Below are 56,223 nucleotides of genomic sequence, written 5' to 3' on the forward strand. Positions count from 1 at the left end.
GGGAACGCCGCGCGCGTGAGGGCCCGGGCCGTCCGGACGACGCCGGCGACGGCGCCCTCGTCGTCGAGCCCACACAGGTCGAGGAGGGTCAGCACCGCCTCGGCGCTGACGACGATGGCGAGGTCCTGCACGAGATCGTCGACAGCACCCCGCCACGGCGCCAGCGCGAACTCGATGAGCTCGAACCGGTACCCGGGCCGCAGCTGTGCCACCTCGGGGCGGGTGATCACGCCCGCGAGGACGGCTCGCACCGCGCCCCGCCGCCGCAGCACGTCCCGGGCGAGCACGCCGGCGGCGGCGGCGACGCGCTCGACGGGGTCGTCGCTGTCGGCGACCGAGGCCATCGCCTCCGCGGCACCCTCGCGGCGGATCGCCTCGCCGAGCAGCGAGACGAGGTCGGGGAAGTAGCGATAGGCGGTGGCCTCGGAGACCCGCGCGGCCGCCGCGACACCGGGCATCGTCACCTCGCCGCCCGTGTCGGCGAGCTCCCGGGCCGCGGCGACGATGGCGCCGCGCGTCCGCTCCTTCTGGTGCGTGCGGGCGGTCACCGCAGCACCGGCGCCAGCACCTCGCGCATGGCGTCGGGCCGCTCGACGAAGGGCAGGTGCCCGGCCTCGGGGACCGTCACGAACTCCGCGCCCAGCGCCGCGGCGTAGGCGCGGCCGTAGTCGACGTCGACGATCCCGTCGCTCTCGCCCCAGACGACCAGCGCCGGCACGCCGACCTCCGGCAGCCGCCCGAGCAGGGCCGGATCGTGCATGTACGGGTCGCCGGCGTAGGTCGCGAACACCGCCGCGTCGTCCGCCATGGCCGCGCGGCGCTCCTCCGAGAACAGCGCCGGATCGACCCGGAAGCGGTCGGGGTCGTGATAGCTGAGGTCGGCGAGCCGGTCGAGCGGCACCGCCGAGACGTCGGTGATCGGGTGGCCGGGAACGTCGATGCCGACGGCGTTGATCAGTACGACGTCGCGCACCCGCCGCGTCCCGTGCGCCCGCTCCTCCAGCGCCATCTGCGCCGCGACCCACCCGCCGACCGAGCTGCCGACGACGGTGACGTCGCTCAGACCGAGGTCGTCGAGCAGGCGGCGGTAGGTCCGCGCGAGGTCCGGGACGGAGTCGAGGCCGGCGGGCCGGTCGGTGCCCTCGAACCCCGGGATCGTCGGCGTGAGCACCCGCAGCCCCAGGTCGGCGAGCATCGCCGACATGCCCGCCACCGACGCCGGGCCGCCGCCGCCATGCAGGACGAGCACGGGCCGGCCCGTGCCGCGGTCGTCGACGCCCAGCGCCAGCCCGTCGGACAGCACGACCTCGGACGACGGGCCGGCGGCGTACGAGGTCGCCGGCTCCGTCGCGTACCGGGCCATCACGCCCGCGACGGCGTCGCCGGAGAGCTCCTGGCCGCCCTCGATCATCGAGCGGAGGTCGCGGAAGTACTGGACGTAGAGGTCCGGGGTGAAGGTGTTGAGGATGACCGCGGGCTCGTCGCCCGGGTTCGCGAACGTGTGCGGCGCCCCGGTCGGCACCATCACCAGCGTCCGCGGGCCGGCGTCGACGCTCGTCTCGCCGACCGTGAACCGGGCGGTGCCCGAGACGACGTAGAAGCCCTCGTCGTGCTGGGCGTGCCGGTGCTGGGCGGGGCCGTCGGTGTGCGGCGCGACCGTGATCTCCCCCAGACCCAGCCGGTGGTCGGTCGTCCGCCCGTCCTCGAGGATCCGCATGCGGACCGGGCTCGTCAGCGTGATCTCCCCGTCGTCGGGCCCGACGACCGACACCTCGACCATGACCGGCCACCTCTCGTGAGAGCGAACTCGCACGACCGACGCTAGACCCGGCGAACCCGCTCGTGCAAGTCCGCTCTCACGACGAGAGTCAGGTGTCGAGCAGCTCGGGCGTGAACAGGTCCTTGACCGCCCACCGCCGGTCGGACAGGCCCTGCTCGTGGAAGTAGCGCAGGAAGGTGTCGAGCGCGGTGTGGTTGCCGGCGACGCCGTAGGGCCACCAGTCGGTGGGCAGCAGGCGGCGGTTCTCCTCGTAGAGCTCGGAGAACCACGGCACCATGACGTCGATCTGCTGCGTCTCGCGGCGGAACTCATAGTGCGCGAGCGCGGCGTCGCGCGAGGCGCAGAAGCCGTCGAAGAGCGTCCGCGCGAGCCCGGGGTCCTCGGCGAGCAGCTCCTTGCGGGCGACGACGGTGTGCATGATCGGGAAGATGCCGGTGCGGGCGTACCAGTCCCGCTCGACGTCGACGACGTCCGGGAAGAGCCGCGCGACGTTCGGCGAGCCGTCGAGGACGCACCGCGGTGGGTGCGCCGAGATCAGCGCGTCGATCTCGCCGGCCTCGAGCATCGGCCCGAGCGCGGTGCCGGCCGGTGCCGGGGCGACGTCGACCGAGGACGGGTGGCGCAGCGGCACGAAGTCGAACGGCGCCATCGGCTCGTCGGCGCCACCGATGACCCAGCGACACCGGTCCGGCGTGACGCCGTACTCCTCGGCGAGGATGCCCTTGAGCCACACACCGGGGTCGGTGCCCCAGGTGGCGAACTCGCCGACCGTCCGCCCCGCGAGGTCCTGCGGCTTCTCGATGCCGCTCGCGGTGTTGACGTAGATCGCCGAGTGCCGGAAGTGCCGGGCCGGGAAGACGGGCAGCGCCACGAACGGCGGATCGGGCAGATCGAGGGTGCGCAGGTAGAACGTCAGCCCGAGCTCGGCGACGTCGAAGGCCCGCTCCCGGACCATGCGGTCGAAGATGTCGGAGACGAGGTCGGCGCTCGAGAACGACGCGTCGACGCCGTCGAAGGTCACGGCGCCGTCGAAGAGGGCCCGCACGTGGTCGTAGCGGGCGGTCGCGACGGTGATCTGCGGTGTCATGGCTCCAGCCTCACCCTGGGACGATCGAGAAGTCCAAGACCGCCTTGAGCGGCCATTGATAACGCAGCACGATCAATAGCGTGGAGCTGCGCCAGCTCGTCTACTTCGACGCCGTCGTGCGGCACGGCGGGTTCAGCCGGGCCGCCGAGCACCTGCGGATCGCCCAGCCCGCGATCTCCGCGCAGGTCCGCAGCCTCGAGCACGAGCTGGGCGTGCGGCTGCTGTCCCGCACCACGCGACGCGTCGGGCTCACCGAGGCGGGCGCGCTCTTCCTGACGCGCGCACGGCGGGTCCTCGACGAGCTCGACGCCGCCCGCGACGAGGCCGCCGACCTGGCGGCGGTGCTGCGCGGCCGGGTCGTGCTCGGCGCGACGCCGGTACTCGCCGGCCTCGACCTCGCCGCGACCCTCGCCGCCTTCGCCGCCGACCACCCCGGCGTCCGGCTGACGCTGCGCTCCGGCCTCGTGGCCGGCCTGCTCACCGATCTCGACGCCGGCGTGCTGGACCTGGTCGTCGGGCCGGTCCACGACGACCTCTCTCCCGACCACACCGCCACGGCCCTGCGCGACGACGAGCTGGTGCTGCTCACCCCGCCCGACCACCGGCGCGCCCGGGCCCGGCGGATCGACCTCGCCGGCCTGCGTGACGAGCCGTTCGTCTGCCTGCCGCCCGACAGCGGCCTGCGCCGGGTCCTCGACACCGCCGCCGGCGAGGCGGGATTCCGGCCGCACGTGCCCTTCGAGGTGCCGACGCCCGCCGACGTCCAGGCCCTCGTCGCCGCCGGCCTCGGCGTCGCGCTGCTCGCGGCGTCGACCGTCCGCGACGACGGGCAGCCCGTCGGCGTCCACGCGGTGCGTCCCGCCCTGCGGCACCCGCCGATCGGCCTGATCCACCGTGGCGAGCAGCACCTCTCCCCTGCCGCCCGCGCCCTCGCCACCCACCTGACGCGGACGGCCGGCATGTGACACCGATCACCTCGCGACGGATTCCCGGCACCGACCCGGTCTCGACGGACGACCGCTCGAACGCCGAACGCCGGAGGCCCGCCATGCCCGTCCCCACCACCGCCCTCGTCACCGGCGCGAGCCGCGGCTTCGGTCGCGCGATCGCCGCGGCGCTCGTCGCCGCCGGCAGCGAGGTCGTCGGTATCGCTCGCAGCCCCCAGGATCTCGACGCCGTCCGCGACGACCTCGGCGAGCGCTTCGTCCCCGTCGCGGCCGACGTGACCGACGAGGACGTCGCCGCGTCGCTGATCGCCGACCGCAAGCCCGGCCTCCTCGTCCTCAACGCCGGCGTCTCCCCGCACCTGGCGCCGCTGGCCGACCAGACCTGGGAGACCTTCCGCGGCCCGTGGGACGTCGACGTCCGGCAGGCGTTCGCCTGGATGCGGGCGGCGCTGCGCGTGCCGATGGCGCCGGGCGGCGTCGTCGTGGGGATGTCGAGCGGCGCGGCGCTGGCCGGATCGCCGCTGTCCGGGGGCTACGCCGGCGCCAAGGCGACGATCCGCTTCCTGCGCACCTACGCCCACGACGAGGCGCAGCGCGCGGGGCTCGACCTGCGCTTCCACGCCCTGCTGCCCCAGCTCACGCCGCGCACGGGCCTCGGGGCGCTCGCCGTCGCCGGGTACGCGGCGCGCCACGGCGTCGACCCGGACACCCTCGCCGCGAACCTCGCCCCGGTGCTGACCCCCGAGCAGGTCGCCGACACGGTGCTCGCCGTCGCCGCGGACGACGGGGCGGCCGCGGAGTACCGGATCAGCGGCGCGGGTGCGAGCGTGCTCGGGTGAACCGTGCTCGTGTGACGGGCGACTTCGAGGCGCTCACCGCGCCGTGGCGCCGCGAGGTCTTCGCGCACTGCTACCGGCTGGTCGGCGCGACGGCGGACGCCGAGGACCTCGTGCAGGAGACCTACCTGCGTGCCTGGCGGGGCTTCGAGCGCTTCGAAGGTCGCGCCTCGGTGCGGCGCTGGCTGCACGCGATCGCGACGACCGTGTGCCTCTCGGCGCTGGAGACCCGACCCCGGCGCCCCCTGCCGTCCGGGCTCGCGGCCCCGTTCGACGACCACCGGGTCGCCGTCGCCGAGCCCCGGGAGTCGGTGCCGTGGCTCCAGCCCGCCCCCGACAGGGCGCTGGGGGTCGACGACCCCGCCACCGTCGCCGCCACCCGCGCGACGGTCCGGCTCGCGATCGTCGCCGCCCTGCAGCTGCTCCCCGCCCGCCAGCGGGCCGTTCTGACGCTGCGCGACGTCCTCGCGTTCACCACCGCCGAGGTGGCGGCGATGCTGGAGACCACGCCGGACGCGGTCGACGCGCTGCTGCGCCGCGCCCGGCGTCACCTCGCGGACGCCGCCCCGGTGCCCGACGACCTCGTCGAGCCCCCGGACCGGCGCACGCTGCTCGACGACTACGTCGAGGCCTTCACCCGCGCCGACCCGGACGCGCTGGTCGCCCTGCTGCGGGCCGACGTCGAGCTCGAGATGCCCCCGATCCCCTCGTGGTTCAGCGGGCGCGACGCCGTCGTCGGCTTCCTCGCCGCGCGGGTCCTCGGCCGGGGCCGCTGGACGATGCGGCCGACGGGCGCGAACGGGCAGCCGGCGCTCGTCGTGCACCGGCGGACGGCGGACGCCGAGCTCCCCTACGGCGTCCAGGTCCTCACCCTCGCCGGCGGCCGGATCGCCCGCATCACATCGTTCAACGACCCGTCGCTCGTCGGGCTGTTCGCCCCGGACGATCAGGCCGACGCGATCCGTGCGCGGGCCTGAGCGATCAGGCTGCGCGCCGAGGCGTGCATGCGCTCCCCCACGTCGACCGGAGCCTGGCCGGCGCAGGCGCGGACGTAGGTGCCCTCCAGCAGGACGCCGAGCTTGAAGCAGGCCATCACCGCGTACCAGGGCACGGCGGCCGGATCGGTGCCCGTGCGCTCGGCGTAGCGCGCGACCAGCTCGTCCTCGCCGCACAGGCCCTCGACCCGCGCCCAGCCCAGGTCCGTGCCGCTCACGGGCCAGGTGGCGAGCAGCCAGCCGAGGTCGAGCAGCGGGTCGGCAACCGTGGCCATCTCCCAGTCGACGATCGCGGTCACCGTCGAGCCGTCGGGGTCGATCAGCACGTTGGCGAGGTGGTAGTCGCCGTGCGCGATCGCGGGCGGACCGGACGACGGCAGCCCGCGCTCGAGCCAGTCGGCCACGTCGTCCGTCTCGTCGCCGAAGCCGGGGTAGCCCTCGACCTCGCGGTAGCGCGCGAGCTCGTCGCGCCAGCGCGGCACCTGGCGCGCGAGGAACCCCTGCGGGTTGCCGACGTCGCCCAGACCGACGGCGTCGACGTCCACCGCGTGCAGCGCGGCGAGCGCGTCGACCATCGCCGGACCCAGCCTGTGCCGCAGGCCCGCGTCGGCCGCCTGCGCCGGCGACACCCCGGTCGCGACGTTCACGCCGGGCACCTCGGCCATCGCGTAGACGACGCGTCCCGGCAGGACGCCGTCGGCTGGGGCCGTCGCGAGCAGGCGCGGGTGCGGGACGTCGGTCGTCGCGAGGGCGCCGAGCACCCGGATCTCGCGCTCGATGGCCGCGTTGCTGCCCCGGCGCAGGTGCCGGGGCCCGCTGCGGACCACGACGCGCCGGTCGGGCCCCGCCGCCCGCACCATCAGGTTCTGCGTGCCGCCGGCGAGCGGCTCGAACGTCCACGGCCCGTCGCCGAGCCCGGCGGACGCGAGCCACGCGGCGACGGCGTCGGTCTCGTCGCGTGCCAGCATGCGTCCATCTTCACCGGAGGGGGGAACGCCGCGCATGGGCGGGTTCGAGCGGCAGGTCGTGGTCGTCACCGGCGGCAGCCGCGGCATGGGCCGGGCCATGGTGACGGCGTTCGCCGCCGCCGGCGCGTCCGTGGTGATCGCGAGCCGCAAGCTCGAGGCGTGCCGCGAGCTGGCCGGGGAGGTCACCGCCGAGCACGGCGTCGACGCGCTGCCCCTGGCCTGCAACGTCTCGCGCTGGAACGACTGCGACGCCCTCGTCGACACCGTGTACGACCGGTTCGGCCGGGTGGACGTGCTGGTCAACAACGCCGGCCTCTCGCCGCTCTACCCCGCGCTCGACGAGGTGTCCGAGGCGCTCTTCGACAAGGTCGTCGGGGTGAACCTCAAGGGCCCGTTCCGGCTCGCGGCCGCGATCGGCACGCGGATGGTCGCCGCCGGCGGCGGCGCGATCGTCAACATCAGCTCGATCGCCGCCATCCGGCCCGGGCCCGCCGAGCTGCCCTACGCGATGGCGAAGGCGGGGCTCAACACCATGACCGAGGGGCTGGCGCAGGCGTTCGGCCCGACCGTCCGCGTCAACGCCGTGCAGGCCGGACCGTTCCGCACCGACATCTCGACGGCGTGGTCCCCCGACGTCGTCGCGCGCTTCGAGCAGAGCGCGGCGCTCGGCCGGATCGGGGAGCCCGAGGAGGTCGTGCCCGCCGTGCTGTACCTCGCGTCCGCGGACGCGTCGTTCACGTCGGGCGCGGTGCTGCGGGTCGACGGGGGCACCGCCTGAGCCCCCGCCGACCGCCGCCTACTTCACGAAGCGCCCGACGAAGTCCAGGCAGGTCCGCGCGACGTCCGGCCAGCCCGCGTCGATCGTCAGCGAGTGCCCCCGGCCCTCGATCTCCACGAACTCGGTCGGGAAGTGCTCGTTGCGCTTCTGCGCCTCGTAGGTCGCGGACGCGATCGCGTGCGGGGCCTGGTGGTCGAGCTCGCCGGACATGACGAGCATCGGTCCGCGGTCGTCGCCGGTCTTCTCGGCCGCCACCTCGGTGTTCGGGTTGATGTTGGCGAAGGCCGCCTGGAAGACGGGCACGCCCGACCCGGCCACGTGGTACTGCTCGTAGAGCTCGCGGGCCTCGTCCTCGCCCACCGCGTTCGCGAACCCGAAGCGGAACTGGTCGAAGGTCAGCGTCACGGCGCGGTGCCGGTTCGCCGGGTTGCCCAGCACCGGGAAGGACGCCTTGAGCGCGGCGAGCGGCAGCGGCAGCACGCCCCGCGACGGCGCGGGGTCGATCGCACAGGTGGCCGCGGACAGGCCGCGGCCCGCGAGGATCTGCACGAGCACGCCGCCGAACGAGTGGCCGATCAGCGCGGGCTTGCGGTCGAGCCGCTCGATGATCATCTGCTGGTAGGCCGCGACGTCGCCGACGCCCTTGCCCGCGAACACCTCGGGGTGGGCGTGGGCCTCCTCGACCGAGAGCGGGTCGTCGGGCCAGCCCGGGGTGACCGCCACGTAGCCGGCGTCCTCGAAGAACCTCGCCCACTGGTCCCAGCTCGAGTCGAGGAGCCACAGCCCGTGCACGAACACCACCGGCTGCTTGCCGGACGCGTTCGCGCGGTCGATCTCCTCCTGCTCCCCGGGGGTCGGCCCGGTGGGCGCCGATGCGGTCATGTCTGCTCCCGTCGCTCGATGACGGGATCGACCCTGGACGACTACAGGCCGCTCGGATGGACTGGCACTGCACGGCGCTGTGCAGAACGTGCAGACCACCGTGGAGGAGACCTCACGTGCCGTCCTCGCTGCGCTTCGCCGACGTTCCCGTGCGCGACCGGGTCGAGGTCCTCCACGAGACCGTCTGGACCCACGTCGTGCCGGTCGAGATGACGCTGCCGGCTCCCGCCGACGTCGACGTCGAGCTGCGGGTCGCCCAGGCGGGCGCCCTGAACGTCTCGTCGGCGCGGACGAGCCCGATCGCCATGGAGCGCACCAGCGCGCTCGTGCGCCGCGACCACGTCCCCCAGGTCTTCCTGGCCGTCCAGGTCGCCGGGACGACGGTGGTCGAGCAGGACGGGCGCCAGGCGCTGCTGCGGCCCGGCGACATGTCCTTCTACGACAGCACCCGGCCCTACCGCATCGAGAACCGCGGGCGCAGCGAGGTGCACTACGTCCGCATCCCGCGCGAGACCCTCGGCCTGCCCGGGCGCCGGCTGGACCCGATGGTGGCCCGACGGATCGACGCGACCGGCAACCCGCTCGCCGGGGCCGTCGGCTCGTTCTTCACCGCGCTCGCGACCTCCGACGCCCTCGACCACCCCGACGCCGCCCGGCTGGTGGCGGAGCCCGGCATCGAGCTGGTCCGGGCCCTGCTCGCCGTCCACGTGGACGCCGTCGAGCGCGCTCCTCTCGAGCGCTCGCTGGTCGTCCGTGTCGAGCAGTACGTCCGCGACCACCTGCGCGAGCGCGACCTGACTCCGCAGCGGATCGCCGCGGCGCACCACGTCTCGCTGCGCCACCTCTACGCCGTGCTCGCCGCGGCCGACGTGAGCCTGCACGACACCATCCGCGACCAGCGCCTCGCCGCGGCGCGGCGCGAGCTGCGCGACCCCCGCCACGACCACCAGGCCGTCGCCACCGTCGGGCGCCACTGGGGCTTCGTCGACCCCTCGCACTTCGGTCGCGCGTTCAAGCAGGCCTTCGGCGTCACGCCCGCGGAGTGGCGTCGGTCGGCGGGCCGCTAGTCGGGCACGAGCTCGATCCACCCGCGCACGACCTCCGGCGTCACCTGCCCGACGAGATCCGGGTGGTCCTGGCGCACGTGGGCCAGGACCTGGTCGACGACCTGCCCCTCCGCCGCACCCCGCGCCGCGTACCCGCACTCGCACGTCACCTGGTTCATCGCCCGATCCTCTCGTCCTTGCCGACTCGTCCTTCCCGACGGTGACCACCCTGGCGGGGCGCATTGCCGAATTCCTGCCGCGCGACGGTCGCCCGGCGAGTGGTCCGTCGTGTCCGGTTCCGCGCACTAGACTGCCGCGGAGTCACGCGGGCAGTCACGGCCCCGGGGGGACGCTCATGGCCGACGAGGACGCGCCGCCGGTACGGATCCAGCTCCACGGCCGCTTCGCCGTGGCCGTCGACGGGCGGACCGTCGAGCACTCCCTGCCCGGGCGCCGGGCCCGTCTGCTGGTCGCGGTGCTGGCCCACGCGCACCGGGGTGCGGTCGAGCGCTCGGCGCTGCTGGACATCCTGTGGCGCCCCACCGAGCCGGGCGACGGCGCCGCCGCGACGTTCTCCGCGCTCCTCTCGAAGGTCCGGACGCTACTGGCACCCGCCGAGATCCGGGGCCGCGGCTGCCTGCAGCTCGTGCTCCCGGCCGGGTCGGTCGTCGACGCGGCGGTGGCCGAGGGCGCGCTGCACGCCGCCGAGTCGGCGAGCGCGCGGGAGGACTGGCCGCGGGCGTGGACCGAGGCCCTCAGCGCGCTGTTCGTGACCCAGCGGGGCTTCCTCGGCGACTTCGACGACCCCTGGAGCGAGGACCGCCGTCGCGACGCCGCGCACCGGCACCGCCGGGTGCTCGCCTGCTACGGCGAGGCGTGCCTGCACCTGGGCCCGGGCGAGCTCGGCGGCGCCGAGCGCAGCGCCCGGGCACTGATCGATCTCGACCCGCTCGCCGAGACCGGCCACCGGCTGCTCATGCGCGCCCTCGTCGCCCAGGACGACCGGGCCGCCGCCCTGGGCGTCTACGAGCAGATGCGGCGGGCGCTGCGCGAGCAGCTCGGGACCGCCCCGAGCGCGAGCACCCGCGAGCTCCACGCCGCCCTGCTGCGCTGACCCCGGTCCTGGGCAGCAGTCAGCCCGCGAGGAACGTCGTCACGACGTCCAGCACGAGCGCCGTGCGGGCCAGGCCGGAGAAGTGCGTGGTGCCCGGCAGCACCGCGAGCTGGGAGGTCGGCACACCGGCGAAGTCGCCGTTGACGTCGCCGCCGCGCAGGCGCAGGAAGCGCACGGCGTGCTCGAGCCGCACGGCGTCGCAGTCGCCCACGGTGATCAGCGTCGGGGCGGCGATGCCCTCGATCTCGGCGTCGCTCCACCCCGGCCCGCCGTCGAAGGCGCCGAGCTTGTCCAGCAGGCCCTGCAGGCCCTCGGGGTGCGGCGACTTCGCCCGGTAGGACTCCGCCATCGGCGTGCCCTCGATCATGTCGACGGTCATCGCGCCCACGGCCTCGGCGTTCTCCGGGCGCATGCCGTCCGGCGAGAACGACACCGACGACACGACGATCCGGCGCACCAGCTCCGGGTGCCGCACCGCGAGGTCCAGGGTCACGGCACCACCGACGCTGAACCCGAACACGTCGACACGCTCCACGCCGAGGTGCGCGAGCAGGCCGACGACGTCCTCGGCGAGCGCGGCGCTCGACAGCGGGCGGTCGAGGTCGTTCGTGCGGCCGTGGCCCTGGAAGTCGGTGGCGATGACCGGTGATCATGGAACTTCTCCGTTCGGGGCGGGCGGTGATCTCACCCCCGCGTCGAACGACCCGGCGGTTCTTCGACAGCACCCCGCAGGAGTTCCTCAGTCGTCCAGCAGCCGCATCCCCGCGTCGAGGGCGGGCAGCAGCAGCGACCGCGGCGCGAACCGCCCGCCGAGGGTGCTGAGCTGGTTGATCAGCCCCGGGGTGACGGAGCGGTCGCCGCGGGCCATCGCGGCGACGCCGGCCTCGGCGACGTCCTCCGCCGCGCCGACGACGAGGTCGGGCACCCGGTCGAACCCGTCGGTGTCGGCTGCGTCCGCGAAGCCGGTGCGGGTCAGGCCGGGGCTGACGGTGGTGAGGGTGACGTCGGTGCCGGACAGCTCGGCGTGCACGGCCTCGGAGAACGACTGGACGAAGGCCTTGCTCGCCGCGTAGCTCGCCGCGCCCGGCAGCGGCTGGAACGCGGTGATCGACGAGACGTTGAGGACGGCGCCGCGCCCACCCCGCCGGACCAGCGCCCCCACGGCGGCGACGGTCAGGTCGTGCAGGGCGAGCACGTTGAGCCGGACGAGGCCGTCGAGCGCGGCCCGCTGCCCGTCGTCCCCGGCGAGGTCGGCCACGCGGCCCGTGACGCCGAAGCCGGCGGCGTTGACGAGCCCGACCACGCGCTCGTCGTCGACGAGCCCGCGGACCTCGGCGAGGCCGGCGTCGGTGCCGAGGTCCGCGGGGTGCACCTCCGCCTCGAGGCCGGAGACGCGCGTGAGCTCCTCGGCGAGGTCGGCGAGCGCGTCGCCGCGGCGCGCGACGAGCGTGGTCGGGTGGCCGCGGGCGGCGAGCGCCCGGGCGACGGCGGCGCCGATCCCGGAGGACGCACCCGTGACGAGGACACGGGCGAGGGGCCCGGGCGGCGGCAGTGGCATGGCCCCCGAGTACCCCCGGAGCTTGCGTTCGAGCGCACTCGAAGGCATACCGTCGACGGCGTGCCAGGTTCGATCATGGGAACGGCCGTCCGCCGCGTCGAGGACCCCGAGCTCCTCCGCGGCCACGCCACGTACGTCGACAACATCGTCCCCGCGGGGACCCTCCACTGCGTCTTCGTGCGCTCCCCGCTCGCGCACGCGCGCGTCGGAGCCGTGGACGCCGCGAAGGCGCGGGAGGCGCCCGGGGTGGTGGCCGTGCTGACGAGTGAGGACGTCGCGGACATCCCCGACCACCGCCCGTTCATGGTCCTCAACGACGCGTGCGCGCGGCCGCTGCTGGCCCGGGGCAAGGTGCGCTTCGTCGGCGACATGGTGGCCGCGGTCGTCGCCACCACCCGGGCGGAGGCGGTCGACGCCGCGGAGCTCGTGGAGATCGACTACGACCCGCTCGAGCCCGTCGTCGACGCCGAGGCCGCCCTCGGCGACGGCGCGCCGCTGCAGTTCGAGGAGCTCGGGTCGAACCTCGCGGCCGGCGTCCGCGACCCCGACGACGTGCACCCGCTCGACGGCGCCGACGTCGTGGTGCGCGCCCGGATCGTCAACCAGCGCCTGGCCGTGGCGTCGATGGAGGGCAACGCGGTCACCGCCACGCCCGGTGGGACGGACCAGCCGTACGACATGACCGTGCACGTCTCCACGCAGATGCCGCACGGGCTGCGCGGGCAGGTCGCGGCGCAGTGGGGCTGGGACAGCGAGCGGGTGCGCGTGATCGCCCCGGACGTCGGCGGCGGCTTCGGGGGCAAGGCCGGGATGGCGCCCGAGCACGCCGTCGTCATCGAGGCCGCGCGGCAGCTGGGCCGGGCCGTGACCTGGACCGAGACGCGCTCCGAGAACCTCACCGCGATGCCGCACGGCCGCGGCCAGGTGCAGTACGGCGAGCTCGGGCTGCGCCGCGACGGGACCATCGTCGGTCTGCGGGCGCGGGTGGTCGGCGACGCCGGGGCCTACGCCGGGTTCGGCGGCGCGCTCGCCCTCGGCCCGACCCGCAACATGGCCCAGGGCGTGTACCGCATCCCGACCATCGCCTACGACGCCGCGGCCGCGCTGACCACGACGACGCCCATGGGCGCGTTCCGCGGGGCCGGGCGCCCGGAGGCCGCGGCGATGCTCGAGCGCCTGGTCGACATGGCCGCCCGCGAGCTCGACGTCGACCCCGTGGAACTGCGGCGGAAGAACTTCCTCCAGCCCGACGAGTTCCCGCTGACCACGCAGACCGGATCGCTCTACGACTCGGGCGACTACGCGACCGCGCTGGACAAGGCGCTGGAGATCGCCGGGTACTCCGAGCTGCGCCGCGACCAGGCCGAGCGCCGTGCCCGCGGGGACCGGGTCGCGCTCGGGATCGGCCTCGCGGTCTACGTCGAGGTCACCGCCGGGGGCGGCGGCGCGGAGTACGGCTCCGTCACCGTCGACGCCGACGGCGGCGCGACGGTGTCGGTGGGCACCTCGGCGCACGGCCAGGGCCACGCGACCTCGTTCGCGATGATCGTCGCCGACCGGCTCGGCATCCCGATGGACCAGGTGCGTTTCGTGCAGTCCGACACCGCGGCGGTGCCGCGCGGCGGCGGGACGGGCGGATCGCGGTCGCTGCAGCTCGCCGGCTCGAGCGTCCTCGTCGCCGCGGAGACGGTGCTGGAGCGGGCCCGGGACGTCGTCGCCACCGCGCTGGAGGCCGACGCGGACGACATCACTGCGGTGGACGAAGGTCTCGGCGTCGCGGGCGTGCCCGACCGATCGCTGTCCTGGCGGGAGATCGCGGCCGCGGCGGGCGAGCAGGGTGTGTCGCTCACCGAGGTCCGCGACGAGGCGCAGGCCGGGGCCACCTACCCCTTCGGCGCCCACGTGTCGGTGGTCGAGGTCGACCTCGACACCGGGCGGGTCACACCCGTGCGCCACGTCGCGGTCGACGACTGCGGCACGGTGCTCAACCCGACCCTCGTCGCCGGCCAGCAGCACGGCGGGCTCGCGCAGGGGATCTCGCAGGCGCTCTGGGAGGGCTTCTCCTACGACGCCGACGGCAACCCGTCGACCGGCAGCTTCGCGGCCTACCTGCTGCCCACCGCGGCCGAGCTCCCGAGCTACGAGGCCGCGAGCACCGAGACGCCGACGCCCTACAACCCGCTCGGGGCCAAGGGCATCGGCGAGGCCGCGACGATCGGGTCGACGCCCGCGGTGCAGAACGCCGTCGTCGACGCGCTCGCCCCGCTGGGCGTGCGCCACGTCGACATGCCGCTGACGCCCGACCGCGTCTGGCGGGCGATCCGCGACGCCGAGGCCGGGACCGCGGCCGACCCGTGGACGGAGCCGCCGGCCTTCTTCGCGGCGCTGCCCGTGCGCGGGGACTCGGCGGACCCGGAGGCCGCGGCCGTCGACGTGTGAGCACGTCCCCCCGCCCACTTCAAGCTATAGCGGGCGGGGGGACTTGCCGCAAGACCCGGGTCGTTCCCCAGAATCGCCGCCTCACGGCGGTGAACAGGGGGAACGCGTGATTGACGTGATCGTCGCCGGCGGTGGCCCGACCGGCATGATGCTGGCGGCCGAGCTGCGGCTCCACGGAGTGCAGGTCGTCGTCCTCGAGAAGGCCGCGGAACGCGCGCCGTACGTCCGCTCGCTCGGCCTGCACGTGCGCAGCATCGAGCTGATGGACGCGCGCGGGCTGCTCGACCGGTTCCTCGAGCACGGCACGACCCACCCGCTGGGCGGGTTCTTCGCCGGCATCCCGAAGCCGCCCCCGACCGGGCTGGACACGGCGCACGGCTACGTGCTCGGCATCCCGCAGACGATCACTGACCGGCTGCTCGAGGAGCACGCGGTCGAGGTCGGCGCCGACATCCGGCGCGGGTGCGAGCTGGTGGGGCTGGAGCAGGACGAGCACGGCGTCACCGCGGAGCTCGCGGACGGCACCCGCCTGCGCGCCGGCCGGCTCGTCGGGTGCGACGGCGGACGCAGCCCGGTCCGCAAGCTGCTCGGCGTCGGGTTCCCCGGCGAGCCCGCGACGCGCGAGACGCTGATCGGCGAGATGGAGGTCGGTGTCCCCGCGGAGACCGTGACCTCCGTCGTCGAGGAGGTGCGCCGCACCGAGCGGTGGTTCGGCGTCGGCCCCGCCGGCGAGGACGGCGTGTACCGCGTCGTCGTGGCGGCCGCCGGGATCACCAGCGAAGGCGGGGCCCCACCGACGCTCGACGAGGTCCGGACGCGGCTGCGGGCGGTCGCGGGGACCGACTTCGGCGTGCACTCCCCGCGCTGGCTCTCCCGCTTCGGCGACGCCACGCGACAGGCCGAGCGCTACCGCGCCGGGCGGGTCCTGCTCGCCGGGGACGCGGCGCACATCCACCCGCCCACCGGCGGGCAGGGGCTCAACCTCGGGATCCAGGACGCGGTCAACCTCGGCTGGAAGCTAGCCGCCACGGTGCGGGGCGAGGCACCGGCCGGGCTGCTCGACACGTACGAGTACGAGCGGCACCCGGTGGCCGCCGACGTCCTGGAGAACACCCGCGCCCAGGTGGAGCTGATGCGCCCGGAGGCCGGGCCGCGCTCGGTGCAGCGTCTGGTCTCCCGCCTCATGGACTTCGCGGAGGTCAGCCGCTACCTCACCGAGATGATCACGGCCATCAGCATCCGGTACGACCTGGGCGACGACCACCCGCTCGTCGGCCGCCGGCTGCGGGACGTCCCGCTGACCGGCGGCCGCCTCTACGAGCGGATGCGCGCGGGACGCGGCCTGCTCCTCGACCGCACGGGCGGGCTCACGGTCGCCGGCTGGGCGGACCGGGTCGACCACGTCGTCGACGCGGGGGCGGACCTCTCCGTGGCACGGGGCGCGGACCCCGCGTTGTCCGCGGTGCTGCTGCGCCCGGACGGCCACGTCGCGTGGGCCGGCGGTGAGCAGGACCGGGAGCAGCTGGCCGAGCGGCTGGCGGCGTGGTTCGGGCCCGGCCGTCCCGGTCACGGCCCGGACCACGCCCCGGGCCGCGACACCGCGACGGTCAGGAGCGGGCTCGCGGGCGGGGCGTGAGCGGGAAGACCGGGGCCGGCGAGCAGACGCCGCACCGCCGCCGCTGGGCCTCGAGGTCCCCGCCGTCGGCCCAGACGCGGACGACGTCGACCGCGTACGACCGGCGCGGGACCGGGATCTCGTCGTACCGGTGGTGGTGCAGCGTGCCGTCGCGCAGCGCGGCGCGCAGGCGGGCGATGCCGGCACGGAGCCGGGTGCCGTCAAGGGCGGTGACGGGGGTGACGGTCGTGGGGACGGGGGAGAGCTCCGGGGACGCGGTCATGTCTCCGGCAACGGCCGGCGCGACACCGAACTGGATCACCCACAAGGTGCGGCGCGCCGACTGGACACCTCACACGGGACACACCCGGGACCCGCAGGGCCGCACCCGGAACCTCACCCGGGCACGCCGCCGCAGGCCGCCCAGACCATCGCGGCGGTGCGACGCGCCCAGTCGTCGCCGAGGTCCTCCCCGCAGGCGGCGTGCGCCAGCCACGATCCGGCGAGGAGGTCCTCCGCCGTGGCGTGGTCCGCCTGCGCCCGCAGGGCCCCGGCGGCGACCCCGGCCGCCAGGCAGTCCCGCAGGCGCCGCCGGCGGGGCTCCACGAGCTGGTGGCGGACCTGCTCGCGGACGCGCGAGTGGGTCCCCTGCAGCAGCGCCACGGCGACGAGCGCGGTCGCGTCCGTCTCGGTGACGAAGCGGCGGAAGCGCTCGAGCTCGGCCACGAGGTCGGCGTACGGGTCGCCCGTCGCCGGGGCGAGGCCGCCGTCGGCGATCGTCCCGAGCGCGGCCACGGCCAGCTCGGTGCGGCCGGTCCAGCGGCGGTACACGGCCGCCCGCGTCGTCCCGGCCTCCTCGGCGACCGCCGCGACCGACAGGCCCGGGAGCCCGGCACTACGCAGGTGGCGCAGCGCGACCTCGAGGACGTGCCGGTCGATCTCGACGTTGCGCGGCCGGCCCCCGACACCGGCCGGGCTGGCGCGCTCGATCTCCTGCTCCGCGGGCGGCACCCCTATCAGGTGACCCAGCACCCGGGATACACAAACGTTCTGTAACCCCGCCACCGGGGGTGACGCGGACGTCGAACGTCGGACTCTCACGTGGAGCGAGAGAGATTACGCCGTCCGAGTGAGGACGCGAGGTGGACAACCCTGAGGACACCTGAGAGATGCCACGGTGCGTGTTGTCACCGCACTGTGACGATGTTAACGTTTCGATCGATTCGATACATGTCTGCCGTGTATCGCCGGGGGTGTGGCGGGGCGATCGCACGGCGGCGGGGAGGGCTGCGCAATGATCACGAACCGGGATCTGGACGTCATCGGCCTGCGCGGCCTCACCCCTCCGGCCGCCGCGGCCCCCAGGCCCCGCTCCGCGTCCCCCGACGAGGCGGACACCTTCGAGCTCGTCCGCGACGTGCCGACCCTGCACGGCGGCTGGTCGCTGCGGTGCCGGCACGCGGGGCGCGTGGCGTGGTCGATGCCCCTGGCCTCGCGGGGTGCCGCGCCCGGCGTGCGACCGGCCGTCGCCCAGGCCGTCGCGGTGCGCGTGCTCTCCGAGCTCGGCGTCTTCGTCAGCGGGTGGAACCAGCTCGACGACGGTGACGACGGGTCCGTCGACGACGCCTGGCGCTTCGTCGCCCGGCGCCCGCACGGCGCCGACGCCGTGCCGGTGTAGGCGGCCACCGACTCCTTACGATCATCGGGGTGGGCACACCCTGGGCACTGGTGGCGGGCGGGTCCGGCGGCATCGGGCGCGCGATCGGGCGGCGCCTCGCCGCCGATGAGTGGGACGTCGCGCTGACCTACCGGAGCCGGCCGGAGGCGGCGGCCGCCGCGGCCGCGGAGGTGGAGGCGGCCGGCCGCCGGGCGATCACGGTGCCGCTCGACCTCGAGGACGCGGCGGCGACCGCCGAGGTCGTGCGCACCGCGACCCCCGAGCCGGTGCACGCCGTGGTCTACGCGGCGGGCCCGCACATCCCGATGCGCTACCTCTCCTCGATCACGCCCGACGAGTACCGCCGGCAGATCCTCGGCGACACGGTCGCCGCCTACAACCTGTTCCACCCCGCCCTCGAGGTGCTGCGCGCGACGCGGGGCTGCCTCGTCGCCCTCGTGACCCCGGCGATCGAGCGCTACTCGAAGAAGGACGCGCTGTCGTCCGCGCCGAAGGCCGGCGTCGCCGCGACGGTCCGCGGCATCGCCGCCGAGGAGGGCCGCTACGGCGTGCGTGCCAACTGCGTGGGCGTCGGGCTCATCGAGGGCGAGGGCATGTGGCGTGAGCTCGTCGCGCGCGGCGACTACACCGACGAGCTGCTCGACACCGCCCGCCGCAACCTCGCGCTGCGGCGCTTCGGCTCGGTCGACGACGTCGCCGAGGTCGTCGCCTTCCTGACCTCGTCGCGGGCCGGGTGGATCACGGGCCAGACCGTCGACGTCGACGGCGGCTACGCCCTCTGAGCCGCCGCGACCCCGATGTCGCGCTGCGGGTCGATCCCCGCGAGCTTCGGCAGGACCTGCTCGCTGTAGACGTCGAACGACCGCTCCGCGACGTCCTGGGGCATGCCGCCGAAGGCGAAGAGGTTGACCACGCCGCCGGCGTCGAGCGCCCGGATCCGCTCGACGGTCTGCTCGACGAGCTCGTCGGGCGTACCGCCCATCTGCAGGTCGGCGAGGAACCGGTTGAACGCCGGCAGCCCGTGCTTGGTGATGTTGCGCCGCAGCCCCGCGTAGTACTCGTAGCCCGGGACGTGCTCCAGCCGCTCGTTCGTGAACTCGTAGTGGTCGATCGTCGAGCGCGCGTAGGCGGTGGCGTACTCGTCGTGCAGCTCGCGCGCCCGCACCGGGTCCGGGTCGACCGTCGTGAAGTTGACCAGCACCGGCGCGGGCGGGTTGGCGCCGTGGATCCCGCGGAACAGCTCGGCGTACTCGCGGGTCTCGCGGACGGTGACCTCCCACGGCTTCTGCGCGATGAGCATGAGCCCGTAGCCCAGCGTCGCCATGATCCGCGCGGACTCGGGCGACACCGCCGAGGCGTAGGTCCGCCCGCGGAAGCTGGTGAAGGCCGGCGGGTGCAGCTCGGCACGCGGCTGGCGGTAGAGCTCGCCGTCGGCCTCGATGGCCCCGGTCTCGAACGCCGACGAGATCGCCGTCGCGTACTCGACGAACCGCTGCCGCGACTCCCCCATGTCGAGACGGAACCCGTCGAACTCGATCGATCCCAGGCCGCGCCCGAGCCCGAGCACCACGCGCCCGCCCGACACCGAGTCGAGCCACGCGATCTCCTCGGCCACCCGCACCGGGTCGTGCCAGGGCAGCACCACGACCATCGTGCCCAGCCGTGCGTGGGTCGTCCGGCCCGCGAGGTAGGTCAACAGCTGGGCCGGGTTCGGCATCATGTGGTAGCGCGTGAAGTGGTGCTCCGCGGTCCACAGCGAGGAGAACCCGCGCGGCTCGGCCCGCTCCGCCAGCGCCAGCCCGCCGCGGAGCACGTCGTGGTCGTCGCGCCCGTCCTCCAGGCCCTGGAAGAACAGCCCCATCCCGACGTGCACATCCCACCTCACTGTGTTCCGCCTCCGGCGCGGCAGCTCCGCAAGCTCCGTGCCGCCTGTTCTTGAATTCAGACTAGAAAAAGTGGGCCGCGTGCGCAACGATCCGCGTCATGCAGCACCACGACGTCGACGTCCTCGTGATCGGTGCCGGCGCGGGCGGGCTGTTCACCGCCGCGCGGCTGGCCCACCGCGGCTACCGGACGCTGGTGGTCGAGCGCCGCGACCGGGTCGGCGGGCGCGCCTCCAGCGAGGTGATCGACGGCTTCACGGTCAACAACGGCGCGATCGTCATCGAGACCGGCGGGATCACCGAGCAGACGTTCGCCGAGGTGGGCGCGCGGTTCGACGTCCGCCCCGCGAAGCCCCCGATCCTCTACCGGATCGGCGGCAAGGACGTCGACGTCACCGGCGGAGGGTGGGGCTTCCTGCTGGGCAGGCTCACCCGCCAGGGCGCGAAGCTGCTCGAAGGCCTCGGTGCGGCGCGGACCGACGACGGGCTGCCCGAGGGGCAGCTCTCGACCGCGGACTGGGTGCGGCGGTACACGGCGAACGAGAAGGTCCACGGGATCTTCCGCAACATGTGCGCGTCGATCTTCGCGGTGAGCTCCGAGGACCTGCCGGCCGCGGTCTTCCTCACGTACTTCACCCGCCGCAGCGCGTTCAAGAAGTTCGGCTTCTGCCCCGAGGGCACGATCGGTCTGTGGCGCGCGCTCGCCGACGCGATCGAGGGCGGTGGCACGGGTGGGGTGCACGGCGAGGTGTGGCTCGACAGCGAGGTCACGGCGCTCGACGTGGGCGACGACGGCACCGTCACGGGCGCCACGGTCGTGCGGGACGGGCGCGAGGTCGCCGTACGCAGCCGTGTCGTCGTCAGCGACGCCGGGCCCGCCGCGACCGTGGACCTCGTCGGCCGCGAGCACCTGCCCGCCGACTACACCGCGACGATCGACACCACGCCGTGCGCGATGATCGTGGTGAACTTCGCGAGCCGGGAGCCGCTGGTCGAGGCACCGGGACTGCTGAGCTTCGCCACCACCCGGCGGATGTGCTACGTCGCCAACTTCACCGCGACCTGCCCGGAGATGGCGCCCGAGGGCTGGCACCTCTACAACGGCACGTCGGTGCCCGAGCCCGCGACCGGGGACTTCGACGAGGAGTCCGAGCGCGCGCTCCTGTACGCCGACCTCCGCGAGCAGATCCCCGGGTTCGACACCGCGCGCGTGCTCTCCGAGACCGTGTGGCGCGACGGGTGGCCCCCGCAGCGCGCCGTCGCCGGCCACGACCTGCCGCACACGACGCCGATCGCGAACCTGTGGAACGTCGGCGACGCGGTCAAGCAGTACGCCAACGGGGGCACCACGGCGTGCGCCGAGACCGCGGCGCTCGTGACCGACGAGATCGTCGCGCGCTACCCGGAGACCACACCGGCCTGAGCCGGCGCGATCATCCGCGCCAGCCGGAACTTCTGGACCTTGCCGGTCGGGGTGGTCGGGAGCTGCGCGGCCTCGAGGAACACCACGCGCCGCGGGACCTTGAAGCGGGCCAGCTCGGCCTTGCAGAGAGCGATCAGGTCGTCGGCGGTGACCTCGAACCCGGGCTTGGCCACGACGCACGCGACCCCGATCTCGCCCCACCGCTCGTCGGCGACACCGACCGCGAAGGCCTGGCTGACCCCGGGATGGCGGGAGAGGACCTCCTCGACCTCCTTGGGCATGACCAGCTCGCCGCCGGATTTGTAGAGCTCCTTGCTGCGCCCGGTGAGCACGACGTAGCGGTCCTCGGTGACATAGCCGAGATCGCCGGAGCGCACCCAGTTGTCCTCGCTCAGCGCGAGGGCGGTCTCCTCGGGCTTGCCGTAGAAGCCGAGCATGTTCGTCGGGCCGCGCGCGGCCAGCTCGCCCTCCTCGCCCGGGGGCATCGGCTCGCCGGTCATCACGTCGATCGTGCGGTACTCGGTGAGGTCCCCGGTCCCGGGGAGGCCGGCCGCCCCGGCCAGCTTCACCCGCCCGACCGTGCCCGAGAGCCGCTCGAACGGGTCCTCCGGCAGGGACAGCGTCATCGCGCCGCCCTGCTCGGTCATGCCGTAGCCGGTGACGATCTCGTCGACGCCGAGGGTGTCGCGCACCTTCTCCCACAGCCACACCGGGGCGGGCGCCGCGCCGGAGAGGATCGCGCGCAGGCTCGACAGGTCGCGCGTGCCGAGGTCGGGGTGCTCGAGCAGGGCGACGGTCATCGTCGGGACGCAGAGGATGTCGGTGGCCCGGTGGCGCTCGATGCCCTCGAGGTAGCGGCCGGGGTCGAACGCGGTCTGCGGGATGATCGCGCCGCCGACCATCATCGCCGCCGTGAGGCCCTCGACGTAGCCGAACATGTGGTAGCAGGGCAGCGAGAACAGGATGCGCCGGCCGTCCTCGAACGCCCGCGTCAGCGCCGACGCGTAGCCGGTGCGCTGGCTCGCGTCGTGGGTGATGAGCACGCCCTTGGGCGACCCCGTGGTGCCCGACGTGTAGAGGATGTCGGCGACGTCGTCCGGGGCCGGAGTCCGATCAGCGCCGAGGCCGCCGCTGCCGCCCGGGTGCTCGCGGCCGAGCTGCTCCAGGTCCTCCACCGACGCGACGCCGTCGCGCGCCCGGCTGTCGGTGGACAGCGTGATCACGCCGCGCAAGTGCGGGAGAGCCTTCTGCTCCCCGCGGTCCCACCCCGGCGCGATCTCGTCGAGCATCCCGAGGTGGTCGAGCCCGGCGAACCCGGTCATAGTGATCAGCAGGTTCGCCTCGGACTGCTCGAGGACGTAGCGCAGCTCGTCGGTGCGGTAGAGGTAGTTGAACGGGATCGCGACCGCGCCGGCCCGGGAGATCGCGAACTTCAGCGGCACGAACTCGACGTAGTTGGCCATGACGAGACCGACCCGGTCGCCGGGCCGGACGCCGAGCGCCACGAGCCCGTCGGCGAGCCGCTCGGTCCACGCGGCGACGTCGGCGTAGCTCACGGTGCGCTCGTCGGTGATCACCATCGGCCGGTCGGCGAACTCCTCGGCGCAGCGCTCGAGCCGCTCGTGCAGCGTCATCGGCGTCCACGTCGCGAACCGCCGCCGCAGCACGTCGCGCCGCTCGTCCAGGCTCGCACCCATCACCGCACCACTCCTCGTTTTTTAGTCGGGAGAAGAATATGAGTCGGTCATGACCCGGACCACCCGCAGATCCGTGACCAGCCGGTCACGGCGCGTACTCGACATTCCGGACAACGCTCGCCCGACGGCCTCGCACGAGATCAGGAGCGCGTGGTGCACCGCCGGCGCCGGGACGAGGTGGACAGCGCGCTCGTGATCTCCCGGAAGGGCCGCCACGACCCCTAGCGCGTGCGGAACCGGGCCAGCCGCTCGGCGACCGCGGGGTCGGCGAGGTGCTCCAGCACGACCTCCGTCTCGCGCGCCAGCCCGTCCTCGAGCGACCCCCGCAGGCCCTCGTGCACCAGCGCCTTCGTCCGCGCCGTCGCCGCGGGGTCGGCGCGGAGCAGCCGCGCGACGACGTCGTCGACCAGGGCCTCGAATCCCGCGGCGGGCGCGCTGCGCCAGGCCAGTCCGAGCGCCACCGCCTCGGTGCCGGAGAGCCGCTCGCCCAGCAGGATGTGGGTGAGCGCGCGCTGCGCCCCGAGCAGGCGCGGCAGGCGCTGCGAGCCGCCGCCGGCCGGGACCTGACCGAGGCGCGCGTGGTTGTCGGCGAGCAGGGCGTCGTCGCGCACCACGACGACGTCGGCGGCCTGCGCGAACTCGAAGCCGCCGGCGGTCGCCGAGCCCTCGACCGCCGCCACCACGGGCACCGGCAGCGTCGCCACCACCGAGCACGCGCGGTGGAAGGCGTCGAACAGCCCGCGGAGCTCACCGGAGGCGCCGAGGCGCGTGACCTCCTCGACGTCGCCGCCCGCACAGAAGTGCCCGCCCGCGCCGCGCACGACGATCACCCGGGCCCGTCCGGCGAGGTCGACGAGCGCGTCGTGCAGGCCGTCGGCGAGCGCGATCGTGATCGCGTTGCGGACGTGCGGGCGGTTCAGGACGACGTGGCCGACCTCGCCGTCGAGCCGGGTGCGCACCACGTCGGACAACACCATCACCTCGTCGGCAGGATATTCTCATCCACATTAGAAGAACGAGGAGGCCGGCATGGAGTCGCCCGAGAAGACCGCGCGCCTGCTGTACGACGCCCTGGCCACGGGCGACCGGGCGATCCTCGACACGCTGCTCGACCCGGCGTTCGCCGGGCAGGCCACCGAAGGGCTCCCGTTCGACCTCGGCGGCGCGCACGACGGCGCGGAGGCGATGATCCGCGACTTCTGGTGGGCGATCGGGCGGCACTACCGCGCCCGCGCCGAGCCCGCCGAGTTCCTCGCGCTCGCCGACGGCGGGCTCGTCGTGCTCGGGCGCTACACCGGCACGGCGCGCGACGGCGGCCGGGCGCTCGACGCGGCGTTCGCGCACGTCATCACCTTCACCGACGACGGCCGCATCGCCTCGCTGCGCCAGTACACCGACAGTGCCCGCTGGGCCGGAGCGGCCCGGTCGACACCGGCCGGGCAGCGCGAGCTGCGCGTCGTGCGGTACGACGTCGCCGACGGCGTCGCCGCCATCACGCTGGACCGCCCCGAGGCGGGCAACGCGATCGACCCGACGATGGTCGAGGACCTCGACGAGGCCACGTTCCGTGCCGCGCACGACCCGGCGGTGCGCGCGGTCCTGGTCCGCGGGACCGGGCGGAGCCTCTCGGTGGGCGGCGACCTCGCGTTCTTCGCCGGTGCCGCCGACGCCATCCCCGAGCGGCTGCGCGGGATGATCGACCGCTACCACGTGACGCTCGACCGCCTGGCGACGCTTGACGCGCCCGTGGTGTGCGCGGTGCACGGCGCGCTCGCCGGCGGTGGGCTCGGGCTCGCGCACGTCGCGGACATCGTCGTCGCCGCCGACGACAGCCGCTTCGCGGTCGGTTACGGCGCCATCGGGCTGGCCTCCGACGGCGCCAACACCTGGTACCTGCCCCGGCTGGTGGGGATGCGGCGCGCCCAGGAGATGTTCCTGCTGAACCGCACGCTGACCGGACCCGAGGCCCTCGACGCCGGGCTGGTCACCGAGGTCGTGCCCGCCGACGCGGTCGCCGCCCGGGCACAGGAGCTGGCGTCCCGCCTCGCCGCGGGCCCGACGCAGGCGTTCGGCCACATGAAGCGCCTCCTGCTGCGCAGCCAGGACACCGATCTGTCCGACCAGCTCGCCGAGGAGACCCGGCGGATCACCGCCTCGGGGGCGACCGACGACGCCCGCGAGGGGATCACGGCGTTCGTGGAGCGCCGGCGTCCGGACTTCCGGGGTCGCTAGCTGCCCCGACCGGCGGTCCGGGCGTACTCGGCCGCCCGCTCGCAGCTCTCCAGTCGATCTCTCCGGAGTGTCAGGAGCGTCGTGGACGCCGACCGCACCGGTGACACTCTCGAGAGATCATCCTCGAGAGGTCCGCTCGGTCGGCACCGGTCCCGTCGCGGGGTCGGCACGGTCTGCTCGTCTCGATGCGAGAAGTACCCTCGGCACCTGTGGCGTCGGTGACCCGTCGCGTGCAGGGCTCACGCGCACAGCGACGGCAGGAGAACCTCGCCAAGCTCCTCGACGCGCTCGAGGCCCTGCTGGCCGAGGGCGAGTCCTTCACGGAGGTCAGCGTCGAGCGCCTCGCCACGCGCGCCGGGGTCTCGCGCTCGACGTTCTACGTGCACTTCGCCGACAAGGGCCAGCTCCTCAGCGAGCTGACCGCCGATGTCGTCGACCAGCTGCTCGAGGCCGGTCGCGGCTGGTGGGGCCACGAGCCGCCGGCGACGCGCGCGGAGCTGCGCGCCCGCGCGGCGACCATCGTCGCGACCTACCGCCCGCGCGCGGAGCTCATGCGGGCGGTCATCGACTCGTCGAGCCACGACCCCGCGGTCCGCGAGGTCTTCCGGGAGCTCACGAGCCGCTACGTCACCGAGATCGCCGCCCACATCACCGCCGGCCAGGCGACGGGACGCGTGCGCCGCGACGTCCCGGCCGGGCCGACCGCGCAGATGCTTACGTCGATGGCCGAGCGCGGGCTCGACCGGATGCTGCGCGGTGCCGACGACGCGGCCGCCGAGGACGCCGTCGAGGCCTTCACCGCGATCGTCTGGAACACCCTCTACCGCGACGCGCCCTGAACCTGGACACTGTGTCCAGACATGATGTCCTGAGGGGAGGGGTCCCATGACGACCGATGTCACCACCGACGCCGGCACCGACCCCGAGGCCGACCGCATCCGCTCGCTCGTCCGCCCCGACGCGGTGCACGGCTCGCTCTACACCGACCCGGCCGTGTACGCCCGCGAGCTCGAGCGCATCTGGTACACGACGTGGGTCTACGTCGGGCACACGAGCGAGGTGCCCGAGGCCGACGACTACGTGCGCAAGACCATCGGGCCGCAGCAGGTCGTCATGACCCGCGACAAGACCGGCGCGATCCACGTCCTGCACAACCGGTGCTCGCACCGCGGGAACCTCGTCTGCGACGCCGACCGCGGCAACGCCGGCTCGTTCCGCTGCCCGTACCACGGCTGGACGTTCGCGAACACCGGCGACCTCCTCGGCTTCCCGTTCAACCAGGGCTACGGCGGCTCGAGCGCCCGCGACCGGCTGCCGGGCCTGGCCGCGGCGCCGCGGGTCGAGGTCTACCGCGGGTTCGTCTTCGCGAGCCTCGCGGCCGAGGGACCGACGCTGCGCGAGCACCTCGGTCCCGCGGCCGAGCGCCTCGACCGGCTCTGCGCGCTCTCCCCCGCCGGCGAGGTGGAGCTGACGGCGGGCTGGGTCCGCCACGAGGTCACCGCCAACTGGAAGATGCTCGTCGAGAACGAGACCGACGGGTACCACCCGCAGTTCGTCCACTCCTCGATCTTCTCGATCTCCGGCAGCGGCATCGGCGCGCTCTACAGCGACAAGTCCACGGCGGTCACGCGCGCGCTCGGCGGCGGGCACACGGAGAACGACCTCTCCCCCGAGTTCCGTCGCCTGGGCGTGCCGATGGGCTGGGCGGGCACGCCCGAGACGAAGATCCCGGACTACGTCGCGGCGATGCGCGCGGCCCACGGGACGGGGAAGGCCGACGAGATCATGATCGACGGCTCGCCGCACGTCATGATCTTCCCGAACCTGTTCGTCGCGGAGATCCAGCTCTTCCAAATCCAGCCCATCGCTGTCGACCGGACCGTCCAGCACGTCACGGCGATCCAGTTCAAGGACGCCCCGGACCTCAACCGCCGGCTGGTCACCCAGTGCGTCGGCTCGGTCGGGCCCGCCGGGATGCTGCTCGCCGACGACGCGGAGATGTACGAGCGCAACCAGCGCGGCGTCGCGGCGCGCCATCCGGAGTGGCTGGACCTGAGCCGCGGCCTGCAGCGCGAGCGCGTCGACGACGACGGGTTCACGATCGGCACCGCGACCGACGAGACGTCGATGCGGGCGATGTGGGCGCACTACCTGGAGCTGATGGCATGACCGCGGTCCCCGATGTCGACACCGGTGTCGACCTCCGCGAGGCCGAGCGGTTCCTCTACCGCGAGGCGCGGCTGGCCGATGCGTTCGCGCTCGAGGAGTGGGAGGCGCTCTGGACCGACGACGCCGTCTACCACGTGCCGGTGGACCCCGACGCCGATCCGCGGACCCACATGTCGATCATCTTCGACAACCGCGGCCGGATCGCGACGCGGATCCAGCAGCTGCAGACCGGGCGCCGGCACTCGCAGCGCCCGCCGTCGCGGCTGTGCCGGTCGGTGACCAACGTGGAGATCCTCGGGCAGGAGGGGAACGACACGATCGTCGGGTCCGTCGTCCAGATCCTCGAGTCGCGCGACCGCGGCACGACGTGGTGGGTCGGGCGGGTCACCCACCGGCTGCGGCGCGTCGGTGGCGTGGACGGCGAGCTGCGGATGGCCGCGAAGACGGTCGTGCTCGTCGACAGCGACCGCTCGCTGCCGACGATGTCGTTCCTCATCTGATGGGCTGCCCCTGATGGGACCCGACGTCGTCGCCAACGAGTTCGCCACGGTCGCCGTCTCGGTCGACGACCGGGGCAACGGCACGCGCCTGCGCCTCGAGGACCGGCGCACCGGCACCGTGCGCTACCTCGACGCGCTCGAGCTGGAGTCGATCGTGTGGGCCCCGGAGGAGTGGATGCGCGCGCTGCTGGACCCGTCGCGGCACCGGTGGCGCGACGCGGACCGCGGCCCGGCGCAGGAGTCGCTCCCCGAGTCACGGCCGGAGCCGCCGACCTAGGATCACGCGCGTGCCCCCGGAGCGGACCGCGCGGCCGTCGCCCGACGGCCCCTCAGCCGGCGGGCGGAAGTCGGCCCGCACCCGCGAGCGGATCCTCGCCGCCGCGGCGCAGATCCTCAGTGGCCAGGGATGGGCGGGCACCCGGCTGGCCGACATCGCCGAGGTCGCGGCCGTGCAGGCGCCGGCCGTCTACTACTACTGGCCCTCGCGCGAGGAGCTGCTCGCGGAGGTCGTCACCGTCGGCCAGCAGGCGACGCACGCCCACGTCGTCGCGTCGCTCGAGGCCCTGCCCGGCGACGCGGGCGCGTTCGACCGGATCGACCGGGCCATCGCCGCGCACCTCGAGGTCGTGCTGGACCGTTCCGACTTCGCCCTCGCCGCGATCCGCAACGCCGCGCAGCTGCCCCTCGACATCCGCGAGCGCCAGCTGGTCGGTCAGCGCGACTACGCCGACGTCTGGCGCGGGCTCGTCGAGGACGCCGTCGCCGCCGGCGAGCTCGCCGCCGACGTCGACGCCCGGGCGGCGCGCATGCTCGTGCTCGGGGCGCTCAACTGGGCGCCGGAGTGGTGGCACCCGGACCGCGGGTCGCTCGACGAGGTCGTCGCGACGACCCAGCACGTGGTGCGCAGCGGCCTGGGTCGATCGAGGGCTACTCCCCGCTGAAGCGTGGCGCCCGGCGCTCGATCACGGCGTCGAGGCCCTCGCGGGCGTCGGCGGTGCCCGAGAGCTCGGAGACGGTGCGCGCCTCCTCCGGGAGCTGCGCCTCGACCCGCGAGCCGATGCCGGACCACAGCAGCCGCTTGGTCGCCGCGAGCGCCCGCGGCGCGCCGGCGACGAGCGTCTCGACCAGCTCCTCGGTGCGCGCGGCGAGCTCGTCGTCGGGCACGACGGTGGTGAGCAGGCCGGCGTCGAGCGCCTCGGCGGCGGTGAGCACGGGGTTGGTCAGCGCGATCTCGAGCGCCTTGCGCATCCCGACGAGCGCCGGGAGCGTCACGGTCGCGCCCGCGTCCGGCGCCATGCCCACGCGGGTCGCGCCGCCGAGGAACTTCGCGGACTCCGCGGCGACGACGAGGTCGCACGCGCACACCAGCCCGAAGCCGCCGCCGCCCGCGGCGAAGCCCTGCACCGAGGCCACGACGGGCGCCGGCAGCGCGAGCAGCGCGGAGACCACCATCTGCAGCCGCGCCGTCGCCTCGCGCAGGTAGTCGGGCAGCCCGGTCCCCTTGCTCGCGAACGTCTTGACGTCGCCGCCCGCGCAGAAGTGCCGGCCCTCGCCGGTGATCACCAGGGCCCGCAGGCCCGGGCGCGCGTGGCAGGTCATCACCGCGTCGTGGAACGCGGTCAGCAGCTCGACGTCGAGGCCGTTGGACGCCTCCGGGCGGTTGAGCCGCAGCCGGGCCACCCCGCGGTCGTCGACGTCCAGCAGCACGGGACCGGACGCGACCAGCTCCTCCGTCACGGGTAGCCTCGCTTTCTAACGCAGATTAATCGAGGCGGACCCTACACGGGAGGACCCATGGACCTCGGCCTCGCCGACGCCCGCGTGATCGTCACGGGTGGCGCGTCGAACATCGGCCGCGGGATCGTGCACGGCTTCGCCCGCGAGGGCGCCCGGATCGTCCTCGCCGACCGCGACGCGGACCAGGCCGCGACGGTGCGCGCCGAGGCGCTCGACCTCGGCGCCGCGGCGGTCGAGGTCCTGGTGGTCGACCTGACCACCGACGGCGCGGGCGGTCGGGTCGTCGGCACCGCGGTGGACGCGTGGGGCGGGGTCGACGTGCTGGTCAACAACGCCGGGTGGAGCGTGCCGGGCTTCCTCACCGAGCAGACCGACCGCGCCCTGTGGCAGCGCACGATCGAGACCAACCTCTACACCGCGATCGACTGCACGCAGGCCGCGCTCGGGCCGATGGGCGAGGCCGGCGACGGCGCGATCGTGTTCATCTCCAGCGACGCCGCGTTCGGCGCGATCCGCCAGGGCGTGTACGGCACGACGAAGGCCGGTCTCATCGCGCTCGCGCGCACCACCGCGCGCGAGCAGGGCCGCCGGGGCGTGCGGTCCAACGTCGTGTGCCCCGGCCTGGTGCTGCCCGACGACGGCGGCGTCGGCGCCGAGAGCCTGTGGGCGGGCGGCCGCGACGCGGTGTTCGACGAGGACCAGATCGCGTCCGTCCTCAAGCAGCAGGCGCTGCGCCGGCTCACGACGCCGGCCGACGTCGCCGACGCGGTCGTCTGGCTGTCGTCACGGCGCGCGGCCCGCCAGGTGACGGGCCAGGTGGTCGCGGTCGGTGGCGGCTCGTCGATGCCCTGAGGATCGTTGACGTCGCTCGTCACGTTTTTTACTCTGCATGAAATTCGAGCACCCGGGAGTACCTGTGAACAGGTCGTCCATCGTCCCCGAGTCCGACGAGCGCGCCGCGCTGCGCGACGCCGTCACGGCGCTGGTCTCCCGGTACGGGCACTCCTACTTCGTCGCGCGCGCTCGCGCGCACGAGGAGCCGGCCGCGCTGTGGAAGGAGCTCGGGGCCGCCGGGTTCCTCGGGGTGCACCTGCCCGAGGAGTACGGGGGCGGCGGCGGGACGCTGGGCGACCTGTCGGTGGTCGTCGAGGCCGCGAGCGCGGCGGGCTGCCCGCTGCTCATGACCGTCATCTCCCCCGCGATCTGCGGCACGATCCTCGCCCGCCACGGCTCGCACGCGATGAAGCAGCGCTGGCTCACCGGCATCGCCGACGGCTCGCTGAAGATGGCGTTCGCGATCACCGAGCCCGATGCCGGGTCGAACTCCCACGAGATCACGACGACGGCCCACCGTGATGGCGACGGCTGGCGGCTGACCGGGACCAAGTACTGGACCTCAGGAGTCGACGAAGCCGACGCGATCCTGGTCGTGGCGCGCAGCAGGTCGGCCGGGACGGACGGTCCTCGTCGGCCGCTGAGCCTGTTCGTCGTCCCCACCGACTCCCCCGGCCTGAGCTGGCAGCCGATCGAGGCCGCGCTCGTCCAGCCCGAGCACCAGTTCACGGTGTGGTTCGACGACGTCGCGCTCCAGCCCGACGCGCTCATCGGCGACGACGGCAATGGGCTGCGCCAGGTGTTCTCCGGGCTCAACCCCGAGCGGATCACCGCCGCCTCGATCAGCAACGGCATCTCCCTCTACGCCCTGGCGAAGGCGACCGAGTACGCGAACCAGCGCGCGGTGTGGCGCAACGTGCCGATCGGGGCGCACCAGGGCGTCGCGCACCCGCTGGCCGAGGCCTACATCGGGGTGACGCAGGCGCGGCTGATGGCCGCCCGCGCCGCCGACCTGTTCGACGAGGGCGCCGATGCGGCCGAGGCGTCGAACATCGCGAAGTTCGCCGCCGCCGAGGCCTCGCTGCGCGCGCTCGACCAGGCCATCCAGACCCACGGCGGCAACGGGCTGTCCCACGAGTACGGGCTCGCCGACCTGTGGTTCCTCGCGCGCATGCTCAAGACCGCGCCGGTGAGCCGCGAGATGGTGCTGAACTTCGTCGCGCAGCGCAGCCTCGGCCTGCCCGCCTCCTACTGACGCGCCACCTACGCTGGACCGGTGACCGAGGCGGCCGTGCGCGACACCAAGTCCGCGCGCACCCGACGGCGCGTCGTCGACGCCGCGGCGCACGTCCTGCTGCGCCGCGGCTACGCGGGCACCCGGCTCTCCGACGTCGCCGAGGTCGCGCAGGTGCAGGCCCCGGCGATCTACTACTACTTCTCCTCGCGCGACGAGCTGATCGACGAGGCCGTCGCCGTCGGGCTCGACCGGGCGCGCTCGCTGGTGTCCGAGGCGCTCGCGGCGGCGCCTCCGGACCTCCCGGCGATCGACCGGCTCGCGATCGCGGTGTCCGCGCACCTGCGCACCCTGCTGACGCACTCCGACCACGCCGCCGCCGCGATCCGCACGGTGCCGCAGCTGCCCGAGGCGATGCGGGAGCGTCACCGCCAGGCGCAGCGCGACTACGTCGGCGTGTGGCGGGAGCTCGTCGCGCAGGTGCAGGACGAGGGCGACCTCGACGCCGGCCTGGCAGCGGGCACCGCGCTGATGGTCGTGCTCGGCGCGCTGAACTGGACCGCGGAGTGGTGGGACCCCGCCCGCGGCTCGCTCGACGCCGTCATCGACGCCGCGCAGCGGCTGGTGCGCCAGGGCCTCGCCGCGTGACGATCGCCGTGTGACAGCGCCCGGCGGTCCGTCCACGGGTCGCTGGGCGCTGCGCCGAGCACTGGTCGACGACAAGGACGGCCCGCTGCCCGCGATGCTCGTGGCGCTCACGATGCTCGCCGGCGTCGTCGACGCGACGAGCATCCTCGCGCTCGACCACGCTTCGTCGCGGCGATCACCGGCAACATCGTCTTCCTGGGCCTCGGCATCGCCGGCGCGAGCGGTTTCTCGATCGTCTCGCCGGCCGTCGCGGTCGCCGGTTTCGTCGTCGGCGCGGTCGTCGGCGGCCGCCTGTGCCATCGCCCCGGCGGCGGTCACCGGGCGCGCGCCGTCCGCGACGTCACCGCCTTCAAGGCCGTCCTCGCACTGCCGGTGACGGCCGTCGTCGTGGTCGCCGCCGAGCCGCTGCACCCCGCGGTGCGGCTCGTGGTCACAGCGCTGCTCGCCGCGTCGATGGGCGGCCAGCTGTCGCTCATCCGCTACCTCAAGGTCCCGGATCTCCTCACCGCGGTGCTGACGCTGACGACGATCGGCGTGCTCACCGAGCACGGCGGCGGCCGCCACGACCCCCTGGTGCTGCGCCGCGGGCTCGCGCTCGCGGCGTTCGTCGCCGGCGTCGTCGCGGCGGCCTGCTGGCCCGGCTCGTCGCGCCGGGCGCGGCGCTGACGCTCGGCCTCCTGATCATCGTCGCGGTCGGCCTGGGCGCCCACGCCGTGTCCCGCGCCGAGGCACCGTGGGCGGCGCCCCGGTGACCGCGGTCTTGCCCCGCGGCGTCCGTTCTGGGACAAGGACCCATGGGTGTCGACGAGAGCACGCGCTGGGTCGGGTCCATGCCGGAGGTCTACGAGCGCTGCCTCGTCCCCGCGGTGTTCCGACCGTTCGCCCGCGAGCTGGCGTCCCGGGCCACCGGGGACCGCGTCCTGGAGATCGCCGCCGGCACCGGCGTCGTGACCGCGGAGCTGCTCGCCGCGCTCCCGTCGGTCGACCTCACCGCGACCGACCTCAACCCGGCGATGGTGGAGCTGGGCGCGTCGCGCGTGCCCGGGGCGTCGTGGCAGGCGGCCGACGCCGCGGAGCTGCCGTTCGCGGACGCGTCCTTCGACCTCGTCGTCTGCGGGTTCGGCGTCATGTTCCTGCCGGACCGCCCGGCCGCCTACGCCGAGATCGCCCGCGTCCTCGCGCGGTCGGGATGCTTCCTGTTCACGACGTGGGACACGCTGTCGACGCACGGCTTCGCCGACGCCCTCGCCCGCGCGCTGGGCCAGGTGTTCCCGGGCGACGTCCCGGCGTTCCTCACCGCCGTGCCCCACGGCTACACGGACCCGGAACGGATCACCGCCGACCTGCGCGCGGGCGGGTTCGGCGGTGTCGACATCGACACCGTGACGCTGTCCGGGCGTGCCGAGGAGCCGGCGCAGATCGCGGTCGGTTTCGGCACCGGCTCACCGCTGCGCGCCGAGCTCGCGCGTCGCGGCGACCTCGACGACGTCGTCGCACGCGTCGCGGCGGCGATGACCGCGGACCTCGGCGACGGTCCCGTCACGGCGTCGATGACGGCGCACGTCGTGGAGGCCGCGCGGCGCCGGTGACGTGCGCTCGACCCGAGATCAGGGGCGCGCCACGCACGCCGATCGGCGCCAGAAGGTGCATTCCGCGCTCCTGATCTCCCGAGCGGGCGCCGACGAGCCCCAGCAACCCCAGAAACCCCAACCGCATCAGAAGAAGGTCTCGCCCCGCGGGCCGCGGCAGGGAATCATGGGCCCCGGCGCCGGGAGCGGGGAGGGCGGATCGTGCACGCAGACCTGCTGGCCCAGCGCGTGGTCGAACTGATCGAGGGCGCGGCCTTCCCCCACCTCGATCCCGCGTCCGTGATCGGCGTGATCGCCCTCCTGCTCGCCGGCGCCGGACTGGTCACCGTGCGGGACTACGCGCTCGGCAGTGGCGACCGCCTGCCCCTGCTGGTCGCCGAGCCGTTCCCCCGGGTCGAGGCCTCGATCGGGATCGTGCCCGCGCTCGCCGGTCTCGACGACGCGACCATCGCGCGCCTCACCCGCTACGCCCAGCACCCCGCGGTGGACGGCCTGGTCGTGGTCGGTGCGACACCGAACCCGGTGCCGATGCCGCGCGCGGTCGGCGGGGTGCCGCTGCGGACCGTCCTCGCGACGCCCTCGCGGGCGACGGGCCCCGCGCACTGACCCGAACGCCGAGTACTCGCCCGTCCGAGTGACACCCTCTCGCACGATTGTCACGGAACGCCGGTCAGATCTCCGACCGGGACCTTGAATCCTCCGCGCTCCTCCTCTCATGATGACGGAGAGTCATCAGGATCGGCAGGAGGCCGTCGTGCAGAAAGCGTCCATCTTCCTGGGCTTCGTGCCCTGGATCGTCTTCTCGGTCGTCGCGGGGCCCAGCACCTGGGAGTGGGCGGCGCTGGCCGCGCTGGCCTGCTCGCTCATCCTCGCGGTGCCGGACTGGCGCCGGAGCCGCTCGATCAGCATCCTCGACGCCGCGGCGCTCGTGTTCTTCGCGGTGCTGTTCGTCCTGTCGCTCGTGCTCGACCGCGCGGCCCTGCAGCCGATCGAGGACCGCGCGCAGCTGCTGTCGAGCGTCGTGATCGCCCTCGTCGCGCTGGGCTCGCTGGCCGTCGGCCGCCCCTTCACCGAGTTCTACGCGAAGAAGCAGGCACCGCCCGAGGTGTGGAACACCCCGACGTTCAAGCAGGTCAACCGCGTGCTCACGGCCCTGTGGGGCGTCGTGTTCGTCATCAACGCGCTCTGTGACGCCGCGGTCGGCTACTGGGGCGCGAACCCCGACGTCTTCAACTGGGTCGTGCCGATCGTCGCGATCGTCGTCGCCGTGAAGATCACCGCGTGGTACCCGGACCACGTCCGCAACCGCCTGCACGCGGGCGGGAGCCACGGCGCGCACGGTGCTCACGAGGCCCCGGCCCAGCCGGCCTGAGGGGAGGAACCGTGACCACGACCGTTCCACCCGTCCCATCCGGCCCCCCGCCGGTCGACGCCGCGCACGACCCGCACCTGTCGGGCGTCTTCGAGCCGGTGATCGACGAGATCGACGCCGGCGATCTCGAGGTCACCGGCGAGCTCCCGCCCGAGATGGACGGGATGTACGTCCGCAACGGCCCCAACCCGCGCTTCACCCCGCTCGGCTCGTACATCTATCCCCTCGAGGGGGACGGGATGGTGCACGGGCTGTCGGTGTCGGGCGGGAGGGCGCGCTACGCGAACCGTTTCGTGCACACGCCGATGCTCGACGCCGAGATCGCCGCCGGCCGCGCGCTGTGGGGCGGGCTGATGACGGGCTACACGCCGGGTGCGGACGAGGTCGGTCCCTCGCTCGCCGGGACGATGAAGGATCTGCCCGACATCAACGTCGTCCGCCACGGCGGCAAGCTGCTCGCGCTCGCCGAGTCGGCCCCGCCCTACGCGCTCACGCCGGAGCTGGCGACGGTGGGGCGGGAGACGTTCGGGGGCTCGCTGCCCGCGGGCATCTGCGCACACCCCAAGGTCGATCCGCGCACCGGCGAGATGGTGGTGTTCTGCTACGGGCTCGAGGCGCCGTACCTCACCTGGTCGGTGCTCGGCCCCGACGGCGGCACGCGGCGGGCGCCGACGGCGGTGCCGGACGTCGACACCCCGGTGATGATCCACGACATGGCGATCACCGAGCGCTTCGTCGTGCTCGTGCTCGGCCCGATGTACTTCGACGTGGCCGCGGCGATGCGCGGCGGGTCGCTGCTGGCGTGGCGCCCCGAGGACGGCACCCGGATCGCGCTGATCCCGCGTGACGGCAGCCCGGTGCGGTGGGCGCACACCGACGCGTTCTGGAGCTGGCACAGCGCGAACGCCTACGACACGGGCGACGGCCCCGACGCCACGGTCGTCCTGGACTACGTCGAGTGGTCCCGGCCGGGCGGGCTGAGCCCGAACACGAGCCCGATCGTCGGCGGCATCACGCGCGCCGAGATCGACCCGGTGAGCGGGTCGATCACCCGGCGGTTCCTCACCGACCCGCACGGGATGGAGTTCCCGCGCGTCGACGACCGCCGGCTCGGACAGCGGCACGGCGTCATCGCGCTCGGGACGAAGACCGGCCGCGTCGAGCTCGCGAACGGCAACTTCGACGCGGTCCTCTGGCTCGACACCGCGACCGAACGGGCCGTCACGTGGGACGCCGGCGACCTCTCGGTCGGCGAGCCGTGCTTCGTGCCGAAGCCGGGCGACGAGGACGCGACGCACGGCTGGTGGGTCACGTTCGCGACCGACCGCACCGACCGGTCGAGCTGGTTCGTCGTGTTCGCCGCCGCCGACCCCGGCGCCGGCCCGGTCGCGAAGGTCCGGATCCCCGTGCGCGTCCCGCTGGGGCTGCACGGCGCGTGGCTGCCGACCGAGGAGTAGCGCCCGGGAAGCGACGCCGACACACGAAGGCCCCGGCTGCCGAGAGCAGCCGGGGCCTTCGTCGGCCTCAGGGAGAGGATCAGTTCAGGTCGTAGCGGTCCAGCATCATGACCTTGTCCCACGCGGCGACGAAGTCGCGGACGAACTTCTGCGCACCGTCGGCCGAGGCGTAGACCTCCGCGACCGCGCGCAGCTCCGAGTTCGAGCCGAACACGAGGTCGTTGCGGGTGCCGGTCCAGTGGACCTCACCGTCGGCGCCGCGGGCCTCGTAGATCCCGTCCTCCTCGGCCATCTTCGCCCACTGGGTGTTCATGTCGAGCAGGTTGACGAAGAAGTCGTTCGTCAGCTGCCCGGGACGGTTCGTGAGCACACCGTGCGTCGAGCCGGCGGTGTTGGCGCCCAGCACGCGCAGGCCGCCGACGAGGACCGTCATCTCCGGGGCGGAGAGGTTGAGCAGGTTCGCGCGGTCGACGAGCAGGTACTCGGCGGGGAGCTGGTGGCCCTTGCCGAGGTAGTTGCGGAACCCGTCGGCCGTCGGCTCGAGGTGGGTGAACGAGTCGACGTCGGTCCACTCGAGCGAGGCGTCCGTGCGGCCCGGCGTGAACGGGACGCTGACGTCGGCCCCGGCGTCCTTCGCGGCCTTCTCGACCGCCGCGACACCGCCGAGCACGATGACGTCGGCGAGCGAGACCTGGGTCCCGGATCCGGAGAAGGCGCTCCGGACCTCCTCGAGGGCCGCGAGGGTGCGGCGCAGCTCCTGCGGGTCGTTGACCTCCCAGTCGATCTGCGGCTCGAGGCGCACGCGGGCACCGTTGGCGCCGCCGCGCTTGTCGCCGATGCGGAACGTCGAGGCCGACGCCCACGCCGCCTTGACCAGCGACGACACCGAGAGCCCGGCGTCGAGGATCCGCTTCTTGAGGTCGGCGATCTCGGAGGAGCTGACGACCGGGCCCTCGTGCGCGGGCACCGGGTCCTGCCAGATCATCGTCTCCTGCGGCACCCAGGAGCCGAGGTAGCGCTGGATCGGGCCCATGTCGCGGTGGGTCAGCTTGTACCAGGCGCGGGCGAACGCGTCGGCGAGCTGGTCCGGGTTCTGGTGGAACCGCTGCGAGATCTCCTTGTAGACCGGGTCGACCTTCAGGGAGACGTCGGTGACGAGCATCGTCGGCTGGCGGGTGAGCTCGCCGGACTCCGGGTCGGGCACGGTGTTGGCCCCGCCGTTGTCGACCGGGCGGTACTGCCACGCCCCGGCCGGCGACTTGTGGAGCTCCCACTCGTAGCCGAACAGGTTGTCGAAGTAGGCGTTGCTCCACTGCGCCGGCGTGGAGGTCCAGGTGACCTCGAGCCCGGAGGTGATGGCGTCGCGGCCCTTGCCCGAGCCGAAGCTCTGGTGCCAGCCCAGGCCCTGCTCCTCGATGCCCGCGCCCTCGGGCTCGGCGCCGACATACTGGTCGGGGTCGGCCGCACCGTGGGTCTTGCCGAACGTGTGCCCGCCGGCGATGAGGGCGACGGTCTCCTCGTCGTTCATCGCCATCCGGCCGAAGGTCTCGCGGATGTCGCGCGCGGCGGCCAGCGGGTCGGGGTTGCCGTCCGGGCCCTCCGGGTTGACGTAGATGAGACCCATCTGGGAGGCGCCGAGCGGCTGCTCGAGCCGGCGGTCGCCGCTGTAGCGCTGGTCGCCGCCGAGCCAGTAGTTCTCCGGGCCCCAGTAGGTCTCGTTGTCGGGCTCCCACACGTCGGGGCGGCCGCCGGCGAAGCCGAAGGTCGTGAAGCCCATGGTGTCGAGGGCCCGGTTGCCCGTGAAGATCATCAGGTCGGCCCAGGAGACCTTCTGGCCCCACTTCTGCTTGACCGGCCACAGCAGGCGGCGCGCCTTGTCGAGGTTGCCGTTGTCCGGCCAGCTGTTGAGCGGGGCGAAGCGCTGCATGCCCATGCCGGCGCCGCCGCGGCCGTCGGCGAGGCGGTAGGTGCCGGCCGAGTGCCAGGCCATGCGGATCATGAAGCCGCCGTAGTGGCCGAAGTCGGCGGGCCACCAGTCCTGCGACGTCGTGAGGACGTGGTCGACGTCCTTCGCGAGCTCGTCGAGGTCGACGGTCTTGAAGGCCTCCGCGTAGTCGAAGCCGTCGTCCATCGGGTTCGACGCGGGGGCGTGCGAGCGCAGGATGCGCAGGTTCAGCTGGTTGGGCCACCAGTCGACGTTGCCGCCGCCCTCGGTCGGGTGCGCGAGACGGCCGGCGTGGACGGGGCAGCCGCCCGCGTCCTCGGTGTTCATCTCGGCTTCGCGGGTCACGTGGCTCTCGGACACGGGGAGGTCCCTCCGGATCACAGAACGGTCGGACTGTCGGGTGTGGCGGTCATGTGGCGGTGGTTCGGCCTGCGGAGCCCGTCCGGGCGGGGGAGGCCGGTGGTGACACGGGTCGCAGTGTCGCGCCTAGTCTGGAATGAATCAAGTTTCCGTCATGATCAGCATCATCTGCGCGTCGGGGTCTGGTCGCCGTGACGCGCCTCGGCCACGCTGACACGGTCGGCGCCCGAGGGTGGGCCCGGCGGGGGACCAGGCGTCGCGGTGTCACAGACGTGTCACAGAGGTACGGAGGCAGCATGCCCAAGCTCGTGTACTCGTTCGGCGAGGGCGACAAGGACCAGAAGGACCTGCTCGGTGGCAAGGGCGCCAACCTGGCCGAGATGACGAACCTGGGGCTGCCGGTGCCCCCCGGGTTCACCATCACCACCGAGGCCTGCCGGGCCTACCTCGCGGACGGTCACGAGCCCGCCGGCCTCGCCGAGGAGGTCACCGAGCACCTCGCCGCCCTCGAGAAGTCGATGGGCAAGCAGCTCGGCCAGGCCGACGACCCGCTGCTGGTGTCCGTGCGCTCCGGGGCGAAGTTCTCGATGCCCGGGATGATGGAGACCGTCCTCAACGTCGGCCTCAACGACTCCTCGGTCCGCGGCCTCGCGACCCAGGCCGGCGACGACCGCTTCGCCTGGGACTCGTACCGCCGCCTCGTGCAGATGTTCGGCGCGACCGTCCTGGACATCGAGGCCGAGCACTTCGCCGACGCGCTGGAGGCGGCGAAGAAGGCGAAGGGCACGGCGAACGACCTCGACCTCGACGCCGGCGACCTCGCCGCGCTCGTGGAGACGTTCAAGGCCATCGTGCGCGAGCACGCGGGCCGCGACTTCCCCCAGGACCCGCGCGAGCAGATGGACCTCGCGATCCGCGCGGTCTTCGCGTCGTGGAACTCTCCCCGCGCGAACGTCTACCGCCGCCAGGAGCGCATCCCCGCCGACCTCGGCACCGCCGTGAGCGTCTGTTCGATGGTCTTCGGCAACCTCGGCATGGACTCCGGCACCGGCGTCGCGTTCACCCGCGACCCCGCGTCGGGCGCCCAGGGCATCTACGGCGACTACCTGCAGAACGCGCAGGGCGAGGACGTCGTCGCCGGCATCCGCAACACCCTGCCCCTCACCGAGCTCGAGCGGATCGACAAGGCGTCGTACGACCAGCTGCTCGGGATCATGGCGACGCTCGAGAACCACTACCGCGACCTGTGCGACATCGAGTTCACGATCGAGCGCGGCAAGCTCTGGATGCTGCAGACGCGGGTCGGCAAGCGCACGGCCGCGGCGGCGTTCACGGTCGCCTGCCAGCTGGTCGACGAGGGCCTCATCGACTCCGACGAGGCGCTGCAGCGCGTCACGGGCGCGCAGCTCGCGCAGCTGATGTTCCCGCGGTTCGACCGCGATGCGCCCAAGGAGCTGCTCACCACGGGGATGAACGCCTCCCCCGGCGCGGCCAGCGGGATCGCGGTGTTCGACTCGCCGACCGCGGTGCGGCGGGCGAGGACCGGTGAGAAGGTCGTGCTCGTCCGCCGGGAGACCAACCCCGACGACCTCGACGGCATGATCGCCGCGGAGGGCGTGCTGACCAGCCGGGGCGGGCGCACCTCGCACGCCGCCGTCGTCGCGCGCGGCATGGGCAAGACCGCCGTGTGCGGCGCCGAGGAGCTCGAGGTCGACGTCCGCGCGAAGACGATGACCACGCCCGACGGCCGAGTGGTGGCCGAGGGCGACACGATCTCGATCGACGGCACGAACGGCGAGGTCTACCTCGGGCAGGTCCCCGTGGTGTCCAGCCCCGTCATGTCCTACTTCGAGGGCTCGACGGGGCTCGCGGAGAACGACGACCTCGTCGCGGCGGTCGACCGGATCCTGCGCCACGCCGACGACCGGCGGCGGCTGCGGGTGCGCGTCAACGCCGACACCGGCGAGGACTGCGCGACCGCGCGGACGTTCGGCGCCGAGGGCGTGGGGCTCTGCCGCACCGAGCACATGTTCCTGGGCGAGCGCCGCGCGCTGGTCGAGGCGCTGGTGCTGGCCGAGACGCGGGAGGAGCGCGAGAAGCAGCTCGCCGCGCTCCTGCCGCTGCAGATCGAGGACTTCACGGCGATCTACCGGGCGATGGCGGGCCTGCCGGTGACGATCCGGCTGCTCGACCCGCCGCTGCACGAGTTCCTGCCGGACTACACCGAGCTCTCCATCGAGGTGGCCGTGGCCCGCGAGCGCGGCGAGCTGACCGAGGAGAAGGAGGAGCTGCTCGCCAACGTCCGGCGCCTGCACGAGCAGAACCCGATGCTCGGCCTGCGCGGCGTGCGCCTCGGCATCGCGGTGCCCGGGCTGTACGCGATGCAGGTCCGGGCGATCACGCGCGCCGCGGCGACGCTCGCGGCCGAGGGCGTGACGGTGCTGCCGGAGATCATGGTGCCGCTGGTCGGCACGGTGCAGGAGCTGCAGGCGGTCGCGGCGGAGATCGCCGAGGTGGTGGCCGAGCCGGAGTCGCTGGTCGACGGTGCGCCCGTCTCCCACCAGATCGGCACGATGATCGAGCTGCCGCGCGCGGCGCTGGTCGCGGCCCAGATCGCCGAGGTCGCGCAGTTCTTCTCCTTCGGCACCAACGACCTCACCCAGACGACGTGGGGCTTCTCCCGCGACGACGTCGAGAGCTCGTTCTTCTCCGAGTACCTCGAGACCGGCATCTTCGGGGTGTCGCCGTTCGAGTCGCTCGACACCGAGGGCGTCGGGGAGCTCGTCGAGATCGCGTCGTGGCGGGGCCGCGAGGTGCGCCACGACCTCAAGCTCGGCATCTGCGGCGAGCACGGCGGCGACCCGGACTCGGTGCACTTCTTCCACCGGTCGGGGCTCGACTACGTCTCCTGCTCGCCGTTCCGCGTGCCGGTCGCGCGGCTCGAGGCGGGCCGGGCCGCCACCGCCGGGTACGACGAGAGCTGAGTCCCTCTACGCGGTACCACCGGTACCGCATGGCTAGCATCGAGGGATGACCGATCCCCCGGAGCGCGGTCCGGTGCACCGCGACTTCCGGCCGTCCACCAAGGCCGTGCTCGGCGCGCAGGTGGTCGTGGCCAACGTGGTCGGGGCGGCGATCGTGCTCGGGCTGGCCGGCTGGCTGCTGCCGACGCAGTCGCTGGTAGGGGACGTCGAGGGCGTCCTGAGCCGCAACCTCTGGGCGTTCGGGATCTACCTGCTCGCCGCGGGCGTCGTCGGCCTGACCTGGGGTTTCCTCTGGGTCCGCGTCCCGCGGGCGCCCGCCGACGACGCGGGTGAGGACGCGTGGCGACGGCACCGCAGGCTCGCGCGCCGCGCCGTCCTGAGCGCCCCGCTGCGGATCACCGTCGTCCAGGCCGTGCCGTGGGTGGTCGCGACGGTGCTGTTCACCGTCCTCAACGCCCTGTCGTCCGCGACGGTCGCTGTGACGGTCGGCTGCGTGGTCGGTCTCGGCGGCGCCGCCACCGTCGCCGTGGTCTACCGGCTCTCCGAGCTGACGCTGCGCGGCGAGGTGGCGCGCGTGCTCGCCGAGGACCCGCCCACCCGAATCGGCGTGCTCCCCGCCGTCGCCGCCCGGTCGCTCTCGGCCTGGGTGCTGGGCACCGGCGTGCCGCTGCTCGGGATCGCGCTCGCCGCCGCGGCGTCGCTGCTGTTCCGCGACTACTACACGGTGACCCGGCTCGGCGTCGTCGTGCTCGTGCTGGCCGTCGTCGCGCTCGCCGTCGGCTTCCTGCTCACGGCGCTGACGTCGACCTCGCTCGCCACTCCGGTGATGAACGTGCGGCGGGCCATGCGCCGGGTCCGCGACGGCGAGCTGAACGCCCGCGTCGACGTCACCGACACCACCGAGCTCGGGATGCTGCAGGCGGGCTTCAACGAGATGGCGGGCGGCCTGCGGGAGCGCGACCAGCTCCGCGAGCTGTTCGGCCGCCACGTCGGCGAGGAGGTCGCGCGCGCGGCGCTCGCCGGCCGGCTCGATCTCGGTGGCGAGGTGCGCGAGGTCGCCGTGCTGTTCGTCGACCTCGTGGGGTCCACCGAGATGGCGTTCGACCGCCCGCCCCACGAGGTCGTCACGGTGCTCAACGCGTTCTTCGCCGAGGTCGTCGACGTCGTCGAGGGGCACGGGGGCTGGATCAACAAGTTCGAGGGCGACGCGGCGCTCGCGGTCTTCGGCGCGCCGGACGACACCGACGACCCGGCCGCCGCCGCGCTCGCCGCCGCGCGGGCCCTCGCCGACCGGCTCGAGGGCCGCGACCCCGCCGGGATCGCGGTCTCCGCCGGTCCCGCCGTCGCGGGCAACATCGGCGACGCCCGCCGCTACGAGTACACGGTCATCGGCGACCCCGTGAACGAGGCGGCCCGCCTCTGCGACGTCGCCAAGGGCCTGCCCGGTCGCGTCGCCGCCTCCGACGCCGCGATCCGGCGCGCCGGCGACCGCGAGGCGGGGCAGTGGGTCCAGGTCGACGTCCTGCGCCTGCGCGGGCGCCACCGCGCGACCCACGTCCACTCCCCGCGGGCCCGCACGGTCGCCGTCGAGGAGGACCGGGCCGAGCTGCGGGCGTGAGCTGCGGCGGCCTCGGTGGCGGGGTCTACCGCAGCGGGTGGCGCGGGATCGAGCGCAGGTTCGCGCGGGCGAGGTCGACCATCTTCCCGACGCCGCCGGCGAGCACCGTGCGCATCCCGGCGAGGGCGAAGCCGCGGACCTGCTCGGCGGTGATGTGCGGCGGGATCGACAGCGCGTCCGGGTCGGTGCGCACGTCGACGAGCGAGGGCCCGCGGTGGTCGAGGGCCCCGCGCAGCGCGCCCCGCAGGTCGTGGGGGTCCTCGACCGTCACGGCGTGCAGCCCGGCGGCGCGGGCGACGGCGCCGAGGTCGGCCGGGCCGTGGTCGGTCTGGAACGACGGGAAGCCCGACACCATCATCTCGAGGCGGATCATGCCCAGCGAGCCGTTGTTGAACGCGACGACCGTGAGGTCGAGGTCGTGCTCCACGGCGGTGAGCAGCTCGCCCAGGAGCATCGTCAGCCCGCCGTCGCCGGACATCGACACGACCTGGCGGCCGGGCTGCGAGATCGCCGCCCCGATCGCGTGCGGCAGCGCGTTGGCCATCGTCCCGTGGCGGAACGAGCCGATGATGCGCCGCCGCCCGGTGGGGCTGATGTAGCGGGCGGCCCAGACGTTGCACATCCCGGTGTCGACGGTGACGACGGCGTCGTCGGCGAGCTCGGCGTCGAGCACCGACGCGACGTACTCCGGGTGCACCGGGCGGCGGTCCTCGACGCGCTGCGTGTAGGCGTCGACGACGTGCTCGAGGGCGTCGGCGTGGTGGCGCAGCATCCGGTCGAGGAAGGCGCGGTCGGTCTTCTCCTCGACGAGCGGCAGCAACGCGCGCAGCGTGGCGCCGACGTCGCCCTCGACGCCGAGGTCGAGCACGGTGCGCCGTCCGAGGTGGCGGGCGTCGCGGTCGACCTGCACGGTGTGCGCCTGGGGCAGGAACCCGTCGTAGGGGAAGTCGGTGCCCAGCAGCACGAGCAGGTCGGCCTCGTGGCTCGCCTCGAAGCAGGCGCCGTACCCGAGCAGCCCGCTCATCCCGACGTCGTAGGGGTTGTCGTACTGGATCCACTCCTTGCCGCCGAGGGAGTGGCCCACCGGCGCCTGGACGCGCTCGGCGAGCGCGAGCACCTCGTCGCGCGCCTCGCGGACCCCGGCGCCGACGAAGAGCGTCACGGACCCCGCCGCGTTGATCCGCTCGGCGAGGGCCTCGACGCGGTCGGGCGGCGGCATCAGCACCGACGACGGCGCCACGAGGTCGCCCTGCCCGGTGGGGTGCGCGGCGGGCAGGGCCGTGATGTCACCGGGCAGGACGAGCACGGAGACCCCGCGGTCGGCGAGCGCGGTCTGCATGGCGATGCGCTGCAGCCTCGGCATCTGCTCCGGCCGAGAGATCAGCTCGACCCACGAGGAGCACTCGACGAAGAGCCGCTCGGGGTGGGTCTCCTGGAAGTACTGGGTGCCGATCTGGAGCGAGGGGATGTGCGACGCGATCGCGAGCACCGGCGCCCCCGAGCGGTGCGCGTCGTACAGCCCCTGGATCAGGTGGGTGTTGCCGGGCCCGCAGCTGCCGGCGCACACGGCCAGCGTGCCGGTGAGCTGGGCCTCGGCGGCCGCCGCGAGCGCGCCGGCCTCCTCGTTGTGGACGTGGATCCAGTCGATCCCGCCCTGCGCCGCACCTCCGGAGCGCCGGACCGCGTCGACGATCGGGTTGAGGCTGTCCCCCACGAGCCCGTAGATCCGGCGGACCCCGGCCTGCAGGAGGACCTCGATGAGCTGATCGGCGACGGTGCGGGCGGCCATGGGCGCGATCTTCCACCCCGGTGCGCCTTCGGCGCACGCGAGCAGTTCGGCGTGCTCGGGCACTCGAAAGTGCTCACGGGCGCCGGTGGCGCACCCGGGCGTGCTTCGCTGGGAGCGTGGTGCGTGTGAGCGGGGAGGACACGAGGGCCAGGACGATGCCGCCGGCGGTGGTCCTGGCCGTCCTCGTCCTGCTCACCGTGGCCACCCTGCTGCTGCTCGCCGCCGCGGTGACCGCAGTCGCGCCGGGCTCGTCGATGCTCGGCTCGACGGCCTCGCCGAACCTCGTCGGTGTGTACGGGCCCCTGCTCGTGGTCCTCGGGGTGGTCGTGTCGGTCGGGGCGTGGCTCGTCCGCCGGCGCCGTCGCCGCACCCGCGCGGTCACCACGGTCGTCGCCGCCGTCGCCACGGTCTCGACGCTCGTGCTCGCCGGGGCGGTCGGCGCGGTGGTGACGGCGACGCTCGGTGCCGGCGGGAGCATCGACCCGCTGCGGGCGGTGGCGCTCTCCGGTCCGCCCGAGGTCTCGGCGCCGGACGCGCACCCGGTCTACGCGACCGGCCCCGAGGGGCAGCAGCTGCACCTGGCGATCACGCGCCCGCGGGCGGCCGCCGGTCCGGCTCCGGTGTTCGTCTGGGTGCACGGCGGCGGCTGGACGACCGGGTCGGAGCTCGACCGCGCCGCCGACATGCGCCGCCTCGCCGACGCGGGCTGGCTGGCCGTGTCGGTCGAGTACACGCTGACCCGCCCCGGCCGCCCGACGTGGGACGTCGCCGGGCCCCAGGTCGCATGCGCGCTCGCCCGCGTCGCCGAGCACGCGGGCGAATACGGCGCCGACCCGTCGCGGATCGTCCTGGGCGGGGACTCGGCGGGCGGGCAGCTCGCCGTCACCGTCGGCCAGCGCGCGGCGGCGGGCACGCAGCCCTCGGCGTGCGCGTCGCCGGTCCCGGTCCCCCGCCCGCGGGCGATCGCCACGATCTATCCGGCGGTCGACCTCGCCGACACCTACGTCCACGGCCGCGGCGCCCAGCGCTTCGCCGTCGCCTACACCGGCGCGACGCCCGAGCAGCGCCCGGAGCGCTACCGCGCGGTGACCGGCACCGACTCCCTGCGCGCCGGCGGGCCGCCCGTCCTCGCCGTCGCCCCGTCCCGTGACCGCCTCGTCCCCCCGGGCGGCACGAGCCGGTACGTCGAGACCGCGCGCGGGTCGGGGGTCGCCGCCGAGCGGGTCGCGATCCCGTTCGCGGACCACGCCTTCGACACCGGCCCGGACGGCTCGCTCGGGCACCAGGCCGCGTTCTCGGTGCTGGCGCACTGGGCGGGCGGGCAGGTCGGGCTGGGGTGAGCCTGCTCAGTCGGTGAGCGCATCCCCGACGACGCCGTGGGTGGCCGCGCGGACGGCCTCCGAGAGCCGCGACATCCCGTCCGGCGGCGGGCTCGTCCCGTCCGCGACCCGCGCCGCGTGGTCCTCGGTGGTGATCCGCAGTGCCGCGGCGAGCGTGGCCGCCTGCGACATGGTGCTGACGCTGCTGTCCGACCGCTCGCGCTCGGAGTCGCTGGTCGCCGATCCCGAGCGCGTGCCCGCCGCGGTCGAGGAGATGCTGCGCATCACCCCGCTCGGCCGCAACGCCGGCATGCCGCGCATCGCCACCGAGGACGTCGAGCTCACCGGCGGCACCGTGCGCGCCGGCGACGCCGTGCTCGTGTCCACGGTCGCCGCCAACCGCGACCCGGAGGTCTTCGAGCACCCCGAGGACCTCGACCTCGACCGCGAGCCCGGCTCCCACGTCGCGTTCGGCTTCGGGCCGCGCCATTGCCTCGGTGCGTCGCTCGCCCGCATGGAGCTGCAGACGGCGATCACGACGCTGGTCACCCGCGTGCCGACGCTCGACCTCGCCGGTGAGGTCACCTGGCGGGCGACGGCGCTGGTCCGCGGTCCGGCGGAGCTGCCGGTGCGGTGGTGATCAATATTCGGTGACGCCCGCGTCCGGGGCGATCTCGTGGGCCGTGATCCACCGGGACTCGTCGGAGGCGAGGAACAGCACCGTCTCCGCGACGTCCTCGGGCGCCGTGACGTCGACCGGCAGCATGTTGGTGAACATGTGGCGGGGCCGGGGGTTCTCCGCCATCGCCTCGCCGAGCGCGGCCTGCATGGCCTCGCTGCCCATGCCGGTGGCCATGCCGGTGGGGTGCACGGTGTTGACGCGGACGTGGTGCGCGGCGAGCTCGGCGGCGAATGCCTTGGCCATGCCGCGGACGGCCCACTTGCTCGTGGTGTAGGGCACCATGTACGGCTGCACCTTCAGCCCCGCCGCCGAGCTGATGACCACCACCGAGCCGCCGCCCGCGGCGACGAGGTGCGGCGCGCCGGCCATGATCGTGTTCCACACGCCGGTCACGTTGACGTCGAGGGTGTCGCGGAGGATCTCCGGGCTGACGCGGTGCCAGGCGCGCGGGATGCAGATGCCGGCATTGGCCACCACGACGTCGAGGCGGCCGAGCCGGACGACGGCGTCGTCGACCGCGGCGCGCAGCGCGTCGAGGTCGCGCACGTCGACCTGCGCCGCGACCACGCGCCGACCGGCCGCCTCGACGCCCGCCACCGTCGCCGCCAGGTCGTCCGGGGTCGCCGACGCGTAGTCCACGCCGGGCAGGGGTCCGCAGACGTCGACCGCAACGACGTCTGCGCCCTCCTGCGCCAGACGCAGCGCGTCTGCCCGTCCCTGCCCCCGCGCCGCCCCGGTGATCAGCGCGACCTTGCCCTCCACCCGTCCCGTCATGCGGTCATCTTCGGGTACGCCTGACCCATGGGCACCGATCGCTTCGACGGGTGGATCGCGGGTGTCGGCACGGCCGCGGGGCTCCGGGTGGTCGTCGGGCACTGGCCGTCCTCGCCGTTCGGGGCGTTCACCGACGTCATGGTCGAACGGCCGGACGGGCGGCGGATCCTGCTCGTCCCGGACGCGCCGACCCGCGACTTCGTCACGGCGACCTACACGTTCGACGAGGTCCGCCTCGGGCCGGTGACCCACCGGCAGGACGGCGCCGACCACCACGTGACCACCGCCGAGCTCGACCTGACCCTGCGGGTGGGCCGGCGCGCGGCGCTGGGGTGGCTGCTGCGCGCCGTGCCGGCGCCACTGGCGACGGCGCCCGCGTGGATCACCGCGATCGACGCGGTGGCGCGGCGGGTGCTGCCGGGGGTCCGCACGGTGGGCACCGCGGGCGGCGGGCGCCGCGAGTACTACGGCGCCCGGGACCTGCACCGCGTCACGAGTGCGCGCGTGCGCTGGGACGGGGTCGACCAGGGCCCGCTGACGGCGGTGTCGCCGCCGGTGCGGTTCGGCTTCGGGTCGACGCCGCGCACCCCGTCGCTCGTGCGCATCACGACCTTGATCAGGCATGACGGGGCCGCTGCGCGGTTAGCCTCGGAGACATGACCGTCGCCGCGTCGCCCGTGACCCTCGACGACTGGTTCGCCCGGGACCTCGGGGGGCTCCACCAGCCCTGGCAGCCCGAGCCCGCGCCGTCGCCCGAGGCCGTGGTGGTCAACGACGGGCTGGCCGCCGAGCTCGGGCTCGACGCCGACGCCCTGCGCTCGCCCGAGGGCGTCGCCGTCCTCGCGGGCGCCGCCGTGCCCGCCGGGGCGACGCCGGTGGCGCAGGCCTACGCCGGGCACCAGTTCGGCAACTACTCCCCCCGCCTCGGCGACGGGCGCGCCCTGCTGCTCGGCGAGCTCACCGACCCCGAGGGCCGGCGCCGCGACCTGCACCTCAAGGGCTCCGGGCGCACGCCGTTCGCCCGCGGCGGCGACGGCAAGGCCCCGCTCGGACCGATGCTGCGCGAGTACGTCGTCAGCGAGGCGATGCACGCGCTCGGCATCCCGACCACGCGGTCGCTCGCCGTGGCCACCACCGGCGAGCCGGTGGTCCGCGACGGGCGGCGCCAGCCCGGCGCCGTGCTCGCCCGGGTCGCGTCGAGCCACCTGCGCGTCGGCACGTTCCAGTACGCGGCCGCCTCCGGCGACGTCGACCTCCTGCGCCGGCTCACCGAGCACGCGATCGCCCGCCACCACCCGGAGGCCGCCGACGCCGAGAACCCGCCGCTGGCCCTCCTGCAGGCCGTCGTCGAGGCGCAGGCCCGGCTCGTCGCGCAGTGGATGGACGTCGGCTTCGTGCACGGGGTCATGAACACCGACAACATGACGATCTCCGGCGAGACCATCGACTACGGGCCCTGCGCGTTCCTCGACGCCTTCGACCCGGCGACGGTCTACAGCTCGATCGACCACGGTGGCCGGTACGCGTACGGCAACCAGCCGCGCATCGCGCAGTGGAACCTCGCCCGCTTCGCCGAGTCGCTGCTGGCGGTGATCGACGACGATCCCGAGAACGCCATCACCCCCGCCACCGACGCGGTCTCCGCCTTCGCCGAGAGCTTCACCCGCCACCGCGCGGCGGGGCTGCACGCGAAGATCGGGCTCACCGGGGAGCAGCACGGTGAGCTGGTCGAGGACCTCGTGACGCTGATGGCCACCGAGCACCCCGACCACACGCGCTTCCTCCGGGGCCTCGCGACCGCCGCGCGCGGGGACGCCGGCCCGGTGCGCGACCTCGTCGTCGACCGCGGCGCCGTCGACGCGTGGCTGGAGCGCTGGCGGGCGGCGCTGGAGGGCCAGGACCGCGCGGTCGACGAGAGCGCGGCCGCGATGGACCGCGTCAACCCCGTCTACATCCCCCGCAACCACCAGGTCGAGGCGGCGCTCACGGCGGCGGTCGACGGCGACCTCGACCCGTTCCGCCGGCTGGTCGACGTGGTCACGCGCCCGTACGACGAGCGCCCCGGGCTCGAGGAGTACGCCACCGGCGACCCCTCGGGCACGGGCTACGTCACCTACTGCGGGACCTGACCCGGCGACTCGCTCAGGTCCAGCACCCCCGTGAGCACGGCGAGGTGGGCCCCCAGCGCCGCGGCCGTGACCGGGCGCGCCGTCCAGCCGACGTAGCCGTCGGGGCGGATGAGCACGGCGTCCCCGCCGCGCATCCCGTACGCCGCGGCGAGGTCGCCGGCGCTGTCGACGAGGCACGGCTCCCCGGCGTCGGCGAACGCCGCGCCGAGCTCGGGCGCGACGACCACGTGCACCCGCAGCGGCAGCGCCGACGACGCGGCGAGCCCGTCGACGACGAGCGCGAGCTTCCAGGCGAGGTTGAGCGCGTCCTGGATGCCGGTGTTCATGCCCTGCCCGCCGGTGGGCGGGTGGATGTGCGCGGCGTCGCCGGCGACGAACACGCGCCCGATGCCGTAGCGGTCCACGAGCCGGTGGCTGATCCGGAACACCGACGACCAGCGCAGGTCGGACACGGTGGCCGGCTCCGGCGAGAGACGGTCGACGACGGCCTGGAGGTGGTGCACCGCCGGCGGCTCACCCGCCTCGAGGCCGTGGACGATCCCGTCGGCGGACCCGCCGGCCGCGGGGCGGCGCAGCTCCGGTGGCGCCAGCATCGAGAGGCGGTAGCGCCCCCGTCCGGGCAGGGGGATGGCGACGAGGCCGTCCTCGGCGCCGTCCGGACCGCGGCGCGTGCAGCGCACGGCGTACCCCGGGGGCATCGTCCAGTCGACCACGACGTCACCGAGCATGTACTCCTCGGGGAACGCGTCGCCGGCGAAGGACAGCCCGAGGCCCTTGCGCACCACGCTGTGCGCCCCGTCGGCCCCGACGAGGTACGCGGTGCGCACGACCTCGTCGCCCGTCGGGGTGCGCAGGCGCAGCGAGACCCCGTCGGCGTCCTGGGAGAAGTCCACCAGCTCGGTCGAGCGCTCGATCCTGCCGCCGTGACGGTGCAGCTCCTCGGCGAGGAGGCGCTCGGTCGTGTACTGCGGGAGCGCCGTGAAGCCGTACGGCACGTCCGGGGGCAGGGCCATCTCGGTGCGCGCGACCTGGACGCCGTCGCGGTACACGAGGTGGCCGCGCCCCGATCCACTGGGCCGTTCGTGATCGTCTGCCGTCTTCTTCAGTCACCCTGAGTAGAACGTACAGGTCGGATGACCGTCAACGGTGGAGATCCGGAACGGGTGGCGGGTCGGCCGCTGTTCGGCTCGTGACGTTTCCGGGGACGCCGTCGGCGGGCACAGGCATGGGAGCGAACCGATTGTTCGATCAGCGACCCCGCGCCGGGCCCGTTCCGGGAGAGGGGGCGACAACCGTGACGCCCAACGAGGACGTGGTGGCGGCGCTGCGCCGGGCCGCCCACGAGCTGGCGGCCAAGCGCTCGATCCGCGACCTGGAGCAGACGCTCACCGACATCGTCGCCGCCGCCGTCGAGACGGTTCCCGGAGCCGACGCCGGGGGCATCTCCATCACGCAGGACGGCGCGATCACGTCGCGGAACCCGACGCACCCGGCCGTGACGAAGCTCGACCGCCTCCAGAGCGATCTGGAGGAGGGTCCGTGCATCACGGCGATCCTGGAGCCGCCGGACGACGGGATCGTGCTGGCCGGCGACCTCGAGGGTGCCGACGGCGAGCGCTGGCCCCGCTTCACGCCGCACGCGGTGGAGGCCGGCTACCACTCGATGGTCTCGGCCCAGCTCACCCAGGACACCGGCGGCCTGCGCGCGGCGCTCAACCTCTACGCGACCGCCCGCGACGCGTTCGACGAGGAGGCACGGCTGGTCGCCGGACTCTTCGGTGTCCAGGCCGCCATGCTGCTCTACGGCAGCGAGCACGCGATGAACCTCCAGCGCGCCGTGGAGAGCCGCGACCTCATCGGCCGCGCGAAGGGCATCCTCATGGAGCGCTTCTCGGTCGACGACGACGGCGCGTTCCGGATGCTCGTCCAGTCGTCCCAGGAGACGAACCTCAAGCTCGTCGAGATCGCGCAGTGGTTGCACGACGAGGTGGCGCAGCGCGGTCGGCGCTGACCGCGCTCAGCCGGGGACGGTCGACGGGGACGGTGTCGCGGGAGCGGCGCGTGCGGCGGGCAGCTCGACGTCGCGCACGAGCCCCGGGGCGGTCCCGGACAGCGACTCCGCCCGCGAGATGCCGCGCCACTGGACCACGAGCAGGTGAGCGCGGCCCGCACTCGCGCGGGGCAGCACGAACGCACCGTCGTCGCCGGTCCGAGCCCGTCCCAGCTGCTGCCCGTCGGTGCCGACGACCGTGAGCACCGCCCCCGGCGCCGGCGTGTCGCGGTGCCGCACGGTTCCGCGCAGGAGCGGTTCACCCGCGGGGAGGTCCCGGGCCGCCGGTTTGGCCGGGGTGGCGGTCGGAGAGGCAGTCGGAGAGGCGGTCGCCGGGGCGCTCCCCGCCCGTCGTCGCGGCGGGATCCCGGCGACGATCGCGACGGCCACCACGGCCGCACCCGCACCGAGCAGCATGACGACGACGAACGCCGTCTCGGTGGGCACGCCCGCGGACGTCACGAGCGAGGCGAGCAGCACGCCGGCGACCGCGCTGGCGAACGACGTGCCCAGCGCGCGCATGAGGTTGTTGAGGCTGTTGGCCGCGGCGGTCTGCTCGACGGGGACCGCCGCCATGATCAGGGAGGGCATCGCCCCGTACCCGAGGCCGATGCCGCAGGCGATGACGATCGAGCTGACCACCAGCTGCCACACCGCGCCGTGGAACGCGGCGCCGACGCCGTAGCCGACCGCCACGACGGTCGCCCCGAGCATGAGCGTCGTCCGCGGGCCCGACGCGGCGCTGATCCGCGCGGACACGGGCGACATCGCCATCATGCAGAGGCCGCCGGGCGCGAGGACGAGGCCGGCCACCAGGATCGACTGCCCCAGCCCGTAGCCGGTGGACGTCGGGAGCTGCAGCAGCTGCGGGTAGACGAGCGACATCGCGAACATCGAGAAGCCCATGACCACCGACGCCGTGTTGGTCAGCAGCACCTGACGGCGCCGGCTCACCCGCAGGTCGACCAGCGGCTGGCGTGTGCGCAGCTCCCACCACGTCCACAGGAGCAGCACCACCACGGCGACGACGAACAGCGTCACGGTCGTCGCGCTGCCCCAGCCCCAGGTGCCGCCCTTGGACACCGCGAGCAGCAGCGACACGAGGGCGGCGGCGAGCCCGACCGCGCCGACGAGGTCGAACCGACCGCCGGCCCGCTGCGCCGACTCGGGCACCAGGGCGATCACCCCGATGAGCACCACGGCGCCGAGGCCGCCGGCCGCCCAGAAGAGCACGTGCCAGTCGGCCGTCTGGGCGATGAGCGCCGCGAGCGGGAGCCCGAGCGCGCCGCCGACGCCGAGCGAGGCGCTCATGAGCGCCGTCGCCGACCCGAGGCGCTCCGGGGGCAGCTCGTCGCGCATGAGGCTGATGCCCAGCGGGATGACGCCGGTCGCGAGGCCCTGCAGGGCGCGCCCGACCACGAGGGGGATCAGCGACGTCGACAGCGCCGCCACGACCGAGCCGGCGATCAGCGTGGCGAGGCAGAGGAGCAGCATGCGGCGCTTGCCGACCATGTCCGCGAGCCGCCCGACGATCGGCACCGCCACGGCGGCGGTGAGCAGCGTCGCGGTGACGACCCAGGCGGTGTCGGCGGCGGGCGCACCCAGCAACCGCGGGAACTGCGGCACCAGCGGCACCACGAGGGTCTGCTGCAGCGAGACCGTGATGCCGGCCAGCGCGAGCACCGGGACGAAGGCCGGGGCGCGCTGGGCCGCCTGAGGTGAGGTCACGGCGACAATCTAAATCAACCGATTGACAGATGCGAGGTGGGCCCGTTCACTCGTCGCCGTGCCCGCCCGAGCCAGGACCGACCGCAACGAAGCGACGCGCACGAGCATTCTCGACGCCGCCGAGCGCCTCTTCGCCGAGCACGGCGTCCACGAGGTGTCCAACCGCCAGGTCGCGGAGGCCGCGGGCCAGGGCAACACCGCGGTCGTCGGGTACCACTTCGGATCGAAGCACGACCTCGTGCGGGCGATCGTGCGGCGGCACTCCGAGGACATCGAGCGCTCGCGGGAGCAGATGCTCGCCCGGATCGAGGGGTCCGACGACCTGCGCGACTGGCTCGCCTGCCTCGTGCGCCCGACCTTCGACCACCTCGGCGCACCGGGGACACCCACCTGGTACGCCCGCTTCGGCGCGCAGGTCATGAGCGACCCGGCGCTGCGCGCGATCATCGTCGACGAGCACCTCGGCTCGCCAGGCCTGATGCGCATCCTCGACGGGCTGCACGCCTGCCTGCCGAGCCTGCCGCCCGCGGTGTTCCGCGAGCGCGGGGACATCGCACGGTCCCTGCTCGTCGACGTCCCCGCCGAGCGCGAGCGCGCCGTGGCCGAGGGCACCCCGACCGCGCGGGCGACCTGGGCCGACGCCGCCACCGGGCTCGTCGACGTCCTCGTGGGCGTCTGGCTCGCCCCCGTCACCGCCACCGATCAGGAGCACGCGTGACCCCTCCCCCCACCACCGGTCTCGATCTCCGCCGCACGGGCTTCGGCCCCGCACCGGACGCCGAGGCCGTCCGGGACGGCGAGGGGATCGCGCGGGTGCCGACCCCGTTCGGCCCGACGGCCTGGATGCTCACGCGGCAGGCCGACGTGCGGCGGATGCTCGGCGACGCGGACGCCTTCGCCAACGGCTGGACGCCCGACGACCTCAGCGGTGACGACGGTGCGGTCAGGCGCGACCCGCGCCAGCTCTCGGGCGACCGCACCGGCAACCTGCTCTCGCTCGACCCGCCCGACCACACGCGGCTGCGGCGCTTGCTCGCCGGCGAGTTCACGGTGCGCCGGATGCGGCGGCTCGAGCCGCGGATCGTCGAGATCGTCGACGACCACCTCGACGCCCTCGCCCGCTCCGGTCCGCCGGCCGACCTCGTCGCGCAGTACGCGCTGCCGATCCCGTCGCTGGTGATCTGCGAGCTGCTCGGCGTCCCGCCGGGCGACCAGGCGGAGTTCCAGGAGCGCACCAACGCCCAGCTCGACACCGGGCTCACCGAGGAGCGCCGGGACGCCCTCGCCGCGGAGGCGCTCGCCTACATGCAGGGGCTGGTCGCCCGCGCCCGGCGCGAGCCCGGCGAGGACCTCATCGGCATGCTCCTCCGCGAGCACTCCGAGGACCTCACCAACGACGAGCTGGTCGGCATCGCGAACCTCCTGCTCGTCGCGGGCCACGAGACCACCGCGAACATGCTCGGGCTCGGCACCCTCGCGCTGCTGCGCCACCCCGACCAGCTCGCGCGCGTCCGCGACGACGAGGAGGCCGTGGCGCCGGCCGTCGAGGAGCTCATGCGCTGGCTCTCGATCGTCTCCAACGGTTCGCCGCGCCTCGCGCGCCGCGACGTCGAGATCGACGGCGTCACGATCCGGCGCGGCGACCTCGTGGTGTTCAACCTCCCGGCCGCCAACCGCGATCCCGCCGTCGTCGACGACCCGGAACGGTTCGACATCACCCGGGACGGCCCGCCGCACGTCGCCTTCGGCCACGGAGTGCACCACTGTCTCGGCGCGCCGCTGGCCCGGATGGAAATGCGCATCGCTTACCCGGCCCTGCTGCGCCGGTTCCCCACGCTGCACCTGGCCGTGCCCGACGACGACGTCGCCTGGGCCACCACGCACGCGATCCACGGACTGGAGCGCCTGCCGGTGGCGTGGTGATCTAGCGGTCGGCCCAGGAGTCGGCCCAGAAGTCGGCCAGGACGCGGGCCCCACGCGCCGGGTCCTCCCCCATCCACCAGTGACCGAGGCCGTCGAGGACCTCCACCCGGGCGCCGGCGCGCGTGGCCGCGGTACGGCGCTGCTCGTCGGTGCCGACCATCGTGTCCTCGGTCGCGAGCAGCGCGAGGCCCGGACGCTGCGCGGCCGACTCCAGATCGGCGCCGAGCTCGGCGAGCCGGGGCTGGGCGGCGTCGCGGTAGAGCGCGAGCACGGCACGACCCATCGCCTCGTCCTGACCGGCGACGACCTCGCGCGCGACGGGCTCGGGCAGTCCCCGGGAGGCGAGGCCGGCGACGAGCGCCTCCGGCTTGCGCTCGGGACCGAACCACGCCTCGACGGCCGACTCGCCCGCTCCCGGCGTCTG

The 56,223-nt window shown here is 74.2% G+C and carries 55 protein-coding genes (1 of these 55 only partly in view); 34 read left to right on the forward strand and 21 right to left on the reverse strand.

Annotation, left to right across the window (positions count from 1 at the left end):
• From QSK03_RS29290 to QSK03_RS29300, 3 genes are all read right to left on the reverse strand, one after another.
• Positions 1-548 (reverse strand): TetR/AcrR family transcriptional regulator (locus tag QSK03_RS29290; protein WP_285659119.1); only part of this gene is annotated, 548 nt, incomplete at its 3' end.
• Complete coding sequence (locus QSK03_RS29295; RefSeq protein WP_285659120.1) at positions 545-1,780, reverse strand: alpha/beta fold hydrolase; 1,236 nt, start codon at positions 1,778-1,780, stop codon at positions 545-547. The genes QSK03_RS29295 and QSK03_RS29290, both read right to left, overlap by 4 nt.
• An 88-nt stretch (positions 1,781-1,868) precedes the next feature.
• Positions 1,869-2,867 carry a substrate-binding domain-containing protein gene (locus tag QSK03_RS29300; RefSeq protein WP_285659121.1) on the reverse strand — a complete coding sequence of 333 codons (999 nt, stop codon included), beginning with the start codon at positions 2,865-2,867 and terminating at the stop codon, positions 1,869-1,871.
• 80 nt (positions 2,868-2,947) lie between these two features.
• On the opposite strand from QSK03_RS29300, the gene QSK03_RS29305 reads away from it, so the two are divergent.
• The 3 genes from QSK03_RS29305 (at position 2,948) to QSK03_RS29315 (ending at position 5,627) form a co-directional block, all read left to right on the forward strand.
• On the forward strand, positions 2,948-3,832 hold the full coding sequence (locus QSK03_RS29305) for a LysR family transcriptional regulator (protein WP_285659122.1): 885 nt from the start codon (positions 2,948-2,950) through the stop codon (positions 3,830-3,832).
• 83 nt (positions 3,833-3,915) lie between these two features.
• The gene (locus QSK03_RS29310; RefSeq protein WP_285659123.1) at positions 3,916-4,653 is read left to right on the forward strand and encodes an SDR family oxidoreductase; all 738 of its coding nucleotides are present in this window, start codon (positions 3,916-3,918) and stop codon (positions 4,651-4,653) included.
• 11 nt (positions 4,654-4,664) lie between these two features.
• On the forward strand, positions 4,665-5,627 hold the full coding sequence (locus QSK03_RS29315; RefSeq protein WP_285659124.1) for an RNA polymerase subunit sigma-70: 963 nt from the start codon (positions 4,665-4,667) through the stop codon (positions 5,625-5,627).
• Here QSK03_RS29315 and QSK03_RS29320 read toward each other — a convergent pair.
• The gene (locus tag QSK03_RS29320) at positions 5,597-6,613 is read right to left on the reverse strand and encodes a phosphotransferase family protein (RefSeq protein ID WP_285659125.1); all 1,017 of its coding nucleotides are present in this window, start codon (positions 6,611-6,613) and stop codon (positions 5,597-5,599) included. The genes QSK03_RS29315 and QSK03_RS29320 overlap by 31 nt on opposite strands.
• A 34-nt stretch (positions 6,614-6,647) precedes the next feature.
• Between QSK03_RS29320 and QSK03_RS29325 the strand changes: the two genes are divergently transcribed.
• Positions 6,648-7,391 carry an SDR family NAD(P)-dependent oxidoreductase gene (locus QSK03_RS29325; RefSeq protein ID WP_285659126.1) on the forward strand — a complete coding sequence of 248 codons (744 nt, stop codon included), beginning with the start codon at positions 6,648-6,650 and terminating at the stop codon, positions 7,389-7,391.
• Between the two features lie 18 nt (positions 7,392-7,409).
• On the opposite strand, the gene QSK03_RS29330 is transcribed toward QSK03_RS29325, so the two are convergent.
• Positions 7,410-8,273: an alpha/beta hydrolase gene (locus QSK03_RS29330; RefSeq protein WP_285659127.1), complete on the reverse strand. Its 864-nt coding sequence runs from the start codon at positions 8,271-8,273 to the stop codon at positions 7,410-7,412.
• Positions 8,274-8,389: 116 nt separating this feature from the next.
• Here QSK03_RS29330 and QSK03_RS29335 point away from each other — a divergent pair, with 116 nt between their 5' ends.
• Positions 8,390-9,340: an AraC-like ligand-binding domain-containing protein gene (locus tag QSK03_RS29335; protein WP_285659128.1), complete on the forward strand. Its 951-nt coding sequence runs from the start codon at positions 8,390-8,392 to the stop codon at positions 9,338-9,340.
• Here QSK03_RS29335 and QSK03_RS29340 read toward each other — a convergent pair.
• Positions 9,337-9,498 (reverse strand): DUF1059 domain-containing protein, encoded by a 162-nt coding sequence (locus tag QSK03_RS29340; RefSeq protein ID WP_285659129.1) that lies wholly within the window; start codon positions 9,496-9,498, stop codon positions 9,337-9,339. The two genes, QSK03_RS29335 and QSK03_RS29340, sit on opposite strands and share 4 nt — an antisense overlap.
• Positions 9,499-9,674: 176 nt before the next feature.
• Here QSK03_RS29340 and QSK03_RS29345 point away from each other — a divergent pair, with 176 nt between their 5' ends.
• On the forward strand, positions 9,675-10,433 hold the full coding sequence (locus tag QSK03_RS29345) for an AfsR/SARP family transcriptional regulator (RefSeq protein ID WP_285659130.1): 759 nt from the start codon (positions 9,675-9,677) through the stop codon (positions 10,431-10,433).
• A 19-nt stretch (positions 10,434-10,452) separates the two neighbouring features.
• Here QSK03_RS29345 and QSK03_RS29350 read toward each other — a convergent pair whose 3' ends face one another.
• A complete protein-coding gene (locus QSK03_RS29350; protein WP_285659171.1) occupies positions 10,453-11,022 on the reverse strand; it encodes an alpha/beta fold hydrolase in 570 nt (189 codons plus the stop codon).
• 150 nt (positions 11,023-11,172) lie between these two features.
• Positions 11,173-11,991, reverse strand: a complete 819-nt coding sequence (locus QSK03_RS29355) for an SDR family NAD(P)-dependent oxidoreductase (protein WP_285659131.1) — start codon at positions 11,989-11,991, stop codon at positions 11,173-11,175.
• Positions 11,992-12,066: 75 nt separating this feature from the next.
• On the opposite strand from QSK03_RS29355, the gene QSK03_RS29360 reads away from it, so the two are divergent.
• Positions 12,067-14,430 (forward strand): xanthine dehydrogenase family protein molybdopterin-binding subunit, encoded by a 2,364-nt coding sequence (locus QSK03_RS29360; protein WP_285659132.1) that lies wholly within the window; start codon positions 12,067-12,069, stop codon positions 14,428-14,430.
• Positions 14,431-14,536: 106 nt separating this feature from the next.
• Positions 14,537-16,066, forward strand: a complete 1,530-nt coding sequence (rox, locus tag QSK03_RS29365) for a rifampin monooxygenase (RefSeq protein ID WP_285659133.1) — start codon at positions 14,537-14,539, stop codon at positions 16,064-16,066.
• Here the strand turns inward: rox and QSK03_RS29370 are convergent.
• The gene (locus QSK03_RS29370; protein WP_285659134.1) at positions 16,038-16,328 is read right to left on the reverse strand and encodes a hypothetical protein; all 291 of its coding nucleotides are present in this window, start codon (positions 16,326-16,328) and stop codon (positions 16,038-16,040) included. The two genes, rox and QSK03_RS29370, sit on opposite strands and share 29 nt — an antisense overlap.
• A 113-nt stretch (positions 16,329-16,441) precedes the next feature.
• Positions 16,442-17,077, reverse strand: a complete 636-nt coding sequence (locus QSK03_RS29375) for a TetR/AcrR family transcriptional regulator (protein WP_285659135.1) — start codon at positions 17,075-17,077, stop codon at positions 16,442-16,444.
• Positions 17,078-17,339: 262 nt separating this feature from the next.
• Between QSK03_RS29375 and QSK03_RS29380 the strand changes: the two genes are divergently transcribed.
• A complete protein-coding gene (locus QSK03_RS29380) occupies positions 17,340-17,723 on the forward strand; it encodes a hypothetical protein (RefSeq protein ID WP_285659136.1) in 384 nt (127 codons plus the stop codon).
• 29 nt (positions 17,724-17,752) lie between these two features.
• Complete coding sequence (locus QSK03_RS29385) at positions 17,753-18,505, forward strand: SDR family NAD(P)-dependent oxidoreductase (protein WP_285659137.1); 753 nt, start codon at positions 17,753-17,755, stop codon at positions 18,503-18,505.
• Here QSK03_RS29385 and QSK03_RS29390 read toward each other — a convergent pair.
• Positions 18,493-19,596: an LLM class flavin-dependent oxidoreductase gene (locus QSK03_RS29390; protein ID WP_285659138.1), complete on the reverse strand. Its 1,104-nt coding sequence runs from the start codon at positions 19,594-19,596 to the stop codon at positions 18,493-18,495. The two genes, QSK03_RS29385 and QSK03_RS29390, sit on opposite strands and share 13 nt — an antisense overlap.
• A 110-nt stretch (positions 19,597-19,706) precedes the next feature.
• On the opposite strand from QSK03_RS29390, the gene QSK03_RS29395 reads away from it, so the two are divergent.
• Positions 19,707-21,029: a phytoene desaturase family protein gene (locus QSK03_RS29395; protein ID WP_285659139.1), complete on the forward strand. Its 1,323-nt coding sequence runs from the start codon at positions 19,707-19,709 to the stop codon at positions 21,027-21,029.
• On the opposite strand, the gene QSK03_RS29400 is transcribed toward QSK03_RS29395, so the two are convergent.
• A complete protein-coding gene (locus tag QSK03_RS29400) occupies positions 21,005-22,726 on the reverse strand; it encodes a class I adenylate-forming enzyme family protein (protein ID WP_285659140.1) in 1,722 nt (573 codons plus the stop codon). The two genes, QSK03_RS29395 and QSK03_RS29400, sit on opposite strands and share 25 nt — an antisense overlap.
• A 221-nt stretch (positions 22,727-22,947) precedes the next feature.
• Positions 22,948-23,703, reverse strand: a complete 756-nt coding sequence (locus QSK03_RS29405) for an enoyl-CoA hydratase/isomerase family protein (protein WP_285659172.1) — start codon at positions 23,701-23,703, stop codon at positions 22,948-22,950.
• Positions 23,704-23,755: 52 nt separating this feature from the next.
• Here QSK03_RS29405 and QSK03_RS29410 point away from each other — a divergent pair, with 52 nt between their 5' ends.
• The 6 genes from QSK03_RS29410 to QSK03_RS29435 all read left to right on the forward strand — a co-directional run bounded on the left by QSK03_RS29410 (position 23,756) and on the right by QSK03_RS29435 (position 28,568).
• On the forward strand, positions 23,756-24,958 hold the full coding sequence (locus QSK03_RS29410) for an enoyl-CoA hydratase-related protein (RefSeq protein WP_285659141.1): 1,203 nt from the start codon (positions 23,756-23,758) through the stop codon (positions 24,956-24,958).
• A gap of 209 nt (positions 24,959-25,167) precedes the next feature.
• Entirely contained in the window at positions 25,168-25,797 is a 630-nt protein-coding gene (locus tag QSK03_RS29415; protein WP_285659142.1) for a TetR/AcrR family transcriptional regulator, read from the forward strand.
• Between the two features lie 46 nt (positions 25,798-25,843).
• Entirely contained in the window at positions 25,844-27,127 is a 1,284-nt protein-coding gene (locus QSK03_RS29420; RefSeq protein ID WP_285659143.1) for an aromatic ring-hydroxylating oxygenase subunit alpha, read from the forward strand.
• The gene (locus QSK03_RS29425; protein WP_285659144.1) at positions 27,124-27,627 is read left to right on the forward strand and encodes an aromatic-ring-hydroxylating dioxygenase subunit beta; all 504 of its coding nucleotides are present in this window, start codon (positions 27,124-27,126) and stop codon (positions 27,625-27,627) included. The genes QSK03_RS29420 and QSK03_RS29425 overlap by 4 nt, the downstream gene beginning before the upstream one ends.
• Positions 27,628-27,640: 13 nt before the next feature.
• The gene (locus tag QSK03_RS29430) at positions 27,641-27,904 is read left to right on the forward strand and encodes a hypothetical protein (protein ID WP_285659145.1); all 264 of its coding nucleotides are present in this window, start codon (positions 27,641-27,643) and stop codon (positions 27,902-27,904) included.
• 10 nt (positions 27,905-27,914) lie between these two features.
• Complete coding sequence (locus QSK03_RS29435; RefSeq protein ID WP_285659146.1) at positions 27,915-28,568, forward strand: TetR/AcrR family transcriptional regulator; 654 nt, start codon at positions 27,915-27,917, stop codon at positions 28,566-28,568.
• Here QSK03_RS29435 and QSK03_RS29440 read toward each other — a convergent pair.
• Complete coding sequence (locus QSK03_RS29440; RefSeq protein ID WP_285659147.1) at positions 28,555-29,364, reverse strand: enoyl-CoA hydratase/isomerase family protein; 810 nt, start codon at positions 29,362-29,364, stop codon at positions 28,555-28,557. The genes QSK03_RS29435 and QSK03_RS29440 overlap by 14 nt on opposite strands.
• Positions 29,365-29,421: 57 nt before the next feature.
• On the opposite strand from QSK03_RS29440, the gene QSK03_RS29445 reads away from it, so the two are divergent.
• The 8 genes from QSK03_RS29445 (at position 29,422) to QSK03_RS29480 (ending at position 36,498) form a co-directional block, all read left to right on the forward strand.
• Positions 29,422-30,216: an SDR family NAD(P)-dependent oxidoreductase gene (locus QSK03_RS29445; protein ID WP_285659148.1), complete on the forward strand. Its 795-nt coding sequence runs from the start codon at positions 29,422-29,424 to the stop codon at positions 30,214-30,216.
• 64 nt (positions 30,217-30,280) lie between these two features.
• Positions 30,281-31,453: an acyl-CoA dehydrogenase family protein gene (locus QSK03_RS29450; protein ID WP_285659149.1), complete on the forward strand. Its 1,173-nt coding sequence runs from the start codon at positions 30,281-30,283 to the stop codon at positions 31,451-31,453.
• A 21-nt stretch (positions 31,454-31,474) separates the two neighbouring features.
• Positions 31,475-32,080, forward strand: a complete 606-nt coding sequence (locus QSK03_RS29455; RefSeq protein WP_285659150.1) for a TetR/AcrR family transcriptional regulator — start codon at positions 31,475-31,477, stop codon at positions 32,078-32,080.
• Between the two features lie 42 nt (positions 32,081-32,122).
• A complete protein-coding gene (locus tag QSK03_RS29460) occupies positions 32,123-32,746 on the forward strand; it encodes a DUF1275 family protein (RefSeq protein ID WP_352232071.1) in 624 nt (207 codons plus the stop codon).
• Positions 32,747-32,874: 128 nt separating this feature from the next.
• A complete protein-coding gene (locus QSK03_RS29465; protein ID WP_285659151.1) occupies positions 32,875-33,669 on the forward strand; it encodes a class I SAM-dependent methyltransferase in 795 nt (264 codons plus the stop codon).
• 201 nt (positions 33,670-33,870) lie between these two features.
• Positions 33,871-34,275 carry a hypothetical protein gene (locus QSK03_RS29470; RefSeq protein WP_285659152.1) on the forward strand — a complete coding sequence of 135 codons (405 nt, stop codon included), beginning with the start codon at positions 33,871-33,873 and terminating at the stop codon, positions 34,273-34,275.
• Positions 34,276-34,423: 148 nt separating this feature from the next.
• Positions 34,424-35,041, forward strand: a complete 618-nt coding sequence (locus tag QSK03_RS29475; RefSeq protein WP_285659153.1) for a DUF3159 domain-containing protein — start codon at positions 34,424-34,426, stop codon at positions 35,039-35,041.
• Positions 35,042-35,052: 11 nt separating this feature from the next.
• Positions 35,053-36,498, forward strand: a complete 1,446-nt coding sequence (locus QSK03_RS29480; RefSeq protein WP_285659154.1) for a carotenoid oxygenase family protein — start codon at positions 35,053-35,055, stop codon at positions 36,496-36,498.
• Between the two features lie 79 nt (positions 36,499-36,577).
• On the opposite strand, the gene katG is transcribed toward QSK03_RS29480, so the two are convergent.
• Entirely contained in the window at positions 36,578-38,770 is a 2,193-nt protein-coding gene (katG, locus tag QSK03_RS29485) for a catalase/peroxidase HPI (RefSeq protein WP_285659174.1), read from the reverse strand.
• A 329-nt stretch (positions 38,771-39,099) separates the two neighbouring features.
• Between katG and ppdK the strand changes: the two genes are divergently transcribed.
• Positions 39,100-41,787, forward strand: coding sequence for a pyruvate, phosphate dikinase (gene ppdK, locus QSK03_RS29490; protein ID WP_285659155.1), 2,688 nt, complete (start codon positions 39,100-39,102; stop codon positions 41,785-41,787).
• Positions 41,788-41,833: 46 nt separating this feature from the next.
• On the forward strand, positions 41,834-43,405 hold the full coding sequence (locus QSK03_RS29495; protein WP_285659156.1) for an adenylate/guanylate cyclase domain-containing protein: 1,572 nt from the start codon (positions 41,834-41,836) through the stop codon (positions 43,403-43,405).
• 25 nt (positions 43,406-43,430) lie between these two features.
• Here the strand turns inward: QSK03_RS29495 and QSK03_RS29500 are convergent, their stop codons facing one another.
• Positions 43,431-45,194 (reverse strand): pyruvate dehydrogenase, encoded by a 1,764-nt coding sequence (locus QSK03_RS29500; RefSeq protein WP_285659157.1) that lies wholly within the window; start codon positions 45,192-45,194, stop codon positions 43,431-43,433.
• A 125-nt stretch (positions 45,195-45,319) separates the two neighbouring features.
• Here QSK03_RS29500 and QSK03_RS29505 point away from each other — a divergent pair, with 125 nt between their 5' ends.
• Entirely contained in the window at positions 45,320-46,534 is a 1,215-nt protein-coding gene (locus tag QSK03_RS29505; RefSeq protein ID WP_285659158.1) for an alpha/beta hydrolase, read from the forward strand.
• A gap of 6 nt (positions 46,535-46,540) precedes the next feature.
• Here QSK03_RS29505 and QSK03_RS29510 read toward each other — a convergent pair whose 3' ends face one another.
• Positions 46,541-46,705 carry a hypothetical protein gene (locus QSK03_RS29510; RefSeq protein WP_285659159.1) on the reverse strand — a complete coding sequence of 55 codons (165 nt, stop codon included), beginning with the start codon at positions 46,703-46,705 and terminating at the stop codon, positions 46,541-46,543.
• Between QSK03_RS29510 and QSK03_RS29515 the strand changes: the two genes are divergently transcribed.
• Positions 46,704-47,153, forward strand: coding sequence for a cytochrome P450 (locus QSK03_RS29515; RefSeq protein ID WP_285659160.1), 450 nt, complete (start codon positions 46,704-46,706; stop codon positions 47,151-47,153). The genes QSK03_RS29510 and QSK03_RS29515 overlap by 2 nt on opposite strands.
• Here the strand turns inward: QSK03_RS29515 and QSK03_RS29520 are convergent, their stop codons facing one another.
• Entirely contained in the window at positions 47,154-47,969 is an 816-nt protein-coding gene (locus QSK03_RS29520) for a mycofactocin-coupled SDR family oxidoreductase (protein ID WP_285659161.1), read from the reverse strand.
• Between the two features lie 27 nt (positions 47,970-47,996).
• Here QSK03_RS29520 and QSK03_RS29525 point away from each other — a divergent pair, with 27 nt between their 5' ends.
• Both QSK03_RS29525 and QSK03_RS29530 read left to right on the forward strand, forming a co-directional pair.
• Positions 47,997-48,629, forward strand: coding sequence for a hypothetical protein (locus QSK03_RS29525; protein WP_285659162.1), 633 nt, complete (start codon positions 47,997-47,999; stop codon positions 48,627-48,629).
• On the forward strand, positions 48,626-50,098 hold the full coding sequence (locus QSK03_RS29530) for a protein adenylyltransferase SelO (protein ID WP_285659163.1): 1,473 nt from the start codon (positions 48,626-48,628) through the stop codon (positions 50,096-50,098). The genes QSK03_RS29525 and QSK03_RS29530 overlap by 4 nt, the downstream gene beginning before the upstream one ends.
• On the opposite strand, the gene QSK03_RS29535 is transcribed toward QSK03_RS29530, so the two are convergent.
• A complete protein-coding gene (locus QSK03_RS29535; RefSeq protein WP_285659164.1) occupies positions 50,083-51,147 on the reverse strand; it encodes an FAD-dependent monooxygenase in 1,065 nt (354 codons plus the stop codon). The genes QSK03_RS29530 and QSK03_RS29535 overlap by 16 nt on opposite strands.
• Before the next feature lie 245 nt (positions 51,148-51,392).
• Here QSK03_RS29535 and QSK03_RS29540 point away from each other — a divergent pair, with 245 nt between their 5' ends.
• Positions 51,393-52,109: a GAF and ANTAR domain-containing protein gene (locus QSK03_RS29540; protein WP_285659165.1), complete on the forward strand. Its 717-nt coding sequence runs from the start codon at positions 51,393-51,395 to the stop codon at positions 52,107-52,109.
• A 6-nt stretch (positions 52,110-52,115) separates the two neighbouring features.
• Here the strand turns inward: QSK03_RS29540 and QSK03_RS29545 are convergent, their stop codons facing one another.
• The gene (locus QSK03_RS29545) at positions 52,116-53,876 is read right to left on the reverse strand and encodes an MFS transporter (protein WP_285659166.1); all 1,761 of its coding nucleotides are present in this window, start codon (positions 53,874-53,876) and stop codon (positions 52,116-52,118) included.
• Between the two features lie 58 nt (positions 53,877-53,934).
• Between QSK03_RS29545 and QSK03_RS29550 the strand changes: the two genes are divergently transcribed.
• Together QSK03_RS29550 and QSK03_RS29555 are read left to right on the forward strand one after the other, a co-directional pair.
• Positions 53,935-54,594, forward strand: coding sequence for a TetR/AcrR family transcriptional regulator (locus QSK03_RS29550; protein WP_285659167.1), 660 nt, complete (start codon positions 53,935-53,937; stop codon positions 54,592-54,594).
• Positions 54,591-55,799, forward strand: a complete 1,209-nt coding sequence (locus QSK03_RS29555) for a cytochrome P450 (protein ID WP_285659168.1) — start codon at positions 54,591-54,593, stop codon at positions 55,797-55,799. The genes QSK03_RS29550 and QSK03_RS29555 overlap by 4 nt, the downstream gene beginning before the upstream one ends.
• A gap of 1 nt (position 55,800) precedes the next feature.
• On the opposite strand, the gene QSK03_RS29560 is transcribed toward QSK03_RS29555, so the two are convergent.
• Positions 55,801-56,223: the 3' portion of an alpha/beta fold hydrolase gene (locus QSK03_RS29560; RefSeq protein WP_285659169.1), read on the reverse strand. The gene runs 357 nt beyond the window's last position; 423 of the gene's 780 nt are visible here — the last part of the coding sequence; its start codon lies beyond the right edge, outside the window; the stop codon is at positions 55,801-55,803.

Origin of the sequence: Actinomycetospora sp. NBRC 106375 (assembly GCF_030269665.1) — a bacterium.
Taxonomy (GTDB): Bacteria; Actinomycetota; Actinomycetes; order Mycobacteriales; family Pseudonocardiaceae; genus Actinomycetospora.

Excerpts from the sequence above, each read along its gene's own strand:
- QSK03_RS29295 (WP_285659120.1), bottom strand. The coding sequence starts at position 1,780 with ATGGTCGAGGTGTCGGTCGTCGGGCCCGACGACGGGGAGATCACGCTG.
- QSK03_RS29300 (WP_285659121.1), bottom strand. The coding sequence starts at position 2,867 with ATGACACCGCAGATCACCGTCGCGACCGCCCGCTACGACCACGTGCGG.
- QSK03_RS29310 (WP_285659123.1), top strand. The coding sequence starts at position 3,916 with ATGCCCGTCCCCACCACCGCCCTCGTCACCGGCGCGAGCCGCGGCTTC.
- QSK03_RS29320 (WP_285659125.1), bottom strand. The coding sequence starts at position 6,613 with ATGCTGGCACGCGACGAGACCGACGCCGTCGCCGCGTGGCTCGCGTCC.
- QSK03_RS29325 (WP_285659126.1), top strand. The coding sequence starts at position 6,648 with ATGGGCGGGTTCGAGCGGCAGGTCGTGGTCGTCACCGGCGGCAGCCGC.
- QSK03_RS29330 (WP_285659127.1), bottom strand. The coding sequence starts at position 8,273 with ATGACCGCATCGGCGCCCACCGGGCCGACCCCCGGGGAGCAGGAGGAG.
- QSK03_RS29340 (WP_285659129.1), bottom strand. The coding sequence starts at position 9,498 with ATGAACCAGGTGACGTGCGAGTGCGGGTACGCGGCGCGGGGTGCGGCG.
- QSK03_RS29345 (WP_285659130.1), top strand. The coding sequence starts at position 9,675 with ATGGCCGACGAGGACGCGCCGCCGGTACGGATCCAGCTCCACGGCCGC.
- QSK03_RS29355 (WP_285659131.1), bottom strand. The coding sequence starts at position 11,991 with ATGCCACTGCCGCCGCCCGGGCCCCTCGCCCGTGTCCTCGTCACGGGT.
- QSK03_RS29360 (WP_285659132.1), top strand. The coding sequence starts at position 12,067 with ATGGGAACGGCCGTCCGCCGCGTCGAGGACCCCGAGCTCCTCCGCGGC.
- QSK03_RS29370 (WP_285659134.1), bottom strand. The coding sequence starts at position 16,328 with ATGACCGCGTCCCCGGAGCTCTCCCCCGTCCCCACGACCGTCACCCCC.
- QSK03_RS29380 (WP_285659136.1), top strand. The coding sequence starts at position 17,340 with ATGATCACGAACCGGGATCTGGACGTCATCGGCCTGCGCGGCCTCACC.
- QSK03_RS29395 (WP_285659139.1), top strand. The coding sequence starts at position 19,707 with ATGCAGCACCACGACGTCGACGTCCTCGTGATCGGTGCCGGCGCGGGC.
- QSK03_RS29400 (WP_285659140.1), bottom strand. The coding sequence starts at position 22,726 with ATGGGTGCGAGCCTGGACGAGCGGCGCGACGTGCTGCGGCGGCGGTTC.
- QSK03_RS29405 (WP_285659172.1), bottom strand. The coding sequence starts at position 23,703 with ATGGTGTTGTCCGACGTGGTGCGCACCCGGCTCGACGGCGAGGTCGGC.
- QSK03_RS29410 (WP_285659141.1), top strand. The coding sequence starts at position 23,756 with ATGGAGTCGCCCGAGAAGACCGCGCGCCTGCTGTACGACGCCCTGGCC.
- QSK03_RS29420 (WP_285659143.1), top strand. The coding sequence starts at position 25,844 with ATGACGACCGATGTCACCACCGACGCCGGCACCGACCCCGAGGCCGAC.
- QSK03_RS29425 (WP_285659144.1), top strand. The coding sequence starts at position 27,124 with ATGACCGCGGTCCCCGATGTCGACACCGGTGTCGACCTCCGCGAGGCC.
- QSK03_RS29430 (WP_285659145.1), top strand. The coding sequence starts at position 27,641 with ATGGGACCCGACGTCGTCGCCAACGAGTTCGCCACGGTCGCCGTCTCG.
- QSK03_RS29445 (WP_285659148.1), top strand. The coding sequence starts at position 29,422 with ATGGACCTCGGCCTCGCCGACGCCCGCGTGATCGTCACGGGTGGCGCG.
- QSK03_RS29465 (WP_285659151.1), top strand. The coding sequence starts at position 32,875 with ATGGGTGTCGACGAGAGCACGCGCTGGGTCGGGTCCATGCCGGAGGTC.
- katG (WP_285659174.1), bottom strand. The coding sequence starts at position 38,770 with ATGAACACCGAGGACGCGGGCGGCTGCCCCGTCCACGCCGGCCGTCTC.
- ppdK (WP_285659155.1), top strand. The coding sequence starts at position 39,100 with ATGCCCAAGCTCGTGTACTCGTTCGGCGAGGGCGACAAGGACCAGAAG.
- QSK03_RS29495 (WP_285659156.1), top strand. The coding sequence starts at position 41,834 with ATGACCGATCCCCCGGAGCGCGGTCCGGTGCACCGCGACTTCCGGCCG.
- QSK03_RS29500 (WP_285659157.1), bottom strand. The coding sequence starts at position 45,194 with ATGGCCGCCCGCACCGTCGCCGATCAGCTCATCGAGGTCCTCCTGCAG.
- QSK03_RS29515 (WP_285659160.1), top strand. The coding sequence starts at position 46,704 with ATGGTGCTGACGCTGCTGTCCGACCGCTCGCGCTCGGAGTCGCTGGTC.
- QSK03_RS29510 (WP_285659159.1), bottom strand. The coding sequence starts at position 46,705 with ATGTCGCAGGCGGCCACGCTCGCCGCGGCACTGCGGATCACCACCGAG.
- QSK03_RS29520 (WP_285659161.1), bottom strand. The coding sequence starts at position 47,969 with ATGACGGGACGGGTGGAGGGCAAGGTCGCGCTGATCACCGGGGCGGCG.
- QSK03_RS29525 (WP_285659162.1), top strand. The coding sequence starts at position 47,997 with ATGGGCACCGATCGCTTCGACGGGTGGATCGCGGGTGTCGGCACGGCC.
- QSK03_RS29530 (WP_285659163.1), top strand. The coding sequence starts at position 48,626 with ATGACCGTCGCCGCGTCGCCCGTGACCCTCGACGACTGGTTCGCCCGG.